The following is a 56,806-nucleotide window of genomic DNA, read 5'->3' on the forward strand; positions in this document are numbered from 1 at the left end:
ACGAGCTGTGCGCGGCCGGCGTACGCCCCGTGCCCACCCTCTTCCACTGGGACCTGCCCGCCTCGCTGGACTGGCTGCGCCGGGACACCGCCGACCGGTTCGCCGAGTACGTGTCGGTGGTGGCCGGACGGCTCGGTGACCGGGTCGGCACCTGGATCACCCTCAACGAGCCCGCGGAGCACACGCTCCTCGGGCACGCGCTCGGCACCCACGCCCCCGGCCGCAAGCTGCTCTTCGACGCCCTTCCGGCCGCCCACCACCAGCTCCTCGCCCACGGGCTCGCGGTGCGGGCGCTGCGCGCGGCCGGCGCGACGGACATCGGCATCGCCAACTCCCACGGCCCGACCTGGCCCGCCTCCGGGGCGGCGGCCGACGTGGAGGCGGCCGGCTTCTACGACCTCCTGCTCAACCGCCTCTTCGCCGAACCGGTCCTGCTGGGCCGCTACCCCGACGGCATGGGCGAACTGATGCCCGGGGACGTGGAGTCCGACCTGGGGGTCATCGGCGAACCGGTCGACTGGTACGGCGTCAACTACTACGCCCCCACCCGGGTCGGGGCCCCCGGGGGCGGCGAGTCCGAGTACGGCGGAGTAGTGCTGCCCGACGAACTCCCCTTCTCGCTGCGGGAGATCGAGGGGCGCCCGGTGACCGACTTCGGCTGGCCGGTCGTCCCGGAGGGCCTGACCGAGTTGCTGTGCGGCTTCCGCGAACGCTACGGCGACCGGCTCCCGCCGATCGTCGTCACCGAGAACGGCTGTTCCTACGAGGGCGTCGACGACCAGGACCGCATCGCCTACCTGGACGCCCATCTGCGCGCCCTGCACGCCGCGTCGGAGGCCGGGGTGGACGTGCGCGGCTACTTCGTGTGGTCCCTGATGGACAACTTCGAGTGGGCCGAGGGCTACGCCCGCCGTTTCGGGCTGGTCCACGTCGACTTCGCGACCCAGCGGCGCACCCCGAAGGCGTCCTACCACTGGTTCCGGGACGTGCTGCGGAACCAGGGATGACCACCGGCGGTGCCCCGGCCGCGCTCGCCGAGCCCACGGTCCGGGTGGGCCGGGGCTGGACGGCGGCGCTGTCGCTGGCCAACGGGGCGATCTGGGTGGGCTGGTTCGGTCCGTTGCAGATCCTGCTCGCCTCCCAGGCGGAGGACTTCGCGCCCGGCTCCGGGATGTCGAAGGAGACGGTGCTGGCCTGGGTGACCGGCGCGGGCGCGGTGGTCTCCCTGGTCGCGAACCCGCTCTTCGGCGCCCTGTCGGACCGTACGACCGCCCGGGCGGGCCGCCGTACCCCGTGGATCGTGGCCGGGACGGCGGGTGGCGCGCTCGCGCTGCTGCTGCTCGCGGGCGCGGGCGGGGTGGGGACGATGGCCGTCGGCTGGTGCCTGGTGCAGCTCACCCTGAACGCGGCCTTCGCGGCGGTGACCGCGGCCGTGCCCGACCGGGTGCCGCGGCTCCAGCGGGGCACGGTGGGCGGCTGGCTGGGCGCGGCGCAGGTCCTGGGCGTGGTCGCCGGCACGGGACTGGCCGCGGCGGCGGGCGGCGTCCGGGCCGGGTACGCGGCCTGCGCGGTGTTCACGGTGGTGGGCGTGCTGCCGTACGTGCTGTGCCACCGGGACCTGCGGCTCGCGCGCGCGGACCGCCCGGAGTGGTCCTGGCGGAGCTTCGCGGCCGGGTTCCGGATGAGTCCGCGCCGTCATCCGGATCTGGCCTGGGCCTGGCTGACCCGGTTCCTGATCAACCTCGGCAACTCGCTGGTGCTGCTGTACCTGCTGTACTACCTCCGCGACCGCCTGCACCATCCCGACCCCGACCGGGGCGTGCTGATCCTGACGGCCGTCAACAGCCTCACCCTGACGGCGACGGTCGTGACGGGCGGTGTGTGGTCCGACCGGGTGGGCCGGCGCAAGCCGTTCGTCGTCTGGTCGGGGGTGCTGATGGCGGTGGCGACGGCGCTGCTGGCCGGCCTCCAGACCTGGCCGGGCGCGATCATGGCGGCGGCCGTGCTGGGTGTCGGCTTCGGCGTGTTCACCTCGGTCGACTTCGCGCTGATGACCGACGTGCTGCCGAAGGCCCTGGACCGGGGCAAGGACCTGGGCGTGATCAACGTGGCCAACGCCCTCCCGCAGGTGGCCGCCCCGGCCCTGGCCGCCCCGATCGTGACCCACCTGGGCGGCTACCGGGCGCTGTACCTGTTCTCCGCAGTGGTCGGCCTGGCCGGCGCGGTGCTGGTGAACCGGATCAGGGGCGTGAGGTGACCCTCAGAAGCCCAGTCGGCGCAGCTGCTTGGGGTCTCGCTGCCAGTCCTTCGCGACCTTGACGTGCAGGTCGAGGAAGACCGGTGTGCCGAGCAGGGCCTCGATCTGCCGGCGGGACTTGATGCCGACGTCCTTCAGGCGCTTGCCCTTGGGGCCGATGATGATGCCCTTCTGGCTGGGGCGCTCGATGTAGACGTTGGCGTGGATGTCCAGCAGCGGCTTGTCCGCCGGACGGTCCTCGCGCGGCAGCATCTCCTCGACGACCACCGCGATGGAGTGCGGCAGCTCGTCGCGGACGCCCTCCAGGGCCGCCTCACGGATGAGTTCCGCGATCATGACCTGCTCGGGCTCGTCGGTGAGGTCGCCCTCGGGGTAGAGGGCCGGGCCCTCGGGCAGCAGCGGGATCAGCAGGTCCGCCAGCAGGTCGACCTGCTTGTTCGCGGTCGCCGACACCGGGACGATCTGCGCCCACTCGATGCCCAGCTCCTTGCCGAGCCGGTCGATCGCGATGAGCTGCTCGGCCAGGGCACGGGAGTCGACGAGGTCGGTCTTGGTGACGATGGCGACCTTCGGGGACTTGCGGATGCCGGCCAGTTCCTTGGCGATGAAGCGGTCGCCGGGACCGATCTTCTCGTTCGCCGGCAGGCAGAAGCCGATCACGTCGACCTCGGCCCACGTCGTGCGCACGACGTCGTTGAGCCGCTCGCCGAGCAGGGTGCGCGGCTTGTGCAGGCCCGGGGTGTCCACCAGGATCAGCTGCGCGTCGGGCCGGTGCACGATGCCGCGCACCGTGTGCCGCGTCGTCTGCGGCTGGTCGGCGGTGATCGCCACCTTCTGCCCGACCAGAGCGTTCGTGAGGGTGGACTTGCCCGCGTTGGGGCGGCCCACGAAGCAGGCGAAGCCGGCACGGTGGGCGGACTCGGCCGGCTGCTCGGATGACTGGGTACGAACGCTCATGGCGTTCATTGTCCCTGATCCACGGGACCGCGCCGCACCAGCCGCCGTGACCGCCCCGCGCCGGCCCCCGACGCCGTGAGCTTCCGGAAACCGGCGCGCAACGAAACGTCACGGAAACACGCCTGTACGCGACCGGAAACCGGCACCGGTGACGCTCTGACGAGCCCCCACACCGTTGGAGACGCCCGTGACCCTCGCCGCCGCGCACGTGAACACCGGTGACACCGCCTGGCTGCTCGCCGCGACCGCCCTCGTCCTGCTGATGACCCCGGGCCTGGCCCTCTTCTACGGCGGCATGGTCCGCACGAAGAGCGTCCTCAACATGCTGATGATGAGCTTCGTCTCGATCGCCCTGGTCACGGTGGTGTGGCTGGCGGCGGGATACTCGCTGGCCTTCGGCGGGGACACCTTCGCGGGGCTCGTCGGCGGCCTCGGCCACTCCGGCATGCGCGGCCTCGGTCCGGACAGTGTCCACGGCTCGGTCCCGACCCTGCTCTTCGCGACCTTCCAGCTGACCTTCGCGATCGTGACGGCCGCGCTGATCAGCGGAGCCGTCGCCGACCGGGCGAAGTTCTCGGCCTGGCTGGTGTTCGTACCGGTCTGGACCCTCGCGGTATACGTTCCGGTCGCCCACTGGGTGTGGGGTCCGGGCGGCTGGATCGTGGACCGGCTGGGCGCCCTCGACTTCGCCGGCGGCATGCCCGTCGAGATCGCCTCCGGCGCCTCCGGACTGGCCCTGTGCCTGGTCCTCGGGCCGCGGCTCGGTTTCAAGAAGGACGCCATGCGCCCGCACAACCTGCCGATGGTGATCCTCGGCGCGGGCCTGCTCTGGTTCGGCTGGTTCGGCTTCAACGCGGGCAGCGCGCTCGGCGCGAACGGTCTCGCGGCCGCCGCCTTCCTCAACACCCTGGCCGCGGGCTGCACCGGCCTGCTCGGCTGGCTCTTCGTGGAGCAGAGGCGGGACGGCCACCCCACCACCCTCGGCGCCGCCTCGGGCGCGGTCGCCGGTCTCGTCGCGATCACGCCCTCCTGCGGCACGGTCTCGCTGCTCGGCGCCCTCGCCGTCGGCCTCGCGGCGGGCGTGGTCTGCAGTTACGCGGTGAGCTGGAAGTTCCGGCTGAACTACGACGACTCCCTCGACGTCGTCGGTGTGCACCTGGTCGGCGGTGTCATCGGCACCCTGCTGATCGGCCTGTTCGCCGAGCGGGCGATGACGGGCGGCACGGAGGGGCTGTTCTACGGCGGCGGGCTCGTCCCGCTGGGCAGGCAGCTGCTCGCCGTGGCGGCCGTCGCGCTGTACGCCTTCGGCGTGACGTACGGCCTGGGCCGGCTGCTCGACAGGGTGATGGGCCTGCGTGCGAGCGAGGACCAGGAGCACACCGGTCTGGACCTTACGGTGCACGCCGAGACGGCCTACGATCACGGGGTCCTGGGGCACGGCGCCCCGGTCTCCCACTCCGTCCTCACCGGCACCAGCGCGCAGAAGGTCGACACCCAGGCATGAAGCTCATCACCGCGATCGTCAAGCCGTACCGTCTGGACTCGGTCAAGACCGCCCTCCAGGAGCTGGGGGTGCAGGGTCTGACCGTGACCGAGGCGAGCGGCTACGGCAGGCAGCGCGGCCACACCGAGGTGTACCGGGGTGCCGAGTACCGGGTCGACCTGGTGCCGAAGGTGCGCATCGAGGTGGTGGTGGAGGACGCGGCCGCGGACGACGTGATCGACGCGGTCGTCAGGGCCGCGCAGACGGGGAAGATCGGGGACGGGAAGGTGTGGTCCGTGCCCGTGGAGACGGTCGTGCGGGTGCGGACCGGCGAGCGCGGCCCCGACGCGCTCTGACCAGCAGCACCCCGGTCACCACGCCGGCCGCGAACACCAGCGTCGCGAGCAGCCAGGGCAGCGCGAGGAACGAGGCGCTCGCCGACTCCCGGGTGCCCGGCGCGCGCACGGTGAGCGTCACGTCGGCCCGGTCGAGCTGGGGCGCCCCGTGCCAGGTCTCGGTGAGCCGTACCCGCTGTCCGGGCAGCAGCTCGGAGGGCATCCGGGTGAGTTCGCGGTCGAGCAGCGTCCGGCCGAACAGTCCGCGCGCGGTCAGCCGGGCCTTGGGGTGGAGGGTGACGTTCCCGGTGTTGCGCAGGGTGTAGGAGACCGTCGCCGTGCTGTCGCCGAAGCCCGGCATCGCGGGCTGGTGGTGGCCGATCCGCAGGTGCTCGACGGCCAGGGCGCCCAGCGTGGGACCGCCGACCCGGAGGTAGACGCGGGCGCCGACGGCCCGTCGCACACCGAGCGCGAGTCTGCCGGTGCCGGGGTCGACCCGCTCGTCGAGGGCGACGATCGCGCCGGGGTGGTCGCCGGGTTCGGCGCCGTCGGGGACGCGCAGGGTGAACGGCACGGTGACGGTCCGGTGTCCGGGCACGGTGATCCGTGACTTCGTGGGCCGCGCCCAGGCGCCGACCCCGCGCATGCGTTCCCCGACCGTGCGCACGGCGAACCCGCCGTCGCGGGCGGTGTTGTAGGCGTCGGCCGCGTAGAGCCGGAAGGTGAGCGGCCGGCCGGTCTTGTTCTGGACGGCGACCTTGTCGGTGAGGGTCTGGCCGGGGTCGGCGGAGAGGTAGAAGTAGGGGCGCGCGGCGACCTTCGAGGCGACCGGGTAGACGGACCAGCTGCCGTTGTCGGCGGCCCGTGCCGGTGTGCCGAGGAGGCCGAGGAGCCCGAGAAGGAGGGGGAGCAGGCTCAGGAGGAGGACGTACGGCTTGCGCATGGGTGCGGACCCCCCGTGGGCTCGGGGTGGTGGCGGTCGGGCGGGTGCGGCCCCGTTCGCAGGGCGGGGCGCCCGGCCACCGGTGTCGGGGTGCGGGTCAGGTGAGGGTGAGGGTCAGGACGCCGGAGTACGCGCCGGGAGGCGTGAACGCCGGTACGTCGAGGGAGAGTCCGGCGTCGACGGTGAACTCACCGCCGGTGACCGTGCCGTCGGGGGTCGACGCGAGGGTCGCTCCCGTCAGACCCACGGCGCCCGCCGAACCGGCCTTGCAGGTGCTGGGGCTGCCCGCCTTGGTCGCGCAGGTGGGGGTCCAGCTCAGCTTCCCGGCGTCGATCTTGGCACCGGGGCCGGCGAAGTCGGTGACCTTGCCGGTCAGGGACCAGCCCGCGGGCCCGCCGCGGTAGTCCTTGACGGTCACCGTCCGCAGGGCTCCGGTCGAGGCCCCGCCCTTGCCGAAGTCGACCGCCGACAGCGCGACGGAGTCCCCGGCCTGGGACATGGACAGGGTGCCCGCCTTGACGGTGGTCGTCAGCTTCTGACTGCCGGGCGGGACGGGTGTGTTGTCGTTGACGACGTAGGCCGCGGGGCCCGCGCCCTTGTCCGCGCTCCAGGACGCGCCCTCGTAGGCCACGACCCCGGTCGTCGTCCTGTCGTTGACGACGAGGGAGCCGCTGAAGGAGCCCTGGGCGTTCGCGGTCACGGTCGCGGTGTCGGCCGTCTGGGTGGTCCCGGACCGTCCGGCCAGGGTGACGCTCGCGCCCGGGGTGAAGTTCGTGCCGCTGACGGTGACGGCGGCGCCGAGGTCACCGGAGGCCGAACCGAGCGAGATGGCCCGGGTGTTGGCCGGGGTGCCGTCGGTCGCCGTGACGGTCTCCGAGGTCGGGGCCGGGGGGCTGGTGACCGTGCAGGGGGTGTCCAGCTCCAGGATGTAGCTGGTGTGGATGTTGTAGTCGCCGGGCGAGAGGGTGATCTGCCCGGCCTTGGTGACGGTGAACGTGCCGGTCATGGAGAAGGACGGGAAGGGTGCCTTCCCCGGGACCGGGGTGTTCTTCTTCGGCCCGGCGACCGTGACGGACCCGGTCTGGGCGCCGCCGAGCGCGACCTTGCCGGTCGGGGTCATGATGTCGGCCGGCAGGGCCAGGTCGGTGGGGTTGCCGGCGGCGGGGGTGACCACCGTGTAGGTCACGGTGACCGTGTCGCCCACCTTGGGCTTGGTGTTGTCCACCGACACGCTCGCGGTGGTGGTGCCGTCGATCGGCGGCAGGCCGGAGACGGCGGGCGGGATGCAGTGCGTGGCGAAGTCCACGTTCGCGCCGGCGGCACCGGCCGGACAGGCCAGCGCGCCGCCCGCGGTGACCGCGAGGGCGGTCGCCCCGAACAGCGACGCCCAGCGCCACCGTCGGGTTCTTCGGGGTGTCGGACCCATGGGCCCCCTCCTGAGGGTTGCTGGCGCAGCGGCTCATCTGCGCCGACAGGGGGCATTGATGTGGAGCGGGGGTGAGAAGTCAATGGAGATGCCGCAGAAACCTGACGGATCATCAGTTTCTGCGGCATCCGGAACAGATCGCTCACCCGGTACGGACCGCTCAGTCGAAGACGAACGGGCCGGGCGCCTGCGGGGCGTTCGCCTTGCAGGTCACGGTGATCCCGAAGATCACCATCTTCAGGGAGCCGCCGTAGGCGTCCAGGGCGTCCCCGGCGGCGACGGTGCCCGGCAGCGGGCCGACGCTGACCGGGTCGCCGGTGTTCATGGCCGGGTTCTTCGTCCCGCTGAACACGACACCGCCGCCGCCCGCCCTGGCCAGGGTGAGCGTGGAGGAGATCGAGTCCGGCGCGACCGCGACCGGCGCGCTGATCGCGGTGGAGGTGAGGGTGATGGTGGCCGACGTGCCGTTCTGCGTGGCGGTGAGCGTGGCCGCGCCACCGCCGAAGAAACCGCAGCTCGCGGTGATGGTCGCCGTCTGGGGGGTGACGGCCGCCGCGGTGGGCGCGAAGGCGAGTCCGGTGACCGCGAGGGCCCCGGCCGCCAGCGCCGCACCCGTTGCCGTGCGTGTGCCTCTCATGGGGATCCGCTTCCCTTCCCTGTGGGGATGCCATGTGGGGATGGTCGGAAGGTGCGCCGACGAGCGGCAGGCCGGGCGGGCGGATGCGGGCACCCGGCACGGCGGTGCGGATCTGACGGGTCGTCGGAACTTACGGCTTCATTGATGCGCGAGGGTCGGGCGACGGCAAGGTTGAATTCCGGCCGACCTGTCGTTCGGTCCCGCCCGGCCTCAGCCGGCGGAGACGGTGGCCCGGACGGTCCCGTCGGCCGAGGCGAGCAGGACAGGCGTCCCGGCGCCGCCGAGATCGGCGACGGCGGCCAGGTCCTCGGCCGCCACGGCCTCCGCGTCGCTCACCACCGCCGCCGCCTCCAGGGACCGCGCTCCCGACGCCACGGCCATCGCGACGGCCGTGCGCAGCGCGCTCAGCCTCAGCGAGGCGAGCTCCACGGACCCCGCGACGTACGTACGCCCGGTGTCGTCCCGTACGGCCGCCCCCTCCGGCACGCCGTTGCGGGCCCGCGCGGAACGGGCCAGGGTGACGATCTTGCGGTCCTCGGGGTCAAGCGCGTTGCTCTCGGTCATGCCCTGAGCATACGAAGCGGCGGTGCGTGCGCCCGGCCACGGGGTGCCCGGCCCGGGCCCGCACCGGGTCAGTCCAGGGTCTGGACGATCTCGCTCCGCGTGGCGGTGTGCACGACACGGCCGCGCGCGCCGTTCACCAGGGGCAGGTGGGGGCTCACGTGGCCGCACTCGACGTCGGCGACGATCGGCACCCCGAGCGGGCCGAGCGCGTCGAGGACGGCCTCGTACTGGGTGAGGGTGCGGCTGTCCGGGGCGTGGGTGCGGCCCACGAGGACGGCGGCCGCGCGGTCGAAGAACCCGGCGAGGCGCATGCCGTGCAGATTGCGGCAGATGGTGAACGCGTTGTCCTCGCAGGCCTCGACGTAGACGAGCAGCGGCTCGTCCCCGGCGAACCGCGAGGTGTCCAGGTACGGCGTGCCCGCGAGGTTGGCGAGGATCTCGACGCAGCCGCCGATCAGCCGGCCCCGGGCGTCGACGTCCCCCTCCCCGTCCAGCCGGGTCCAGCCGCCCTCGGCGTCCAGGGTCAGGTCACGGACCTCCGGGTCCGCGGTCCAGTCGTCGAACCCGCCGGACCGGTACCGGCCGGGCGGCGTCTGCGCGAAGGACCCGCCCTGCGGGGCGGTGACGATGTCGAGCCAGGACACCAGGCCCTCGGGGGTCCGGTACGGGGTGTCCATGAGGTTGTTGCCGTGGACGGTCGCGACACCGGTGAGCAGCGTCAGCGGGGTGACGATCGTGGAGATGTCGGACCAGCCGGCCATCCAGGTCGGCTCGGCCCGCCCGATCGCCTCGAAGTCGAGCAGCGGCAGCAGGTCGATCGCGGTCTCGCCGCCCCACGGCGGCACCACGGCCCGGATCGACGGGTCGGTCAGCATCGCGGTGAGTTCGGCCGCGCGTTCGGCGGCGGGGGCGCTGATGTGCGTCGAGCCGTCCATGCACCGGCCCACGACCACCTCGTAGCCGCGTGCCTCGAGGTCGCGCACCGCCACGTCGAGGCGGCCGCGCAGCCCCTCGGCGACCCCGCTGGACGGGGAGGTCACACCGACACGGTCACCTGGGCGCAGCGGGCGCGGGTATCGAACAGTCATGCGCCGGATTCTGACATGGGGTCAGCCCGGCCCCGCAAGGCGATTACGGCCGGTCCAGCCGCAGCCGCTCCGCCCGCGGCAGCCCCGCGACGACGAGGTCGTACGAGTCCTCGATCAGCTCGCGCAGCAGCCGGTCCGGCAGTGCGCCGTCGGCGGTCACCGTGTTCCAGTGCCGCTTGTTCATGTGGTAGCCGGGGACGATCAGCCCCTCGTGCTCCCCGCGCAGCCGGAGCGCGTCCTCCGGGTCGCACTTGAGGTTGACCGTCAGGGGCCGCGCGTCCAGGGCCGTCAGGGCGAACATCTTGCCCAGCACCTTGAAGACCGAGGTCTCCGGGTTGAACGGGAAGTCCTCCACGACCGCGTTGAAGGACAGGCAGAAGGCGCGCAGTTCCCGGGGCGTCACTCGGGGTTCTCCTTCTCGGCGGGCGGCGCGGGGACCGGCTCCACCAGGACCGTGACGATCTTGTTCCGGCGGCCGGCCGCCGCCTCCGCCGTCAGCTTCAGCCTGCGGCCGTCGGGCAGTTCCACCTCGGCGGACGCGCTCGCGATGGGCACGCGGCCGAGGGCCTTGGCGAGCAGTCCGCCGACGGTCTCCACGTCCTCGTCGTCGTACTCCTCCAGGCCGTACAGCTCGCCGAGGTCGGTGATGTCGAGACGGGCGGTGACCCGGTAGCGGTCGTCCCCGAGGTCCTCCACGGGCGGCAGTTCCCGGTCGTACTCGTCGGTGATCTCGCCGACGATCTCCTCCAGGATGTCCTCGATGGTGACGATGCCCGCGGTGCCGCCGTACTCGTCGATGACGACGGCGACGTGGTTGCGTTCCTTCTGCATCTCGCGCAGCAGGTCGCCGGCGTTCTTGGTGTCGGGCACGAACACGGCCGGGCGCATCGCGGTGGACACCAGGTCGCTCTCCGCGTCCCGGCTGATGTGCGTCTTGCGGACCAGGTCCTTCAGGTAGACGATCCCGACGATGTCGTCCTCGCTCTCGCCGGTGACCGGGATCCGGGAGAACCCGGAGCGCAGGGCGAGGGTGAGGGCCTGCCGGATGGTCTTGTACCGCTCGATGACGACGAGGTCGGTCCGCGGGACCATGACCTCGCGCACGAGGGTGTCGCCGAGTTCGAAGACCGAGTGCACCATGCGGCGCTCCTCGTCCTCGATCAGGGACTCCTTCTCGGCGAGGTCGACCAGCGCGCGTAGCTCCGCCTCGGAGGCGAAGGGGCCGCGGCGGAAGCCCTTGCCGGGGGTCAGGGCGTTGCCGATGAGGATCAGCAGGGACGGGACGGGCCCCATGATCCGGGCGAGCGGCAGCAGCACGTACGCCGCCGCGGTCGCGGTGTTCAGCGGGTGCTGGCGGCCGATGGTGCGCGGGGAGACGCCCACGGCGACGTACGACACGAGGACCATCACGCCGATGGCGACCAGCAGCGCCTGCCAGGTGGTGTCGAACTCCTGGAGGCAGGCGTAGGTCACCAGGGCCGCGGCGGCCATCTCGCAGGCGACGCGGACCAACAGGGCCACGTTGAGGTAGCGGGTGGGGTCGGCGGCGATCTGCGCGAGCTTGGCGCCACCGCGCCGGCCCGACTTCACGGCCTCCTCGGCACGGAAGCTGGAGACCCGCGCGAGGCCCGCCTCCGCGCAGGCGGCGAGCCAGGCGACGACGACCAGCGCGATCGCGCCGATCACGATCTGTGGAGACATGCCGCCCGCTTACGAGACGGTCGGCGCCGGGGACGGCCCGGTCAGCCCGTGCTCGGACCGCCACCCGTCCACGATGGCGGCCTGGAGCCCGAACATCTCGGCCTTCTCGTCGGGCTCCTCGTGGTCGTACCCGAGCAGGTGCAGCACCCCGTGGACGGTGAGCAGCTGGAGCTCCTCGTCCATGGAGTGCTGCGTGGGCGCCTCGGCCCCCTGCTTGGTGGCGACCTCCGGGCACAGCACGATGTCGCCGAGCAGCCCCTGCGGCGGCTCGTCGTCGTCCTTCGTGGGCGGCCGCAGCTCGTCCATCGGGAACGACATGACATCGGTCGGCCCGGGCAGGTCCATCCACTGGATGTGCAGCTGCTCCATGGCGTCTTCGTCCACGACGATCACCGAGAGCTCGGACAGCGGGTGGATGCGCATCCGAGCGAGCGCGTAGCGGGCGATGTCGAGGATCGCCTGCTCGTCGACCTCGGTACCGGACTCGTTGTTGACGTCGATCGACATGGTCGTGCTGGTCTACTTCCCCTTGGGAGCCTTGGCACCGGTTCTGCCGCGGCCGCCCTTGTGGGTGCCGTTCTCGGTGCCGTGCTTGCTGTCGTACAACTCGTACGCGTCGACGATACGGCCCACCAGCTTGTGCCGTACGACATCGTGGGACGACAGCCGGGAGAAGTGGACGTCCTCCACGCCCTCCAGGATCTCCTGCACCTGCCGCAGACCGGACTTGGTGCCGTTCGGCAGGTCGACCTGCGTCACGTCACCGGTGATCACGATCTTCGAGTCGAAACCGAGGCGGGTGAGGAACATCTTCATCTGCTCGGGGCTCGTGTTCTGGGCCTCGTCCAGGATGATGAAGGCGTCGTTGAGCGTGCGTCCGCGCATGTAGGCGAGCGGCGCGACCTCGATCGTCCCGGCGGCCATGAGCCGCGGGATGGAGTCGGGGTCGAGCATGTCGTGCAGCGCGTCGTACAGCGGGCGCAGGTAGGGGTCGATCTTCTCGTAGAGCGTGCCGGGCAGGAAGCCCAGCCGCTCGCCGGCCTCGACCGCGGGACGGGTCAGGATGATGCGGTTGACCTGCTTGGACTGTAGGGCCTGGACGGCCTTGGCCATGGCCAGGTAGGTCTTTCCGGTACCGGCCGGGCCGATGCCGAAGACGATCGTGTGCTTGTCGATCGCGTCGACGTACCGCTTCTGGTTGAGGGTCTTCGGGCGGATCGTGCGGCCCCGCGAGGACAGGATGTTCTGCGTCAGTACCTCGGCCGGGGTCTCCGGCCCGTCGCTCGTCCCGTTCTCGCTCGCCTTGAGCATGGCGATCGAGCGTTCCACTGCGTCCTCCGTCATCGGCTGCCCGGTGCGGAGCACCAGCATCATCTCGTCGAACACGCGCGAAATGAGGGCGACGTCCTGGGGGTCGCCGACCGCGCTGATCTCATTGCCCCGGACATGGATGTCGGCTGCCGGGAAGGCCCTCTCGATCACACGCAGGAGGGAGTCGCCGGAACCCAGCACGGTCACCATGGGGTGCTGGGCGGGGACGGTCAGTTGCGCTCGCGCCCGCTCCTGCGCGGGGCTCTGAGCTGTGGGTGTCTGTGTCATGGGCCGGCGCTGAAGGCCTGCGCTTCCTCCTCGTCACGGCCGCATGGCTGAGGGCGGCCTCGCCGTTCCAGAGTACGACGGTGGACCGACAAGCCTGTAGGACTTTTCCGCCGGCCGCCGTCCGGCCCGCTCAGCCGGACCGGCGGAACCCGATGGTCGGCACCGCCCGGGCGAGCGGCCAGGGCCGGTCCAGTTCCTCCGGCACCAGCCCCTCCAGGAACGCGTACCGGCGCAGCGCCGCCGGGTCCTGGCCCTCCACGGACTGCACCCGCCGCCACCACGCCCCGATCTCCGACCATCCCGGCGCGGACAGGGACCCCCCGAACTCCTGCACCGACAGGGCGGCCGTGAGCCCGGCGAAGGCCAGCCGGTCGGCCAGCGGCCACCCCGCGAGGGAGCCCGTCATGAACCCGGCGACGAACACGTCGCCCGCCCCCGTCGGATCCAGCGCCTCCACGGCGATCGCCGGCACCTCGGCCGTCTCCCCGGTGCGCCGGTCCACCGCGTACGCCCCCTCGGACCCCAGGGTCACCACGGCCACCGGCACGTGCTCGGTCAGCGCGTGCGCGGCCTCCCGCGGGCAGTGGGCGCCGGTGTACCGCTTCGCCTCCTCCGCGTTCGGCAGGAAGGCCTCGCAGTGCTCCAGGTCGGCCAGTCCGCGCAGGTCCCACGCCCCGGTCTCGTCCCAGCCGACGTCGGCGAAGATCCGGGTGCCCGCGCGGGCGGCCCGCGCGATCCACGGGGCGCGGCGGCCCGGTGTCAGGGAGGCGACGGCCGCCCGGGCGGGGGGCGGGAAGTCCGGCGCGCCCTGCTGGACGAGCACGGCCTCCGGCGGCGGCTCGTGCCCGTGCGACACCATCGTGCGTTCGCCCTCGTACGCCATGGAGACGGTCACCGGCGAGTGCCAGCCCGGGACGGTCCGCGAGGCGGACAGGTCGATGCCCTCGCCCTGTGCGAGGGCGTCCCAGCAGTACTCGCCGTAGTGGTCGTCGCCGAAGGCCGCGGCGAGGAGGGTGCGCAGGCCGAGGCGGGCCAGGGCGGCGGCCATGTTGGCGACCCCGCCGGGGCTGGAGCCCATGCCCCGGGCCCAGGACTCGGTACCGCGCACCGGCGCCGAGTCCAGGCCGGTGAAGACGATGTCGAGGAAGACCGTGCCCGTGAGGCAGACGTCCCAGGGCGGGTCGCCCGGGGCGCGCAGCGCGGTCAGCGGGTCGATCTGGGCCCGGCAGCGCGTGGCGGGCGTCAGATGGTCCGGTTCCTCTCCGGCGACGGTGTGCGAGGGGGTCACGGTGCGCTCCCTGACGTGGTGCGGTTCTGGCCAGTGTGCACCAGGTCACCCACCGGAATCGCCCGTGGTGCCCGTCACCAGCGGGGCATCACCGGTGTGTGCCACCCCGGTTCGCCCGCGCGCATGGCCGCCGCGTCGTCCCGGTCCCGCAGCGAGCCGTCGTCCTCGGCCCACCGCCGGTGCAGCCGGGCCAGTTCGTCCCGGTCGAGTTCGACGCCGAGCCCCGGCCCGTCGGGCACCGCGACCCGGCCGCCGGTGAAGGCGAGCCGCTCGGTGAGGACGTCCTCCGACTGCCAGGGGTAGTGGGAGTCGCAGGCGTGGTGGAGGTTCGGCACGGTCGAGGCCACGTGGGTCATGGCGGCGAGGCTGATGCCGAGATGGGTGTTGGAGTGCATGGACACCCCGACGCCGAAGGCGGCGCAGATCGCGGCGAGGTGCCGGGTGTTGCGCAGGCCGCCCCAGTAGTGGTGGTCGGAGAGGACGACCTGGACGGCGTCCTTCGTGAACGCCTCCGCGATCTCGCCGAAGGTGGTCACGCACATGTTGGTGGCGAGGGGGACGTCGGTTCCCGCCGAGACCTCGGCCATGGCGGGCGTGCCGAGCGTGGGATCCTCCAGGTACTCCAGGACGTCCCCGAGTTCGGCGGCCACCTCCAGCGAGGTCGCGACCGACCAGGCGCCGTTGGGGTCGAGGCGCAGCGGGTGCCCGGGGAAGGCCCCGGCGAGGGCGCGGACGGCCGCGACCTCCTGGTCGGGCGGGAAGACGCCGCCCTTGAGCTTGAACGAGCCGAAGCCGTGCCGCCGCTGCAACTCCCGTGCCTGCGCGACGATTCCGGCCGGGTCCAGGGCGGCTCCCCACTCGTCCGGGCCGGCCGCGGCGTCCGCGGGGTGGTGGGCCCACTTGTAGAAGAGGTAGGCGCTGTACTCGACGGTGTCGCGGAGCCGGCCGCCGAGGAGCGCGTGCACGGGCAGCCCGAGCGCCTTGCCCTGGGCGTCCAGGCAGGCGACCTCGAACGCGGACAGCACGGACAGCCGCAGCTTGTCGGCGCTCTGCACCCCGCGCAGCCCGCCGGCGTCGACGCTCTCCCCGACCCCGGAGGCGTCGACCGCGAGGTCCAGCGCGAAGAGGCCGTTCACATCCATGACCGAACGGCCGGGGAGTCGTTCGGCCAGCGCCCGGGCCGGCACCAGGTACTTGGTGTCGCCGTACGTCTCACCGATCCCGGTGGTCCCGTCGGCCGTGACGATCTCCACGATCAGCCGGGGGGTGTACGGCTGGTGCACCCCCTGGGTGTTGAGCAGGGGCGGGTCGGCGACCAGGATCGGCGTCAGCCGCACCTCGGCGATGGTCAGGTCACGGGTCACAGGGCGGCTCCCACGAGGTCGAGTCCGGCGGCGAGGAGGGACTTCAGGGCGGCGAGGTCGCCGGGCGAGGGCTCGGTGAGCGGGGCGCGCACGGGCCCGACCCGCTGCCCGCGGAGCCGGGCCGCCGCCTTCACCAGGGACACGGCGTAGCCGGGCGCGCGGTCGCGGAGTTCGACGAAGGGGACGTAGAAGGCGCGCAGCAGCTTGTCGACACCGCCGTGGTCCCCGTCGCGGAGCGCGGTGAAGAAGGCGCCGGCGATCTCGGGCGCGAAGGCGTGCACGGCGGAGGAGTAGGCGGGGACGCCGACGGCGGCGTAGGCGCGGGCCTGGATCTCGGCGGTGGCGGCGCCGTTGAAGAAGAGGAAGCCGTCGGGGGCGGCGAGGGTGAGGCGCTGGAGCCGGTCGAGGTCGCTGTGCCCGTCCTTGAGACCGATGACGTTCGGGAGGCGCGCGATGCGCCGCAACGACGCGGCGGTGTAGGCGACCGGGCCGCGCTGATAGGTGATCAGCGGCAGCGGGGTGCGGGCGGCGAGCTGCTCCAGCTGCGCGGCGAGGCCGTCCTGCGGGGCCTCGACCAGGTAGTGCGGCAGCACGAGCAGGGCGTCGGCGCCGGCCTCCGCGGCGATCCGCGCGAACCGGGCGGCCTGCGCCCAGCCGTATCCGGTGCCGGCCACGACGGGCACCCGTCCGGCCGCCTCCTCGACGGTGATGCCGACGGCCGTCCGGTACTCGTCCTCGTCCAGCGAGAAGAACTCGCCGGTGCCGCACGCCGGGAAGACGGCGCCGCATCCGGCGGCGAGCCGCTCGGCGACGTGCGCCCGGAAGCCGTCGGGGTCGAGGGAGCCGTCCTCATGGAAGGCGGTGAGGGGGAAGGACAGCACGCCTCGCGCCATCCCCTCCCGCAGTCGCCGCGCCACGTTCTGCGGAGCCGGGTCGCCGCCCACCTGACCATCTCCCCTTATGAATGTCGTCCATGTATGAGAACAGAGGCTAGATACACGGACGTCGGCCGTCAATGGCGGACACACGAAAGGCCCCACCCGTGCTGAGCGGGTGGAGCCTCGGAAGTCGGCGCCTTCTACCCGACCCGGAAACCCTCAAACGCAGGAGTGACCCGGATCACACCCTCCGATCTTCTTCCGGAACCGCGTGCTTGATACAACTTGCTCGCGCGTTCCTGTCCGTCGACGGTCGTCGCCCTTCCCCCTCCTTCTTGAGCCTCGCTCCTCTCGCCTGCCCTGGGAACGCCCGTGTCGCCCGCCCGCACCCTGCCCTGGCCCCTCGTCGCCCTTTTCACGGCCGGGTATCTCGCCCCGTATCTGCTGCCGACCACCGTCGGCAGACTCGACAGCGGACTCCCGCTCACCGCCACCCAGGCCGGGGCCATCGGCAGTGCCCTGCTGCTGAGTTCGGCGGCGGCGGGCTTCCTGCTGGCGTCCCGGGTGGACCGGTTCGGACCCCGGGCACTCGCCCGTGCCGGTCTCGCGTCCGCCTTCCTCGGCTACGGCGGTGCCGCCGTCACGGGCGCCGTGCCCGCCGTCGTCGCGGGCGCGCTCCTCGGCGGATTCGGGTCCGGCACGGTCACGGCGGTCGCCGCGAGCGGCATCGCCGCCCACCGGGACCCGCACCGCGTCACCACCCTCGGCCTGCTCGGTGTCTCCGCCCTCGCCGGCGCCCTCTACCTGACGATCCCGCACCTCGGTCCGGGACACGGGCTCCCCCTGGCCGCCGTCGCGCTGACCGCGCTCGCCGCCTGGCCGTTCACCAAGCTCCTGCCCGCCCGTACGGCACCGGCCCGCACCTCCGCCGGGTACGGCCGTCTCCCCCACCCCCGGGCCGGGCTGCTGCTCGCCGCCGCCATGCCCTGCTGGTCCCTCGCCCAGAACTCCCTGTGGGGCGTCAGCGGCCGGATCGGCCTCGCCCAGGCCCACCTCACGGAGGTCACCGTCGGCGCGGTGTTCGCGATCGCGCTGGGCGCCGGACTGCTCGGCGTGCTGGGCGCGGGCGCGCTCGGCCCGCGCCTCGGCCGCGCGCTGCCCATCGGCGGCGGCACGGCGCTCATCGCCGCCTGCATCGCGCTCAGCGCCTCGGCGACGGACCTGCCGGCCTTCGCGGCCGGCGAGATCTCCTGGAACCTTCTCTACCCGGTCGTGCTGTCGTACGTCATCGGACTCGCCGCCTCGCTGGACCCCCGCGGCCGCTGGGCGGTCCTGGTCGGCTCGGCGTCCTCCCTGGGCACCGCGGCGGGGCCGCTGGCCGGCAGCCTGCTCGCCGGCCGGGCGGGATTCCCCGGCATGGGACTGCTGCTCGGCGCCGGACTGCTGCTGATCGCCGTGCCGATGACGGCGGTGGCGCTGCGCACGGGCAGGCGTCCCGTGCCGGTCGCGGAACTCCCGGTCGTGCAGGTCCCGGTGGAGACGCCCGCCGTGGCCGCCCGGCAGGCCTACGAGACCGCGTCCCCGAACTCGTACGCCTCGACCTCGGCGATGTAGCGGGCGCGCCGCTCCTCGTCGTCCTCCAGGAAGGAGGCCAGGAAGGAGTTGCGGGCCAGTTCGCGCAGCCGGTCCTCGGTCAGTCCTAGGGTCCGCCGCACGGCGGCGAAGTTGTCGCCGGCGTACCCGCCGAAGTACGCCGGGTCGTCGGAGTTCACCGTGCACAGCAGGCCGGCGTCGAGCATGGCCGGCAGCGGATGGTCGGCCAGGGTGTCGACGGTGCGCAGGCGGACGTTGGACAGCGGGCACAGGGTGAGCGGGACGCGGTCCCGGACCAGCCGCTCGACCAGCGCCGGGTCCTCCATGCACCGCAGGCCATGGTCGACGCGCTCCACACCGAGCACGTCCAGCGCCTCGGTGATGTACTCCGGCGGCCCCTCCTCACCGGCGTGCGCGACACGGCGCAGCCCGAGCGCGGCGGCGGCCTCGTACACCTCGCGGAACTTCACCGGCGGATGCCCGACCTCGGCGGAGTCCAGGCCGACCCCGGTGATCCGGTCCAGATACGGGCGGGCGGCTTCGAGGGTGGCGAGCGCGGACTCGGCGGACTCGTCCCGCAGGAAGCACAGGATCAGCTTCGTGGAGACGCCGTGGTTCTCCTCGGCGGCGCCCAGCGAACGCCACAGCCCCTCCACGACCGTGCCCATCGGCACGCCCCGCGCGAGGTGGGCCTGCGGGTCGAAGAAGATCTCCGCGTGCCGCACGCCCTGCGCGGCGGCGCGGGCCAGGTAGGCGTCCGCCAGGTCGGCGAAGTCCTGCTCGGTGCGCAGGACGGCCATGAGTTCGTAGTACAGGTTCAGGAAGGACTGGAGGTCCTCGAAGTCGTACGCCTTGCGGAGCTCGTCCGTGTCCGCGTACGGCAGGGTCACCCCGTTGCGGGCAGCCAGCTCGAACGCCAGCTCCGGCTCCAGGGTGCCTTCGATGTGGAGGTGCAGTTCTGCTTTCGGGAGGGGCATCGAAGCATCGTACGGGTGGCTCACCGACGTTTCGGAACCGCGACCCGTTGCAGGTCGTGCGCCACGGTCAGCTCGCCCTCGAAGCCGGCCGCCCGCGCCTGCCGCTCGAACTCCTCCGGTTCGGTGTAGCGCTGGCTGAAATGGGTGAGCACGAGGTGCCGGACGCCCGCGTCCCGGGCGACGGCGGCGGCCTGCCCGGCCGTCAGGTGCCCGTGCTCGACGGCCAGCGGGGTGTCCTCGTCCAGGAAGGTCGACTCGATGACGAGCAGGTCGCAGCCCTCCGCGAGCGCGTGCACCCCGTCGCACAGCCGGGTGTCCATGACGAACGCGAACCGCTGCCCCCGCCGCACCTCGCTGACGTCCTCCAGCGTCACGTCGCCGATCCGGCCCTCGCGCTGCAGACGGCCCACGTCCGGGCCCTTGATCCCGTGCGCGGCGAGACGGTCGGGGAGCATGCGGCGGCCGTCGGGTTCGATCAGGCGGTAGCCGTAGGACTCGACCGGGTGGGACAGCCTGCGGGCCTCCAGGGTGTACGACGGCGTCACCGCGAGGATGCCGTCGGCGGCGACCGGTGCCTCGGTGATGCCGACCGTCTCCCGGTAGGCCGTGGAGTAGCGCAGGCGGTCGAAGAAGCGCTGCCCGGAGCGCGGGTAGTGCGCGGTGACCTCGTGCGGCACCTGGTCGAGGTTGATCCGCTGGATGACCCCGGCGAGACCCAGGGAGTGGTCCCCGTGGAAGTGCGTGACGCAGATCCGGTTCAGGTCGTGGGCGGCGACCCCGGCGCGCAGCATCTGCCGCTGCGTACCCTCGCCGGGGTCGAAGAGGAGGCCCTCGCCGTCCCACCGCAGCAGATAGCCGTTGTGGTTGCGGTGCCGGGTCGGGACCTGGCTCGCGGTGCCGAGGACCACCAGTTCACGGACGGACATGACGGCTTATCCGGGGGGCCATTCCAGACCACGGCCGCCGAGGACGTGGGCGTGGGCGTGCCAGACGGTCTGGCCGGCGCCGCTGCCGGTGTTGAAGACGACGCGGTAGCTGTCGAGCTTCTCGTCGTCGGCGACGGCCTGCGTCTCGCGCAGCACGTCGGCCGCGAGTCCGGGCGCACCGGCGGCGAGCGCGGCGGCGTTCTCGTAGTGCGCCTTGGGGATCACCAGGATGTGCGTGGGAGCCTGCGGGTTTATGTCCCGGAAGGCGACGGTCGTCTCGGTCTCGCGGACGATCGTCGCCGGGATCCGACCCGCGACGATCTTGCAGAACAGGCAGTCGTCCTGCGGTTCCCCAGCCATACGCTGCGCTCGCTTTCGGCGGTGATCGGTTACGGGGGCATGGTAGTCGTTCGGCCGCGGGTCTTCGGTGGCTTGTCGCGCCCACGCGGCAAAGCCGCACATCGGCACCGCCCCGCGCCCTCAGGGCATGCCCGGGGGTGTCTTCGCGGGACTGTTCTCCAGAGCCTCCAGGGCCAGGGTGATGGCCGTGTCCAGTTGGGTGTCCCGCTGCGCCGCCCAGTCCTGGGGGCGTTGGACGGCCTCGACGTCCGGGTCGACGCCGTGGTTCTCCACGTCCCAGCCCTGGCCCTCCAGCCAGATCGCGTACTTGGGCTGGGTGACGAGGGTGCCGTCGACCAGGTGGTAGCGGCTGTCGATACCGATGACGCCGCCCCAGGTGCGGGTGCCGACGACCGGTCCGATGCCGAGGGCCTTGATGGCCGCGTTGACGATGTCGCCGTCGGAGCCGGAGAACTCGTTGGCGACGGCGACGACCGGGCCGCGGGGCGCGTCGAGCGGGTAGCTGGTGGGGCGCATGCCCCGCGCCAGGTCCCAGCCGATGATCCGGCGGGCGAGCTTCTCCACCACGAGCTGGGAGGTGTGCCCGCCCCGGTTCTCGCGGACGTCGACGACGAGCCCCTCCCGGGTCACCTCCACGCGCAGGTCGCGGTGGATCTGCGCCCAGCCGGGGGCCTGCATGTCGGGGACGTGGAGGTAGCCGAGCCGGCCCCCGGAGGCGGTGTGGACGTGGGCGCGGCGGTCGGCGACCCAGGCGTGGTAGCGCAGGGCCTCCTCGTCGGCGACGGGGACGACGACCGTGTGGCGCGGTTCGCCGCCGCCCGCCGGGGAGACGGTCAGCTCGACGGGGTGGCCGGCCGTGCCGACGAGCAGGGGGCCGGGGCCGGTCACCGGGTCGACGGCGTGACCGGCGACGGCGATGATCGCGTCGCCGGGGCGCACGGCGACACCGGGCGCGGCCAGCGGGGAGCGGGCGTCCGGGTCGGAGGTCTCCGCGGGCAGGATGCGGTCGATGCGCCAACTGCCGTCCTCGTGGCGGGAGATGTCCGCGCCGAGCAGGCCGTGCCGGGCGCCGCCGCGGCCGCCGCGCGGAGTCACGTAGGCGTGCGAGGTGCCGAGTTCGCCGTGCACCTCCCACAGCAGGTCGATGAGGTCGCTGTGGGTGGCGAGCCGGGCCAGCAGCGGGCGGTAGCGGGTGAGGACACCGTCCCAGTCGACACCCCCGAGGTCGGGGCGCCAGAAGTGGTCGCGCATCAGGCGGCCGGTCTCCTCGTACATCTGCCGCCACTCCGCGGCCGGGTCGAGGGTCTGCCGGACGCGGGCGAGGTCCACGGTGACGCTGGTGTCGCCGTCGTCCTCGCCGCCGGTGCGGCGGTCGCCGGGGACGACCCGGAGCCGGCCGTCGCTCCACAGCAGGACGCGTTTGCCGTCGCCGCTGACCTCGAAGTGGTCGGCGTCGGAGGCCAGGTGCTCCAGGCGCCGCTGGGCGAGGTCGTAGCGCTCCAGCTCGGTGTGCGGGTCGGGGTCCTCGGGGTGGGCCCGGGAGGCGCCGAGGACACCGTGCACCGGGTGGCGCAGCCAGAGGACGCCGTCCTTGGCGGCACGCAGACCGGAGTAGCGGCCGGCCTCCACCGGGAAGGGCACGATCCGGTCGGCGAGGCCTTCGGGGTCGATGCGGGTGGCGGGGGTGCCCTCGCCCTCGGCGGTCTCCTCCTTGTCGGAGGTCTCGAAGGGCCGGCCGTGGCGCTGCGGCCCGAACGGGGACGGGGTGGTGGCGGCCAGGGTGATCAGATGCGGCCGGGCGCCCACCACGAACGCGAGGTCGAAGACGTGCTCGTCGTAGACCGGGTCGAAGGCGCGGTTGGAGAGGAAGGCGAGGTGCTTGCCGTCGAGGGTGAAGGCGGGCGCGTAGTCCTGGAAGCGCAGCGGGGTCGCCTCGGTGACCGACAGGTCGGTGGTGTGGGCGAGCCGCAGCTGGGAGAGCGGGCGCGGACCGGGGTGGGCCCAGGCGAGCCAGGCGGAGTCGGGCGAGAAGGCGAGTCCGGAGACCTCGCCGTCGTCACTGCTGTCGACCTCGCGGACCTCACCGGTCTCCCGCTCGACGAGCAGCAGCCGCCCGTCGTGCGCGGCGACCGCGGCCCGGCTGCCGTCGGGCGACACGGCCAGCTCCAGGACCCGGCCGAGCTGCCCGGCGGCGAGCCGGCGGGGCGGGGCACCGGGCACGGTCCCGGTCGCCGGCGCGAACTCCAGGGCGTCGTCGCCCTCGGCGTCCGTCACCCACACCGCCCACTCCTCGCCGTCGGCGCGGAAGGCGCGGGGCAGGCGGGCGCGGACGCCGGGGGTGGCGGCGAGGGCGCGGGCCGGGCCCGAGCGGTGGGTGACCCAGTGGACACCGCCGCGCACGCACACGGCGCTGCCGCGCGCGGTGTGGTCCGGGGACGCCTCGCCGAACCACTGGGAGGCGTTCACCGGGCGGGGCCGCAGGTCCACCCGGGGGCCGCCGAGCCGTACGTCCAGCCGGCGCGGCTCGGCGCCCTCCAGGTCGTCCAGCAGCCACAGTTCACCGGCGCTGCTGTAGACGACCCGGTCGCCGTCGCCGGCCGCGTGGCGGGCGTAGAAGCCGCCGAGGGGGGTGTGCCGACGCAGGTCGGAGCCGTCGGCGAGGGAGGAGTACAGGGCGCCCGTGCCCTCGTGGTCGGAGAGGAACGCGATCCGGTCCCCCACCCACACCGGGCACTCGATGTTCCCGTCGACGTCCTCGTGCAGCCGGACGAAGTCGCCGGTGCCCTCGCCGTCGGCGGCCCGGTCGATCCACAGCTTGCCGGCCGTGCCGCCCCGGTAGCGCTTCCAGTAGGCGGCCTCGCGCCCCATCGGCACGGACAGCAGCACCGTGGCCGGCCCGAACGCCAGGTCGCCGACGGGCCCGTACGGCAGGGTCTCGGCGGGGCCGCCGTCCAGCGGTACGGCGTGCGCCCAGGTCTGGCGGAAGCTGGGCCGGCCCTGCGCGCCGAGCGCGAGGACGCGTCCGTCGGCGGTCCAGCCGCGCACCCCGGTACGGCCGTTGCCCCAGTACGTCAGCCGCCGGGCGGGGCCCCCGTCGACGGGGGCGACGTGCACCTCGGGGGCGCCGTCCCGGGTGGAGGTCCAGGCGAGGAGGCGCCCGTCCGGTGAGATCCGGGGTCTGGCCACCGGCCTGTTGTCGGCGCTGACCCGCCAGGCGCGGCCACCGTCCAGGGGCGCCAGCCAGACGTCGTCCTCGGCGACGAATGCCACCAAGTCGCCCCGGACATGGGGGAATCGGAGATAGGCGGAGGTTTCCGTGGTTCCCGTCGAAGCACCCTGAGTCACCCCGTCACTGTACGCAGCGGCCGGTGCGCGCCGCTCCCCTTTCGATCACTTGCCCTCGACGGGCCAGCAGGTGGGGTCGCCCTTGCACCACAGGGTCCGGGTGACGGTGACCGTCACGGTCGGCCGCCCCCCTCCGGTGGGCGGGCGGAACGTCGGCCCGGGCGTGGCGTCGCAGTCGCCGAGCCCGTCGACGTGGAAGACCTGTCTGCCGCCGACCCTGGCCGTCAGGTCGCCGCGCACGCAGGCGCCGTCGACGGCCTTGGTGACCTTGCCGGTGACGGTGATCTTCCGCCGGTCCTCGGTCTCGCCCCGGCAGTCGACGGAGACGACGGTGGTCTCGGACGGCGAGGGCGTCCCGGCCGCCGTACCGCCGCCGTCGCCGTAGCTGCCGGTGCAGGTCAGCCAGCTGACGTCCACGTGCTCGTGTTTCAGCCGGGCCGTCGCCGTGGTGTCGGTGGTGTAGGCGACGGTCGCGGTGCTGAGATCGCCCTGGCACGCCACCATGGCGCCGCCGGCCAGCACGGCCAGTCCCGCGACGGCCCACGTCCGCGTCCCGCGCGTCCCGGCCCGGATCCGTCTCGAAGCCCCCATGAAGGGCAGGGTGCCACCGGTGCGGCCGGGACGGAAGGGCGCATACGGCCACTCACCCGTTCGGGGAAGCGGCCCACGCGCCCCCCGGGGCAGGGGACTTCGCCCACCCGACGCCCGGTCAGCCGAGCAGCAGCAGCCACTCCTGGAGTTCGACCAGATTGCCCTCGGGATCCTTGAGGTGAGCCACACGCATCCGGTCGGTCATGGGGGCCGGGCCGTGGATCAGGACGGCGCCCCGGGAGGTGATCTCCGCGCAGTAGGCGTCGAGGTCGTCCACCCGCAGCACGACCAGCGAGCGGTGGCCGGTGACGGTCCCGTTCAGCTCGTCGAGGACCTCGGCCATCATCACCCGGTCCTGCAGGGCGAGCCCGGCGGAGCCGGCGTGCGCGCTGAACTTCTCGTACGGGCCCTCGGTCGCGCCGGACTGCGGCTTCAGGCCGAGGACGTCGGCGTAGAAGCGGTAGCAGGCGGCGAAGTCGGTCACCAGGAGCCGGACTTGGGCGAGTTCCACGATTGTCCCCCAGATGGTGTCAGGACCAGCGGCCGGTGCGGCCCAGCAGGAGGGCCGCGGCGGCGGTGCCGGCGGTGGATGTGCGCAGCACGGTGGGGCCGAGCACGTAGGGCCTGGCGCCCGCCTCCGCGAACAACGCCAACTCCTCGGGGGAGACGCCACCTTCGGGCCCGACGACCAGCATGATCTCACCGGCGGCCGGCAGTTCGGCGGTGGCCAGGCGTTCGTCGCCGCTCTCGTGCAGGACGGCCGCGAAGTCCGCGCCGGCCAGCAGCGCGCCGACCTGCCGGGTCGTCGCCGCGTCCGCGACCTCGGGGAAGCGGACCCGGCGGGACTGCTTGCCGGCCTCCCGGGCCGTGGCCCGCCACTTGCCGAGGGCCTTCAGGCCCCGGTCGCCCTTCCACTGGGTGATGCAGCGGGACGCCTGCCAGGGCACGATCGCGTCGACGCCGACCTCGGTCATGGTCTCCACGGCGAGTTCGCCCCGGTCACCCTTGGGCAGGGCCTGGACGACGGTGATCCGCGGGGCGGCCGGGGGTTCCTCGTGGACGGGCGCCAGGTCGGCGACGACCAGCCGGTCCTTGCCCTCGGCCGCCTTGACGACGCCCTCGGCCCAGTGGCCGCACCCGTCGGTGAGGACCACGTCCTCGCCCGGCCGCAGCCGCTTCACCGACACCGCGTGCCGGCCCTCGGGGCCGTCGAGCACGAACTCCGGGCCGACCCCCTCGAGTCGGTCCACCACGAAGACGGGTGCGGTCATCGCCGCTCACCTCCGGTTCCGGGCAGGTTCGACAACGCTGTCCTGGCCTCGGCGAGTTCGGCGGCCAGCACCTCCACCAGCCGCCCGGCGGGCAGCTCCCGGGCCAGCCGGTGGCCCTGGCCCGCCCACAGCGCCATGCCCTGCGCGTCCGCGGCCTTGGCGGCGGCCTTGCGCAGCGGGGCGGTGAGGTGGTGGATCTCGGGGTAGGCGGCGGGGGCGTAGGGGCCGTGCTCGCGTACGAAGCGGTTGACCAGTCCGCGCGCGGGCCGGCCGGAGAAGGCGCGGGTCAGTTCGGTGCGCGCGAACAGCGGGTCGGTGAGTGCCTGCTTGTGCGGCGCGGGGGCGCCCGACTCGGGGGTGGCGAGGAAGGCGGTGCCGAGCTGGGCCGCGTCGGCGCCCGCCGCGAGGACGGCGGCTATCTGGCCGCCGCGCATGATGCCGCCCGCGGCGACGACCGGGATGCGCACGGCCTCACGGATCTGCGCGATCAGCGACAGCAGCCCGATGCCGGACCCGTCGTTCTCCGGGATGTCCCGGTGGGTGCCCTGGTGGCCGCCCGCCTCGACGCCCTGTGCGATCACCGCGTCCGCCCCGGCTCGTTCGACCGCGCGGGCCTCCTCGGCGGTGGTGGCGGTGACCAGGGTGAGGGTGCCGGCCCGGCGCAGCGCGTCGAGCGCCTCACGGCTCGGCACGCCGAAGTGGAAGGACACCACCGGCACCGGGTTGTCCAGGAGCACGGCGAGCTTGACCTCGTAGCCGTCGTCCCGTCCGCTGTCCGGGTCGCCCAGCTCGGTCTCGTACCAGGCGGCCTCCCCGGCCAGCTGGTGGGCGTAGACCTCCACGGCGCCGGACTCGGCGTACTCGGACTGGGGCATGAACACGTTCACGCCGAAGGGGCGGCTCGTGAGCCCCCGCAGCTGCTTGATCTCCTGGTACATGCCGTCGGCCGTCTTGTACCCGGCGGCGAGGAACCCGAGGCCGCCGGCCTCGGATACGGCAGCGGCGAGCTGCGGGACGGAACCGCCGCCCGCCATGGGGGCCTGCACGATCGGGTGGGGGAAGAGATCGGTCAGCGCGGAGGACATGAGCGCATGTTGTCACGTCCCCCGAACAAGTCCGAATCCGGGCTTCCCGCGGCATAGGCCACCGGCATAGGGGCGCCGGAGCACCCCGTACGGCCCGCCTCGGCGCCCGTCGAAGGCGTCCTTCGACCGCGAGAACAGCCCCTGCCGGCCCGGGCCGGCCGCGCCTGCCCGGGGGTCACCCCCCGGGCTTCCGGCCACTCCCGCGGCGCACGGCGTCAGCGCCCGTTGAAGGCGTCCTTCAACCGGGAGAACAACCCCTGCTGACCCGGCTGGAACTGGCCCGTGGGGCGTTCCTCGCCGCGGAGCTTGGCCAGCTCCCGCAGGAGCCGTTCCTGCTCGGGGTCGAGCTTGGTCGGGGTCGTGACCTCGACGTGCACGATCAGGTCGCCCCGGCCGCCGCCGCGCAGATGCGTGACGCCCCGGTTGTGCAGCGGGATCGACTGGCCGGACTGGGTGCCGGGCCGGATGTCGACCTCCTCCATGCCGTCCAGGGTCTCCAGCGGCACCTTGGTGCCGAGGGCCGCCGCGGTCATCGGGATCGTGACCGTGCAGTGCAGGTCGTCGCCGCGCCGCTGGAACGTCGAGTGCGGCAGCTCGTGGATCTCGACGTACAGGTCACCGGCCGGACCGCCGCCCGGGCCGACCTCGCCCTCGCCCGCGAGCTGGATGCGGGTGCCGTTGTCGACACCGGCCGGGATCTTGACGGTCAGCGTGCGGCGCGAGCGGACCCTGCCGTCACCGGCGCACTCCGGGCACGGGGTCGGCACGACCGTGCCGAAGCCCTGGCACTGGGGGCAGGGACGGGAGGTCATGACCTGGCCCAGGAAGGACCGGGTGACCTGGGAGACCTCGCCCCGGCCGCGGCACATGTCACACGTCTGGGCGGACGTGCCGGGGGCCGCGCCCTCGCCGTTGCAGGTGTTGCAGACGACCGCGGTGTCGACCTGGATGTCCTTGGTCGTGCCGAAGGCCGCCTCGTCCAGCTCGACGTCGATCCGGATCATCGCGTCCTGGCCGCGCCGGGTGCGCGAGCGCGGCCCGCGCTGCGACGCCGTACCGAAGAACGCGTCCATGATGTCCGAGAAGTTGCCGAAGCCGCCGGCCCCGAAGCCGCCCGCACCCGCGCCGCCCGACTGGGAGAGCGGGTCGCCGCCGAGGTCGTAGACCTGCTTCTTCTGCGGGTCCGACAGCACCTCGTAGGCGGCGTTGATCTCCTTGAACCGCTCCTGGGTCTTCGGATCCGGGTTGACGTCCGGGTGCAGCTCGCGCGCGAGCCGACGGAACGCCTTCTTGATCTCATCCTGCGACGCGTCGCGGCGCACGCCGAGAACGGCGTAGTAGTCCGTGGCCACTTACGACTCCGCCAGGATCTGTCCGACGTACCGTGCCACTGCGCGTACCGCTCCCATCGTTCCCGGGTAGTCCATGCGGGTCGGTCCGACCACGCCGAGCTTGGCAACCGCCTCGCCGCCCGAACCGTAGCCGACCGACACGACGGACGTGGAGTTGAGTCCTTCATGGGCGTTCTCGTGGCCGATGCGCACGGTCACGCCGGGGTCCTTCGCCTCGCCCAGGAGCTTGAGGAGCACGACCTGCTCCTCCAGTGCCTCCAGGACGGGCCGGATCACGAGGGGGAAGTCGTGCCCGAAGCGGGTGAGATTGGCGGTACCGCCGATCATCAACCGCTCCTCGTTCTCCTCGACCAGTGTCTCCAGAAGGGTGGAGAGCACCGTGGAGACCGTACCGCGATCGTCGACGTCGAAGCCCTCCGGGAGGTCCTCGACCAGTCGCGGCACGTCCGTGAACCGGCGGCCGGCGACCCGGCTGTTCAGCCGCGCCCGCAGATCCGCCAGTGAGGCCTCGCCGAACGGCGCCGGGCAGTCGACCATCCGCTGCTCGACCCGGCCGGTGTCCGTGATCAGCACGAGCATCACGCGCGCGGGGGCGAGCGAGAGCAGCTCCACGTGCCGGACGGTGGACCGGGTCAGCGAGGGGTACTGCACGACCGCGACCTGCCGGGTCAGCTGCGCCAGCAGCCGCACCGTCCGCGCGACGACGTCGTCGAGGTCGACGGCGCCCTCCAGGAAGTTCTGGATCGCCCGCCGCTCGGGCCCGGTCATCGGCTTCACGCCCGCGAGCTTGTCCACGAACAGCCGGTAGCCCTTGTCGGTGGGGATGCGCCCGGCACTGGTGTGCGGCTGCGCGATGTACCCCTCGTCCTCCAGGGCCGCCATGTCGTTGCGGACGGTGGCCGGGGAGACGCCGAGGCTGTGCCGCTCGGTGAGCGCCTTGGAACCCACCGGCTCCTCGGTGCCCACGTAGTCCTGGACGATGGCGCGCAGCACCTGAAGCCTGCGTTCACTCAGCATTCGCGCGCACCTCCTGCACGTCGTCCCCTCGGCCCTTCGGGTCGTCCGCCTGGCACTCTTCCCGTGCGAGTGCCAGCATTCCCCGGCCCAGTGTACGGCCGTGGGGTACTGACCGGGCAAGGTCGGTCCGGTCCGTACCGGCTCGTGACGTTAGCGTCGCGGTATGACGGTGACTTGGGAAGACCTGGGATGGGAACGACTGGCCGCCGGTGTCGGACGGTGCCGGCTGCCCGGCTGGGACTGCACGGTGGGCCTGGTGCTGAGCGGGAGCACGGCGCTGATGGTGGACGCCGGTTCCAGCCTCGCCGAGGGGGCGCGGCTGCGCTCCGCGGCCCAGGAGCTGTCCGGCGGACGTGTGACCCATCTCGCGCTCACCCATCCCCACTTCGACCACGTCTTCGGGGCGGCCGCGTTCGCCGGGGCCGGGGTGTACGCGGCGGTCGGCGTCGACGCGGTGTTCACCCACGAGCGCGAGGAGCTGCGCCTGGACGCGGTCCGCAACGGTCTGGCGGTGGCGGACGCGGACGAGGCGGTCGACGCGCTGGCCCCGCCCCGGCACCTGGTCTCCGGCGAGTGGACCCTGGACCTCGGCGAGGGCCGGCAGGCGCTGCTGGCCAACGTGGGCCCCGGGCACACCGCGCACGACCTGGCGGTCCTGGTCCCGGCGAGCGTGTCCGGCGGGCCGGAGGTGGTGTTCTGCGGCGATCTGGTCGAGGAGTCCGGCGAGCCCCAGGCGGGCCCGGACGCCGTCACCTCGCGCTGGCCGGCCGCGCTCGACCGGCTGCTGGCGCTCGGCGGCGAGGACGCGCTGTACGTGCCCGGTCACGGAGCGGTGGTCGACGCGGGCTTCGTACGACGTCAACGCGACGCCCTGGCCACGCGATTCGGCGTGTCGTGAGCACCCGCCCACGGCTTCTCCTATCGTCATCCGAATGCGCCAGTACTCGACCGACCTGACCCCGCCGTGGAAGAAGCCGAAGCCGGCTCCGGAGGTCGCGGCCGACCCCGGCCTGGTGGTCGAGGAGGCCGGTACCGGGTTCTGCGGGGCGGTGATCCGCTGCGAGGCCGGCACGGTGACCCTGGAGGACCGCTTCGGCAAGCACCGGGTGTTCCCGCTGGAGCCGCGCGGCTTCCTGCTGGACGGCGGGGTGGTCACCCTGGTGCGGCCCGCCGCGGGCCCGGTACGGCCCACCCGCACCGCCTCCGGCTCGGTCGCCGTGCCCGGCGCACGCGCGCGCGTGGCCCGCGCCGGCCGTATCTACGTCGAGGGCCGGCACGACGCCGAGCTGGTCGAGCGGGTCTGGGGCGACGACCTGCGCATCGAGGGCGTGGTCGTGGAGTACCTGGAGGGCGTCGACGACCTGCCGTCGATCGTGGCCGAGTTCGCGCCGGGCCCGGACGCGCGGCTGGGCGTGCTCGTGGACCACCTGGTGCCGGGCACGAAGGAGTGGCGCATCGCCGAGTCGGTGACGAGCGGACACGCGCTGGTGGTCGGCCACCCGTACATCGACATCTGGCAGGCGGTGAAGCCGTCGTCCCTGGGGATCGCGGCCTGGCCGACGGTACCGCGCGGCCAGGACTGGAAGACGGGCGTGTGCCGGGCCCTGGGCTGGCCGGAGAACACGGGCGCGGCCTGGCAGTCGATCCTGTCCCGGGTGCGGTCCTACAAGGACCTGGAGCCTGAGCTGCTGGGCCGCGTGGAGGAACTGATCGACTTCGTCACGGCGCCGGAGTGACGGCCGGCGGGCTCAGTCGACCAGGTCCCGCACCACCGCGTCGGCCAGCAGCCGCCCGCGCAGCGTGAGCACCGCGCGCCCCTCGTCGTACGGCCCCGCCTCGAGCAGGCCGTCCGACAGGGCGCGGCGGGAGGCCGCGAGGCCCGCCTCCTTCAGCAGGTCCAGCGGCGCGCCCTCGCTGAGCCTCAGCTCCAGCAGGATCCGCTCGACCCGGCGGTCCTCGTCCGACAGCACCTCACGCCCGGCGCCCGGCGACCGCCCCGACGCGAGCGCCGCCGCGTACGCGCCCGGGTGCTTCACGTTCCACCAGCGCACTCCGCCGACGTGGCTGTGGGCGCCCGGGCCCGCGCCCCACCAGTCGGCGCCCCGCCAGTACAGCTCGTTGTGCAGGCACCGGCCCGCCCGCGAGGTCGCCCAGTTGGAGACCTCGTACCACCCGAAGCCCGCCGCCGACAGGGTCTCGTCCGCGATCAGGTAGCGGTCGGCGTGGGCGTCGTCGTCCGTCATCGGGATCTCGCCCCGGCGGATGCGCCGGGCGAGCTGGGTGCCCTCCTCGACGATGAGCGCGTACGCGCTGACGTGGTCCGGTCCGGCACCGATCGCGGCGTCCAGCGAGGCCCGCCAGTCGTCGTCGCTCTCCCCCGGGGTGCCGTAGATCAGGTCGAGGTTGACGTGCTCGAAGCCCGCCGCCCGTGCCTCGGCGACGCAGCGCTCGGGGCGGCCCGGGGTGTGGGTCCGGTCGAGGATCCGCAGTACGTGCTGCCGCGCGCTCTGCATGCCGAAGGAGACGCGGTTGAAGCCGCCCTCGCGGAGGGTGGCCAGGTACGCGGGGTCCACCGACTCCGGGTTGGCCTCCGTGGTGATCTCCGCGTCCGGCGCCAGGCCGAACTCGGTGCGGACGGCGGCCAGCATGCGGACCAGGTCGCCGGCGGCCAGCAGCGTGGGCGTGCCGCCGCCGACGAAGACCGTGCGGACCTCGCGCGGGTCGTCGCCGAGGACCTTCCGGGCGAGGCGGATCTCGTCGATCAGGGTGTCCGCGTAGTTGTCGCGGGAGGCGAGCACACCGCCGGTGCCCCGCAGCTCGGTCGCGGTGTAGGTGTTGAAGTCGCAGTAGCCGCAGCGGGTCGCGCAGTACGGGACGTGCAGATAGAACCCGAGGGGCCGCTCGGCGGCGCCGGCGAGCGCGGGTGCGGGCAGCGCGCCGTCGTCGGGGACGGGCTCGCCGTCGGGGAGTGCGGAAGGCATGCCTTCCATTGAACAGCACCGCGGGCGTCACTCCGCCTGGAGCACCAGCAGGGCCAGATCGTCCTCGGGGAGGCCGCCGCCGAAGTCGTGGACCAGGTGGCGGATCCTTTCCGCGATCAGGTCGGCGCCGAGCCCGGCGCAGCCGGACAGGGCACGGGCGAGGCCGTCGTCGTCGTCGAACTGGCGGGAGCCGGAGCGGCGCTCGGTCACCCCGTCGGTGACGCACAGCAGACTGTCGCCGGGCCGCAGGTCGACGGTGTCGCTGGTGTACGTCTCGTCCTCGACCACGCCGAGCAGGGTCTGCGGCCGGGCGACGGAGCGCACGCCGCCGTCCGGGCCGAGGACGAGCGGCAGCGGGTGCCCGGCGGAGGCGAGGGTGCAGCGGACCCCGCCCTCGTGCGGTGTCAGTTCGCCGTAGAGCAGGGACAGGAAGCGGGTCTGCGGGCCGTCGCCGGGCACCACGGGCCGGCCGCCGGCGGCGACCAGGGCGCGGGCCGCGGCGTCGGCGGCCTCGGTGGCGTCGTCGAGGAGGAGCTGGTTGAGGCGGTCGAGGACGTCGGCGACGCGGTAGCCCTCGCGGGCCAGGAGCCGGAGCCAGGGGCGGGCGAGACCGATCACCACGGCGGCCTCGGGGCCCTTGCCCTGGACGTCGCCGACGGCGAAGCACCAGCGGCCGTCGCCGGCCGGGAAGAGGTCGTAGAAGTCCCCGCTCGGGCCGCCCTTGTCGCACGGCTCGTACACGAGCGCGCTGCGCACACCGGGGATCTCGGCGACCGCGCCGGGCAGCAGGCCGCGCTGGAGGACGGCGCTGATCGTGGCCTGGCGGGCGTACTGGCGGGCCGCGCCGACGGCGAGGGCGACCCGCCTGCTCAGGTCCTCCACGAGCCCGGTGACCTCGTCGGGGAACCGGGCCGGTCCGCAGCGGCCGATGACCAGCGTGCCGAGCGGCCGGCCGCCCGCGATCAGCCGGTACGCGAGCGCCGTGCCGTCGGCGCCCCGCGGGCCGAGCGCGACACCGGGCCAGGGGTAGGGCTCCGGGCCGGAGCGCAGCCCGTCCCGGGGGCACGGCGGATCCTTCTCCAGGACGCACCGCAGCTCTTCGATGCGGGCCTCGCTGGCGTGCCAGACCCGTGCCGGGCCGCCGCCGGTGCCGCCGCGCACGGAGGCCTCGTCCTCCAGCCAGATCGCGCACCAGTCGGCGAGCCGGGGCACGATCAGCTGGCCGGTGAGGGCGGCGACCAGGTTCTCGTCCAGCTGTCCGGCGAGCAGATCGGAGGCCTCGGCGAGGAAGGACAGCGCGCCCCGGCCGAGCCAGTCCCGGTCGCCGCCGGTGCGGGGCGGCCCCGGGGCGAGGTCCTCGGCGACGTCCAGGGCCGGGCCGGACGCGGGGCCGTCCGTCGCCTCGCTGCCGCCGGGGGGAAGCCGCGCCCAGACCGTCTTGGCGCCCTTGCGGTAGGTGACGCCCCAGGACTCGGCGAGGGTGGCGACCAGCCGCAGCCCGCGGCCGTGCTCGGCGGCGTCGTGGGGCACCTCCCGGCCGAGGGGGTCGCGCGGGGCGCGGGAGGGGTGCCGGTCGCGCACCTCCACGACGAACGCGCCGGTCTCCTCCAGCCGCCAGTCGACCTCCACGTCGGTGCCGGCGTGCACGACGGCGTTGGTGACGAGCTCGCTGACGACGGCCATGGCGTCGTCGGCGAGCCGGGCGGACACCCCGGGCACCTCGGCCAGCGCGGCCCGCACCAGTCCGCGGGCCGACCCCGGCGCGAGGGGGCTCCCGGGCAGCGTGGTCCGGCCCCGGACCTCACGGTGCGGGGCCTCGCTCTCCCGCTGCGCGGGTATGGCCGCCATGTCCATGCGGCTCAGGGTGACACAACGGCGGCACGCATAAGCGGTCAGTGACCGAAGTGGACCGTCACGGGTGAGAACTGTGCTACGTGAGTGTGCGAAGACGGTCGGAAATCCGACCGGGTTCGAGCAACCCCCGGGCAGGGCTTCCGCCCGGCGCCGCCAACGGGTAATGCGGATGTTCCGGGCGCGCCCCGGCCCCGGGAGGACGGGGTCCTCCCGGGGCCGGGGCGGCCGCTCAGCCCTCGCGGGTGCCCGCGTACATGCCGTCGATGAGGTGCTTGTACTCGCGCTCCACCACCGGCCGCTTGAGCTTCAGGCTCGGCGTGATCTCGCCGTGCTCCACGTCGAGGTCGCGGGGCAGCAGACGGAACTTCTTGATGGTCTGCCAGCGCTGGAGACCCGCGTTGAGCTCCTGGACGTAGCCGTCGACCATGTCGACGGTCTGCGGCGCCGCGACGATCTCCGCGTACGACCTGCCGGCCAGTCCGTTCTCCTTCGCCCAGTCCTGGATCGCGAGCTCGTCCAGGGCGATCAGGGCGGTGCAGTAGTTCCGGTCGGCGCCGTGCACGAGGATGTTGGAGACGTACGGGCACACGCCCTTGAACTGGCCCTCGACCTCGGCCGGCGCCACGTACTTGCCGCCGGAGGTCTTGATGAGGTCCTTCTTGCGGTCGGTGATCCGCAGGTAGCCGTCGGGCGACAGCTCGCCGATGTCACCGGTGTGGAACCAGCCGTCGGACTCCAGCACCTCGGCGGTCTTCTCGGGCAGCCCGTGGTAGCCCTCCATGATGCCGGGGCCGCGCAGCAGGATCTCGCCGTCGTCGGCGATGCGGACCTCGGTGCCGGGCAGCGGCTTGCCGACGGTGCCGGTGCGGTAGGCCTCGCCGGGGTTGACGAAGGAGGCCGCGGAGGACTCGGTGAGGCCGTAGCCCTCCAGGATGTGGATGCCGGCGCCGGCGAAGAAGTAGCCGATCTCCGGGGCGAGCGCGGAGGCGCCGGAGACGCAGGCGCGCAGCCGGCCGCCGAAGGCCTCGCGGAGCTTGGCGTAGACGAGGGTGTCGGCGACCTTGTGCTTGGCGGCGAGCCCGAAGGGTGCCGAGGCGGTGCCGGTGCGGCGGAAGTTGTCCTGGGTGACCTTGGCGTACTCGCGCGAGACCTCGGCGGCCCACTGGAAGATCTTGTACTTGGCCGCTCCGCCCTCCCGGGCCTTGGCGGCGACGCCGTTGTAGACCTTCTCGAAGATGCGGGGCACGGCCGCCATGTACGTCGGCTGCACCACCGGCAGGTTCTCGATGATCTTGTCGACGCGGCCGTCCACGGCGGTCACGTGCCCGACCTCGATCTGCCCGGAGGTGAGCACCTTGCCGAAGACGTGGGCGAGCGGCAGCCACAGGTACTGCACGTCGTCCAGGGTGACCAGGCCGGTCGACGCGATCGCCTTCGCCATGTAGGCCCAGTTGTCGTGCGGCAGGCGCACGCCCTTGGGGCGGCCGGTGGTACCGGAGGTGTAGATGAGGGTGGCGAGCTGCTCCCTGGTGATCGCGCCGACCCGCTCCTTGATCAGCTGCGGCTGCTTCTCCAGGTACGCGGCGCCGCGCCGCTCCAGCTCGTCGAGGGTGATCACAAAGTCGTCCGTCTCGACACCGGCCGGGTCGACGACGACGACCTTCGCCAGCTCGGGCAGCTCGGCGCGCTTCTCGACCGCCTTGGCGACCTGGGCGGCGTCCTCGGCGATCAGCACCCGGCTCTCGGAGTCGGAGAGGATGAACGCCGACTCGTCGGCGTTGGTCTGCGGGTAGATCGTGGTCGTGGCGCCGCCGGCGCACATGATGCCGAGGTCGGCGAGGATCCACTCCACCCGGGTGGAGGAGGCGAGCGCCACCCGCTGCTCGGGCTGCACGCCCAGTTCGATGAGCCCGGCCGCGATCGCGTACACGCGCTCGGACGCCTGGGCCCAGCTGAGCGACCTCCACTCGTCGGGTCCCTGTCCGGAGGCCGGCGGCACCGGGTACCGGTAGGCCTCGGCGTCCGGTGTGGCCGCGACGCGCTCCAGGAAGAGGGCCGCCACGGACGGCGGACGGTTCTCGATCAGGGTCTGTGTGTCGCTCACGACATCCTCCGGGGGCCCGCGACGGTGCGGCTGACTCGGTGCGGCTGGGTTAACTCACGGTGGGGTTTCGAGCTGTTGTTTAACTCGCGAGTAACTATCGAGCAGGGATCAGAGTAAGCCGCGACCGGCCGCTGCGTAAGAGGCTTCGGCCTGTCACTTTCCACGCAGAGCGACGCTACGCGCGCGTAGGGGCCCGCCGCACTTTCGTACGACGAGCCCCCTCGTGCCCGGTTTGCGGGCGTAACCCGGAGTTACCCGTGACTACTTCTTGCCCTTGCCCGACCCCGCGCTGTCATCACTGGACAGGACGGCGATGAAGGCTTCCTGCGGAACCTCCACGGAACCCACCATCTTCATCCGCTTCTTGCCTTCCTTCTGCTTCTCCAGCAGCTTGCGCTTACGCGAGATGTCGCCGCCGTAGCACTTGGCGAGGACGTCCTTGCGGATGGCGCGGATGGTCTCGCGGGCGATGACCCGCGAGCCGATGGCCGCCTGGATGGGCACCTCGAACGCCTGCCGCGGGATGAGTTCGCGCAGCTTGGCGACGAGTCGCACGCCGTACGCGTACGCCGCGTCCTTGTGCGTGATCGCCGAGAAGGCGTCCACCTTGTCGCCGTGCAGCAGGATGTCGACCTTGACCAGGCTCGACGTCTGCTCGCCGGTGGGCTCGTAGTCGAGGGAGGCGTAGCCGCGGGTCTTGGACTTCAGCTGGTCGAAGAAGTCGAAGACGATCTCCGCGAGCGGGAGGGTGTAGCGGATCTCGACCCGGTCCTCGGACAGGTAGTCCATGCCGAGCAGGGTGCCGCGCCTGGTCTGGCACAGCTCCATGATCGAGCCGATGAACTCGGTCGGCGCCAGGATGGTGGCGCGCACGACCGGCTCGTACACGTCGTTGATCTTGCCCTCGGGGAACTCGCTGGGGTTGGTGACCGTGTACTCGGTCCCGTCCTCCATGAGCACGCGGTAGACCACGTTCGGCGCGGTCGCGATCAGGTCGAGGCCGAACTCGCGCTCCAGCCGCTCCCGGATCACGTCCAGGTGCAGCAGGCCGAGGAAGCCGACGCGGAAGCCGAAGCCGAGGGCGGCGGAGGTCTCCGGCTCGTAGACCAGCGCGGCGTCGTTCAGCTGGAGCTTGTCGAGGGCCTCGCGCAGCTCCGGGTAGTCCGAGCCGTCGAGCGGGTACAGACCCGAGAAGACCATCGGCTTCGGGTCCTTGTAGCCGCCGAGTGCCTCGGTGGCGCCCTTGCTCTGGCTGGTGACGGTGTCACCGACCTTGGACTGGCGGACGTCCTTCACACCGGTGATGAGGTAGCCCACCTCGCCGACGCCGAGGCCGTCGGCCGGCAGCATCTCGGGCGAGCTGACACCGATCTCCAGCAGCTCGTGCGTGGCGCCCGTCGACATCATCTTGATGCGCTCGCGCTTGTTGAGCTGGCCGTCGATGACACGGACGTACGTCACGACACCGCGGTACGAGTCGTAGACCGAGTCGAAGATCATCGCACGGGCGGGCGCGTCGGTGACCCCGACCGGCGCCGGGATCTCCTTGACGACCTTGTTCAGCAGCGTGTCGACGCCCAGACCGGTCTTCGCGGAGACCTTGAGCACGTCCTCCGGGTCGCAGCCGACCAGGTTGGCCAGCTCCTCGGCGAACTTCTCCGGCTGCGCGGCCGGCAGGTCGATCTTGTTCAGCACCGGGATGATCGTGAGGTCGTTCTCCATCGCCAGGTAGAGGTTGGCGAGGGTCTGCGCCTCGATGCCCTGGGCGGCGTCCACGAGGAGGATGGTCCCCTCGCAGGCGGCCAGCGACCGCGAGACCTCGTAGGTGAAGTCGACGTGCCCCGGGGTGTCGATCATGTTGAGGATGTGGGTCGTGCCCTGGTCGGGGCCCTCGGTCGGGGCCCAGGGCAGACGCACCGCCTGGGACTTGATCGTGATGCCGCGCTCGCGCTCGATGTCCATCCGGTCGAGGTACTGAGCACGCATCTGCCGCTGCTCGACGACACCGGTCAGCTGGAGCATCCGGTCGGCGAGCGTGGACTTGCCGTGGTCGATGTGCGCGATGATGCAGAAGTTGCGGATCAGGGCCGGGGCGGTACGGCTCGGCGCGGGCACATTGTTAGGGGTCGCGGGCACGCAGGGTCCTGTCTCTTGAGGCGCCTTATGCCTCGGGTCGGATCGTTACGTAGTCTCCATGGTCCCACGCGGAGGGACCGGGGGCCGTTTTGGGCCGTCCGGAGGGCCACTGGTACTGTAGATGGCTGTGCCTCATGCCCTCTCAGCGCGAGGCACGTCAGAGAAAATTTGGATCACCGGTACGGGATCTCTCCCGGCCCGGTACCTGAACCTGAAAAGGCTCCTTCGTGGCGAACATCAAGTCCCAGATCAAGCGGATCAAGACCAACGAGAAGGCTCGGCTGCGCAACAAGGCCGTCAAGTCCTCCCTGAAGACCGCGATCCGCAAGGCCCGTGAGGCCGCTGCCGCGGGTGACGTGGAGAAGGCCACCGAGCTGCAGCGCGCTGCCGCGCGTGCGCTCGACAAGGCCGTCTCCAAGGGCGTCATCCACAAGAACCAGGCCGCCAACAAGAAGTCGGCGCTTGCTTCCAAGGTCGTCGCGCTCAAGGGCTGAAACCCTTTCTGATCTGACCGCCGGAGGGACCCAGAGCGGGCCCTCTCTCATCCGCTCCCGTCCGGCACCCAAGAGCCTGTTCGCGGCCTGCGTTCGCCACGCGGGAACGGGCTCGCAAGCTTCAACCGGAACCCCGGCCACCTCCCTTCCCCAGGGCGGCAGCCGGGGTTTCGGCATTCCGGGCCGGCTAGCCGCGGCCGCGGTAGCGGCTCCGCTGCGCTACGCGCTCGTGCTGGAGTGACCGGCACCGTCGGGGGTGGGCTGCCCGGGTCAGCGCGGCCGGCTCCGTGGAGCCGCCGCACCGGGCGGAGTGGCTAGCCGCGGCCGCGGGAGCGGGCCGCTCGGGCGATCACCACGACCGCCTTCTCCAGGGCGTATTCGGGGTCGTCGCCGCCGCCCTTGACACCCGCGTCGGCCTCGGCGACCGCGCGCATCGCCGTCGCCACCCCGTCCGGCGTCCAGCCCCGCATCTGCTGCCGGACCCGGTCGATCTTCCACGGCGGCATGCCCAGCTCACGCGCGAGATCGGCGGGCCGGCCGCCGCGCGCGGAGGAGAGCTTCCCGATGGCCCGCACGCCCTGCGCCAGCGCACTGGTGATCAGCACCGGCGCCACGCCCGTCGCCAGCGACCACCTGAGCGCCTCCAGCGCCTCGGCCGTGCGCCCCTCCACGGCCCGGTCGGCGACCGTGAAGCTGGAGGCCTCCGCCCGGCCGGTGTAGTACCGCCCGACGACCGCCTCGTCGATCGTCCCTTCCACGTCGGCGACGAGCTGGGACACCGCGGAGGCCAGCTCCCGCAGGTCGCTGCCGATCGCGTCGCACAGCGCCTGGCACGCCTCGGGCGTGGCCGACCGCCCGAAGGAGCGGAACTCGCCCCGCACGAAGGCCAGCCGGTCCGCCGGCTTGGTCATCTTCGGACAGGCCACCTCCCGCGCACCCGCCTTGCGCGCGGCGTCCAGCAGCCCCTTGCCCTTGGCCCCGCCGGCGTGCAGCAGCACGAGGGTGATCTCCTCGGCGGGCGCCCCGAGGTACGCCTTCACGTCCTTGACCGTGTCGGCGGACAGGTCCTGCGCGTTGCGTACGACCACGACCTTCCGCTCGGCGAAGAGCGACGGACTGGTCAGCTCGGCAAGCGTGCCGGGCTGCAACTGGTCCGGGGTGAGGTCGCGTACGTCCGTGTCGGCGTCGGCGGCCCTGGCGGTGGCCACCACCTCCTGCACGGCACGGTCGAGCAGGAGGTCCTCCTGGCCCACGGCTAGGGTCACCGGGGCGAGAGGGTCGTCATTCGCAGTCTTCCTGGCCATCCCCCACAGCATCCCACGCGGCACCGACAACGAGACGGGCCGCGCGCCCGGAGCGGACCCGGCCTCCCGGCTCCGCCTCGGGATCACGGCTCCTCGCGCCAGCCGTCCCACTCCCCCGCGAACGCGTCCAGCTCCGCCGGGTCCAGCAGCTCGTCGTCGTCCCGCAGGACGAGCAGCCACTGGGCGTCCTCGGCGTCGTCCTCACCGGCCAGCGCGTCCCGGACGAGCCGGGGCTCCTCGGCGGCCCCGAACCGCTCCCCGAACGCCTCGGCGGCCTCCTCGGCGGCATCGCGGTCGGGCAGCACCAGCACGTGTCTCACATCGCTCACGGGTTCATTCTCCGGCACGGGCAGAGAGGCGAGGCACGGCCGGGTGCGGCCCTGGTCAGGTGCGGCCCTGGTCAGGTGCGGTCGCGGGTCGGGTGCGGTCGCGGGCTGGGTACGGTCGCGGGCCGGGTGCGGTCCCGGGCCGGGTGCGGTCGCCGGCCAAGTACGGCCGCGGGCCAGGTCCGGTGGCCGGCCGGGGCGGTCGCCGGCTAGGTGCGGTCGGCGTTCCGCACGGCCGGTACACGGTCCAGCTCGATCCCGAATCGCTCCCGGTACACCCCCAGCACCTCCTCGTCGCTCTCCAGCTCCCGCTTCTCGCGGGACCCACCCGCGGCCGTCGTCGTCAGCGTGCGCCCGCCGAGTGTGATCCGCCCGCCGTCCTCGGTGACCCGGGAGCAGACCAGCGACCTCGTGAAGTGCGACAACGGTGACGTGCTGTGCCACCAGGCGCCGGCCACGAAGTCCCCGAGCACCCGGGTCCGTGTTTCCAGCCGGTACTGCGGCCTGCCGTCCCGTACGACGTCCAGGTCCCCGGCGCCCGCCGCGTCGCCCCCACCGAGCGCGCCCGCCGCGTCGGGCCCCGCAGCCACCAGCCGGAAGCGCCCACCGGGATCGTCCTGCTCGCCGCGTTCGGCCCAGTCCAACGGGTAGTGGCTGTGCGCCCCGAACCCGACGTCCGCGAGCCAGGTCCCGCCGTCCGCCGTCCCCACCCGCAGCGCGAGATGGTCGTAGGGGATGCCGAGCCGCCCCTCGTCGCCGTACACGCGGGCCGCGAGCAGCTCGACCTCGTAGCCGAGTGCGGTGAGCAAGGCCGCGAAGGCGCCGTTGAGTTCGTAGCAGAAGCCGCCGCGCGGCGTGCCGGTCACCTTGTCCAGCAGCCGCTTCTCCTCCAGCACGATCTCCTCGCCGAGGTGGATCGACAGGTTCTCGAAGGGAACGGTCCGCAGATGCCGCAGATGCAGCTCGCGCAGGGCCTCACCGGTGGGCCGCCGCGGGCGCACCACTCCGAGCCGGAGGAGGTAGGCGTCGACCTGTGCTGAATTCATGGGATCAGTCTGGACGACCACCCGTCCGCGGGCGCGGGCCGGGTGCGTGCGGGCCCCGGCGCATGGGGGGGCGGGCTCCTCACTCCCTCGTCACCCGCACCTTCCCGCCCGCTCCCCGGGCCCTCGTGACCGCGAGCGCTCCGTCCCGGTCGGTGCGCAGCACCACCGCGCCACCGGACCGCAGCGCTGCCAGCGTCGACGGCGCCGGGTGACCGTACGGGTTGTCGGCACCGGCGGACACGAGGGCCACCCGGGGCGCCGCCAGTCGCATCAACTCCGGGTCCTGGTAGGCCGAGCCGTGGTGGGCCACCTTCAGCACGTCCACACCGGCGAGGTCCGCCCCTGCCGGGGACCTCAGCAGCGCCTGCTGGGCCGGGGGTTCGAGGTCTCCGAGCAGCAGCAGCCGCAGTCCACCGGTGCGGACGAGCAGCGCGACACTGGCGTCGTTCGGTCCGTCCGGTTCCGGCGGGGCGCCCGGCCACGGCGGCGGTGCCGGTGCGCCCGGAGGCGGCCGGACGCTCGGCGGGGGCCACAGCACGCGCCAGGCGAGCGGTCCGCTGCGTCGCTCCTCCCCCGCGACGGCGCGGGTGACGGGAATGTGCCGCGCCGCGGCCTCTCTTCTGACGAACGCGGCCTGCCCGGCGGGTTCCTCGAAGCCCGTGGTCTCGATCTCGGCCACCGAACGCCCCCGCAGGACACCCGGCAGTCCGGCCACGTGGTCGGCGTGGAAGTGGGTCAGGACGAGGAGGGGGATGCGGGTGATGCCCAGGTGCCGCAGGCAGTGGTCGACCGGTGCCGGATCGGGCCCCGCGTCCACGACGATCCCGGTTCCCTCCCCCGCCGCGAGCACGGTCGCGTCGCCCTGTCCCACGTCGCACATCGCGAACCGCCAGTCCGGCGGCGGCCAGCCCGTGATCACCCGCGTCAGAGGTGCCGGCCGTACCACCGCCAGCAGGAGCAGCAGCCCGAGCAGTCCGCACCACCACGGGCGCCGCAGCAGCCTCCGTCCCGTGAGGACGACGGCCACCGTGACCGCCGCGAGCAGCAGCGCTCCCGCCCAGCTTCCGGGCCAGTCCACCCCGGAGCCGGGCAGCGCCGCCCCCGTCCGGGCGACCCCGGCGATCCATCCCGCGGGCCAACTCGCGCACCAGGCGAACGCCTTGGCCGCCGGCATCGCTACCTGGGCCGAGGCGAGCGCCGCGAACCCCAGCACCGTGGCCGGCGCCACCGCCGCCTCGGCCAGCAGGTTGCACGGCACCGCCACCAGGCTGACCCGGGCCGACAGCACCGCCACGACCGGCGCGCACACGGCCTGCGCGGCCGCGGTGGCCCCCAGCGCCTCGGCCAGCCTCGGCGGCACCCGGTGCCGTCGCAGCGCCTCGGTCCAGCCCGGGGCCAGGACCAGCAGCGCGCCGGTGGCCAGCACGGAGAGCAGGAAGCCGTAACTGCGGGACAGCCACGGGTCGTACAGCACCAGCAGCAGCACGGCCGCCGCCAGCGCCGGGACCAGGGATCTGCGGCGCCCGGTGGCCAGGGCGAGCAGTGCCACCGCACCGCAGGCGGCGGCCCGCAGCACGCTGGGGTCGGGGCGGCACACGACGACGAACGCCAGCGTCAGTGCTCCCGCGGACAGGGCGGTCGCCCGCAGCGAGAGCCCCAGGCGCGGGGCGAGGCCACGGCGCTCCGCCAGCTGGGCCAGGCCCGGTGGGCCGATGAGCAGGGCGAGCAGCACCGTGAGGTTGCTGCCGGACACCGCGAGCGTGTGCGCCAGGTCCGTCTCCTTGAAGGCGCCGTCCAGCTCGGGCGTGATCCGTGCGGTGTCCCCGACGACCAGTCCGGGAAGCAGCGCCCGCGCGTCCCCCGGCAGGCCGTCGGTCGCCTGCCGCAGCCCGGCCCTGAGCCGCCCCGCGAGCCGTTGCGGCCCGCTGGGCCCGGCCACGGTTCGCGGCCCCGGCCGCCCCCGCACCCGGAGCACGGCGGCGGTCCGGTCACCATCGGTCAGGGCGGGCGCCAGCCGCCCGCCGACCCGCAGCCGGGTGGACGGCAGCAGTCCCAGCCAGGCGGCACGCCCGTCCGGCACGCTGCCACGCGATCGGGTCGACGGCACCCCTGTGGATCCGCCCGCGCCCGCGACCGCCGGCCGCTCTCGCGAACCGTCGCCGTGCTCATGCTCGTGCCCGTGCTCGGCATCCGCACCGGGTGTCTCCCCGGCGGCGGTGCTCGACGACCCCGGTGCACCCGGACCGAGCAGGGCTCCCCCGGCCGGCGCCGGCACGTCCGCGTCGATCACCAGGAGCACCGGGGTCCGGGTCCGCACGTCCGTCCCGTCGCTGTCCTCAACGCGGCGCACCTCCGCCCGGATCAGCACCGCCTCGGACGCCGTGCGGTCGCCGCGCACCCGCGGCCTGCTCAGCCAGGGGTCGCCGCTCAGCTCCACCTCTGCGGTCACCGTCGCGAACCGCCGGGCCAGCTCGGGCACCGGCCCTCGCCGCAGGTCCGCGCCGTGCAGTCCGGCGGAGGCGGCGGCCGCGGCGACGCAGAGCAGAACGGCGGCGGCCGAAGGGCGGGCCCGCCCGAACCGGCCGCCCGCCCGCTCGCCCGGATCGGCCAGGTCCGTCCGCGGGCTCGCGCCAGGCACCGGCGCACTCCGCCCGGTCCGCTCCTGCCCGGTCCGCGCCGTACGTCGTCGTCCGATGCCCCGCGCGCACAGCAGGACGAGCCCGCCGACCAGGCACACGGCCGCGAGCCCGGCGGTCCGGCCCGCGGGTGCGTCCAGCGTCGAGGACGCCGTGGCCCAGGCCGCGAGCGCGGGTGGGACGAGACGCAGGTCCAGGGGGCCCGCCCGGTCCGGACCGGCCTCCTCACGCTCCTCGGGCCCTGCGCCGGGGGCGGCTTCGTCGAGCACCCGGCTCATGGCCGGACCAGGTTCCGCAGATCGGAGAAGCGGCGGTCGCCGATCCCGTTGACCTCACGGAGTTCGTCCACCGACCGGAAGCCGCCGTGCTGGGTGCGGTACGCCAGGATGTGCTGGGCCAGAACCGGGCCGACCCCGGGCAGGGCGTCGAGCTGATCGGCGGTGGCCGTGTTCAGGGAGACCGGAGCCGCGGGGCCCGTGCCCGCACCTCCGGGGGTGGTTCCGGCGGGGAGACCCGGTGGCGCCGGCGCCCCGGCGGGCGTGCCGACGACGATCTGCTCGCCGTCCACCAGGAAGCGGGCCCGGTTGAGCCCGTCGGTGCGCGCGCCCGGCCGCACACCGCCCGCGGCTCGCAGGGCGTCGGCCACCCGCGAGCCGGCCGGCAGCCGGTGGATGCCGGGTTCGCGGACCTTGCCGCTGACGTCCACGACGATCCGGCTGCCGGGCGCCGCCGAGGCGACCACGGCCTCCGAGCCCTTGGCGTCCGGGCGTTCCCGGGCGAAGGGCGCCTCGGCACGCACCACTTGAGGGGCGCTCACGGACTGGGTGCGGCCGGTCCAGAAGTGCTGCACGGCGAACACGGCGGCGGCCACGAGCACCACGGTGAGCGCCACGACTCCCCGTCGCTCCACGCCGCACCGCGCCTGGAGCCACAGCGGCAGCCGCTCCCGCAGCGCCGTCCCGGCTCGCTCCCGCCGGCTCAGCGGGGTGGGCGCCGCCTCCGGCTCCAACAGGGCCTCGGTGTCGACCGCTTCGGGTTCCGGAGCCGTCGGCGGCACCGGTGCGCTCGCCGTACGGAGCGGACTCGGTCCGGGCGCCGGACCCTCCCCCCTCGTCGTCGCCGTCCCCGCCGCTGTCGGCGCCGTCGGCGTCGTCGCGCTCGCCGGAAGCCCCGCCCCGTCCGGCGGCCCGTTGTCCGACTCCCGTGGCCGCACCGCTCGTTCGCCGAAGAGCAGTTCCGCGCGGCGGCGCAGCTCCTCCGCCGGTGCCGGAGGCCGGGGGCGGACGCGGCGGTGCTCGCTGCCCCGCCGGTGGCCGGTGCCACGGCGGAACCCGGAGTCACGATGGCTCCGGACGCGGCCGTCGGAGGCCGGGCCGCGGCCGGGACCGCTGGTCGGAGTGGCTGTGCGGGAACGTGATCGAAGTGCCATGCGACGAGGATGGAACATCCCACCGCTTCGCGATGATCTTGGTCAATTCCCGGGGACAACCGCCGCCTTGTGGACAACTCCGTCACCCGCACCAGCCGGTCCGAACCACCTGGCCCGAACCAACGGGCCGCCCCCGTCAGCGGGGTGAGACCACCGCTCCGAGCAACCCGGGGCCCGTGTGCGCCCCGATCACCGCCCCGACCTCGCTGACATGCAGGTCGGCCAGGCCCGGCACCCGTGCCCGCAGCCGGTCGGCGAGCGCGGCGGCCCGTTCCGGGGCGGCGAGGTGGTGGACGGCGATGTCGACCTCCGCGCCGCCCGCACGCTCCGCGGCGATCTCCTCGAGCCGGGCGATCGCCTTCGACGCCGTACGCACCTTCTCGAGCAGCTCGATGCGGCCGCCGTCCAGCTGGAGCAGGGGTTTGACGGCGAGTGCGGAGCCGAGGAGTGCCTGCGCGGCTCCGATGCGGCCACCGCGGCGCAGATAGTCGAGGGTGTCGACGTAGAAGTAGGCGGACGTGCCCGCGGCCCGCTTCTCGGCGGCCGTGACCGCCTCGTCCATCGTGCCGCCGGCCTCGGCCACCTCGGCGGCTGCGAGCGCGCAGAAGCCGAGGGCCATCGCGACCATCCCGGTGTCCACCACCCGCACCGGCACCGGCGCCTCGCGCGCCGCGAGGACGGCCGCGTCGTAGGTGCCGGACAGCTCGGCGGACAGGTGCAGGGAGACGATGCCGGACGCACCGGACTCGGCGACCCTGCGGTACGTCTCCGCGAAGACCTGCGGGCTGGGCCGGGAGGTGGTGACGGAACGCCGCTTCTGCAGCGCCTGCGCGAGGGAGCGGGTCGAGATCTCGGTGCCCTCTTCGAGCGCCCGGTCGCCGAGGACCACGGTCAGGGGTACCGCGGTGATGCCGTGGCGCTCCATCATCCGCGTCGGCAGGTAGGCCGTTGAATCGGTGACGATCGCGACATGGCGGGACATGAGCTGGAGGTTACCTGTCGTACCGGGCGCGCGGCAGCCCGGCCCCTGGTGCGGGGTCCGGAGCGGCGCCTCAGGCGGTGCTCTCGGGGCGGGGCTTCTTCTGCCACGGGTAGGCGGGACGCGGCGACGGCGGGGTGATCGCCTGGGGCGCGGGCTCCTCCGTGGGGGCGGAGCCGGGCGCGCGCTGCCGGGAGGCGGCCGGTCCGTCGGCGGCGGGGTCCTCCGGCCACGGCGCGGAATCCCGGCCGATGTCCGTCCGCGTCCAGTGGCGCAGGGCGTCCGCCTCGATGTCGATCTGGGCGCTCAGCGAGCCCAGGTCGTCCTCGGCGAAGCGGCGCGCGCGGTCGCGGACGGCCCAGCGCAGCGAGTCGGCGGACTTGGTGATGCGCTCGGTGCGTTCGCGCAGTTCGGGCAGGCGCGCCGTGAGCGTGGCCCGGTCCGGCTCGGTCTCCAGGCGCTTGAGGTCCGCGTCCAGTTCCTGGCCGTGCGCGCTGAGCCGCTCGAAGAGGCCGACGGACTCCTTCAGCGACTCGTCCTCGGCCGCGCCCGCCTGCAAGGCGTCCTGTGTGGCGCGCATGGAGGTGCGCAGCGCGAGGCGCAGTTGGGCGATCTCGCCGGCCGGGCCGAGCTGGGCGAAGGACTTGGCGCGCAGGGTGTGGTCCTCGACCGTGCGGCGGGCCTGCGCGAGGGTCCGGTCCACCCCGCGCTTGGCGGCGCCGACCGCCTTGACCGTGGCGTAGGCGCCCAGGCCGATGAACAGCAGGAAGAGAAGGGCGAACACGGCGATCACTGCTTCCACGACGCCTCCTCCAGTGGGCACAGCGCGTACCGCTGTGCTCTCCACGGTAAACGCAGCAGGCAGGTCCGGAGTTCCGGATGAACCCCGAACCTGCCCGTAGGGGACTACCCCGACGCCGGTCGCGCCCGGCCCCGGGCCGTCACCCCCTCACACGATCACACGATCATGCCGGTCACGCGGTCACGCGGTCACGCGGTCACGCGGTCACGATGTTGACCAGCTTCGGCGCCCGCACGATCACCTTGCGGATGCCGGCGCCGCCCAGTGCCGCCACGACCTTCTCGTCGGACAGTGCCGCCTTCTCCAGCTCCGCCTCGGAGATGGCCGGCGACACCTCCAGGCGGGCCTTGACCTTGCCCTTGATCTGCACGACGCAGGTCACGGTCTCGTCGACGACGTAGGCGGGGTCGGCGACCGGGAAGTCCCGGTGGACGACCGAGTCGGTGTGGCCCAGCGCGCGCCACAGCTCCTCGGCGATGTGCGGGGCCAGCGGCGCGACCATCAGCACCAGCGGCTCGGCCACCGACCGCGGCACGGCGCCGCCGGCCTTGGTCAGGTGGTTGTTCAGCTCGGTGACCTTGGCGATGGCGGTGTTGAAGCGCAGGCCCTCCAGGTCCTGACGGACGCCGTCGATCGCCTTGTGCAGGGCGCGCAGGGTCTCCTCGTCGGGCTCGGCGCCGGTGACGGTGACCTCGCCGGTGTTCTCGTCGACGATGTTGCGCCACAGCCGCTGCAGCAGCCGGAACTGGCCGACCACCGCGCGGGTGTCCCACGGACGGGAGACGTCCAGCGGGCCCATGGCCATCTCGTACAGGCGCAGGGTGTCGGCGCCGTACTCGGCGGCGATCTCGTCCGGGGTCACCGCGTTCTTCAGGGACTTGCCCATCTTGCCCAGCAGCCGGCTGACCTGCTCGCCCTGGTGGTAGTAGGCGCCGTCGCGCTCCTCCACCTCGGCGGCCGGCACCGCGATGCCACGGCTGTCGCGGTAGACGTAGGCCTGGATCATGCCCTGGTTGAACAGCTTGTGGAAGGGCTCCGCGGAGGAGACGTGACCCAGGTCGAACAGCACCTTGGACCAGAAGCGCGCGTACAGCAGGTGCAGCACGGCGTGCTCGGCGCCGCCGACGTACAGGTCGACGCCACCGTGCGGCAGGCCCTCGCGCGGGCCCATCCAGTACCGCTCGATCTCCGGGTCGACCAGCTTCCGGTCGTTGTGCGGGTCCAGGTAGCGGAACTCGTACCAGCAGGAGCCGGCCCAGTTGGGCATGGTGTTGGTCTCGCGGCGGTACTTCTTCGGGCCGTCGCCCAGGTCCAGGGTGACGTTGACCCAGTCCTCGTTGCGCGACAGCGGGGTCTCGGGCTGGGTGTCCGCGTCGTCCGGGTCGAAGGTGCGCGGGCTGTAGTCCTCGACCTCCGGCAGCTCCAGCGGCAGCATCGACTCGGGCAGCGCGTGGGCGACGCCGTCCTCGTCGTAGACGATCGGGAAGGGCTCGCCCCAGTAGCGCTGACGGCTGAACAGCCAGTCGCGCAGGCGGAAGTTGACGGTGCCCTCGCCGATGCCCCGCTCCGTCAGCCAGTCCGTGATGCGGGCCTTGGCCTCGGCGACGCCCAGGCCGTCCAGGGAGATCTCGTCGTTGGCGGAGTTGATGATCTTCGCGTCGTAGGACGCGAAGGCGTTCTCCCACGTCGAGGTATCGGTGCCGCGGCCGTCGGTCGGCTCGACGATGCAGTGGATCGGCAGCTCGAAGGCGCGCGCGAACTCGAAGTCGCGCTGGTCGCCCGCCGGGACGGCCATGATCGCGCCGGTGCCGTAGCCCATCAGGACGTAGTCGGCGATGAAGACCGGGACCTGCTCGCCGTTGACCGGGTTGGTCGCGAACGCGCCGATGAAGACGCCCGTCTTGTCCTTGGCCTCGGCCTGGCGCTCGACGTCGGACTTGGCGGCGGCCTGCGCGCGGTAGGCGGCGACGGCCTCGGCCGGGGTGGCGTGGCCGCCGGTCCACACGTCGTGCGTGCCCTCGGGCCACGCGCCGGGGGTGAACTTCTCGACCAGCGGGTGCTCGGGCGCCAGCACCATGTAGGTGGCGCCGAACAGGGTGTCCGGGCGGGTCGTGAAGACCGTGATGTTCTCGCCGTCGATCGGGAAGTCGACGCGGGCGCCCTCGCTGCGGCCGATCCAGTTGCGCTGCTGCAGCTTGATGGCCTCGGGCCAGTCCAGCTCCTCCAGGTCCTCCAGCAGCCGGTCGGCGTAGGCGGTGATGCGCATGTTCCACTGGCGCAGCTTGGCCTTGAAGACCGGGAAGTTGCCGCGCTCGGAACGGCCGTCGGCGGTGACCTCCTCGTTGGCCAGCACGGTGCCCAGGCCGGGGCACCAGTTGACCGGCGAGTCGGAGGCGTAGGCCAGGCGGTACTCGCCCAGGACCTCGGCGCGCTCGGTGCCGCTCAGCTCGCTCCACGCACGCGTGGTGCCCGGGACGGCCCGCTCACCGGACTCGAACCGCGCGATCAGCTCGGCGATGGGGCGGGCCTTCTTCGCGTCCTCGTCGTACCAGGAGTTGAAGATCTGCAGGAAGATCCACTGGGTCCACTTGTAGTAGTCCGGGTCGATCGTGGCGAAGGACCGGCGCTTGTCGTGGCCCAGGCCCAGCCCGCGCAGCTGGGCCTTCATGTTCTCGATGTTGGCCTCGGTGGACACGCGCGGGTGCGTGCCGGTCTGCACGGCGTACTGCTCGGCGGGCAGGCCGAAGGCGTCGAAGCCCAGGGTGTGCAGGACGTTGTGGCCGGTCATGCGCTGGAACCGGGCGTAGACGTCGGTGGCGATGTAGCCCAGCGGGTGGCCCACGTGCAGGCCCGCACCGGAGGGGTACGGGAACATGTCCATGATGAACTTCTTGGGCTTGGCGGCCAGCTCGGAGTCGCCCGCCAGGTCGCCGGTGGGGTTCGGCGCCGCGTAGGTGCCCTCGGCGTCCCAGAAGTCCTGCCAGCGTGCCTCGATGTCGGCCGCCATGGCGGCCGTGTAGCGGTGCGGCGCGGCCTCCGCGGACGCGGCAGCGGGGTTCGTCTCGCTCATGATCCTCAAAGCTCCATCGATCGTCTCTGCCTGCGGCTGCGTCATCCGAGAAACGAAAAAGCCCCTCACACAGGAGGGGACGCCGCGCCGATGCCGACCTCACGGTTCGACCGGGGGTCGGTACTGATCAGCGCGGCCCGCTAAGCAGAAGGCGTACGGCACGCATGGCGTTAGGGTACCGCAGGCCTTGAGCAAGCCGCGACGCTCTTCCGTATCCCTTGTGGACATGCCAGGAACCCCGACGGAACTGAACCAAGGTCAAGGATTACTTCGCGAACCGCCCCCTAAGGGGCACCCCGGCAATCAGATTGTGCGTTGATAACAACGCAATAACGCAAAGCCTCGTACTGATCGGTATGACGCCACTTAGAGTTCGGCAGCGGGACCGCTTTCCCGGAACTGCTCGGAGTGCCCCCATGAACCCTCGTCGTAGTACCAGCTCGCTCCCCCGGCCCGGCCGCTCGGCCTACGGGGTGGCGTCCGCTGTCGTCCTGCTGCTCATACCCGTGCTCGTGCTGGTCGGAGGCGACCAGTTCCAGTCCTTCCTGAACTTCGGCGCGGGCGTGCTGTCGCTGGTGTCGCTGAGCTGCTCGGTGATCTGGGGCCTGTTCGCCCAGGACCGGATCTTCCTGAACACGCGCCAGCGCATCGTCGGCCAGGCGGTGCACCGGACGACCGCGGTCGCCTCGATCGCGTTCCTGCTGCTGCACATCACCACCAAGGTGGCGCTCGGCCACGCGTCGCTGATCGCGGCGATCATCCCGTTCTCGCTCGGCCTGACCGGGATCGCGGGTCTGATCGGCCTCGGTTCCCTGGCAGGCCTGCTGATGATCTTCGTGGGCATCACCGGCGCCCTGCGCAGCAACTTCGCCACCCCCGCCCCGGTCGCCGCGCGCTGGCGCGCCATGCACATGCTGGCCTATCCGGCCTGGTGCGCCGCGCTGATCCACGGGCTCTACGCGGGTCGCACGGCCAAGCCGGTCTTCGTGATCCTCTACAGCCTGTCCCTGCTCGGCGTGATGGGCGCCCTGGCCCTGCGCGCCGCCCCGCGCCCGGTCAAGCGCAGGGTCGCCGACCGGCTGGTGGCGCTGTTCGGCAGCTCGGAGCGGCCCGGTCTTGAGGAGCTGGACGCGAGCCGTTCCCGGGCCGGCGGCCAGGGCATGCCGGGCTACGAGGGCCGCGGGGAACGCGAGGGCCGGCGCGACGCTGGTCCGCGGGCGTCCGCTCCGGCCGGCGCCGCGCCCCTCTACCAGTCACCCGTGGAGTCCGGCGCCGGTTTCGCGGCGGCCTACCGCGCGGTGTCCACACCGGGCCGCGGCCAGGATCCCTACGCGACCGGGCAGACCGCTCGCATGGACCTGCCGCTGGACCTCCAGCCCACGCAGGCCGTCCCGCGCGTGGACGGCCCCTCCAGCACGTCGGGCAGCTGGCCGGTCCCGTCCCCGCCGCCGGTCGGCGAGGCCCCGCCGTCCGCGTACGACCCGCTGCAGGACACCGGATACACCATCCCGGCCTACGGCAATCCGGGCACGCCCGGATACGGCGGAAGTGATGTGTACGACACCGGTGAGACGAACGGGTACTACGGCACGTACAACCCGGGTGACACGTTCAACAGCGGTCCCGCCACTGAACCAACCCCCGGCACCTCCTACGAGGCGCCGGGTTCGGGCGAACCTTGGAACATGCCTTCCGGAGGCTATAGGTGAACGAGGCCCTGCCCGACGTACCCGAAGTCCGCGTGGTCGGGCTTCCCCAGCTCACGTCGGGCTTCGACCTTGTGGAGCGGCTCGACCTGCCCATGCATCTGAAGGTGCACGGGCCGCTCGACCCGCTGGGCGGCGAACAGCTCGCCCAGCTCGCCGAACGCATCAACCTCAAGGGGCGGGGCGGCGCGGGCTTCCCCTTCCACAAGAAGCTGCGTTCGGTCGCCGAGTCGGCGATCAAGCGCGGGGTACGGCCGGTCGTCGTCGTCAACGGCAGTGAGGACGAACCGGCCTGCCGCAAGGACACGGTCCTCATCAACCGCGCCCCGCACCTCATCCTGGACGGCGCGCTGCTGTGCGCCGAGGCGCTCGGTGCCCGCACGCTCGTGATCGGTGTCACGCGCGAGTCCACACAGCGCTCCATGGAGGCCGCGCTCGCCGAACGCGGCCTGAGCAACAGCCGGCGATCGGCGCTGCGCGCATGGGTGCAGCGCAACCCGGTACGCATGGTCACCGGTGCCGCGGCCTCGCTGGTCCGCTCGATCGACGGCGGCCCCGCCATCCCGCCGGGCCGCAAGATCAGCGCGTCGCAGACCGGCGTGGGCGGCGCGCCGACCCTGCTGTCGAACGCGGAGACGTTCGCCCAGCTGGCCATCGCCGCCCGCATCGGCCCCGAGCGGTACGGCAACACCGGCCTGTACGACGAGCCCGGCACCGTCATGCTCACGGTGTCCGGCGCGGTCGCCCGCCCGATGGTGCTCGAGGTCCCCACCGGCGTGCCGCTGCGCTACGTGCTGCAGCTCGCCGGGGCCCCGCCGGTGCCGCAGGGTGTGTTGACCGGCGGCTACCACGGCAAGTGGATCGACGCGGCCACGGTCGACGAGGCGGTCGTCTCCCGCAACTCCCTGGACGCGGTGGGCGGTGCGCTGGGCGCGGGCGCGATCCTGCCGATCACTCAGGAGACCTGCCCGCTGGGCGAGTCGCTGCGGGTGGCCCAGTGGCTGGCCGAGGAGAGCGCCGGCCAGTGCGGCCCGTGCTACCTCGGACTGCCCGCCGCCGCGCGCGGGCTGGAGGACATCCTCAACGGCGGCGGACCGGCCGCCCTGGAGGCGCTGAAGCAGGTCGCGAAGAACGTCAAGCGGCGCGGGGCGTGTTCGCACCCGGACGGCTCGGCGATGTTCCTGGAGTCGACCATCAAGGCGTTCACCGACGACCTGGCCGCCCATGTGCTCGGGAACGGCTGCGGACGGCCCGTGGAGGGTGTTCTGCCGCTCTTCGAGGGGGGCAGGGCGCCCGCGGGCATCACGGGCGGCCCGGAAGCCGAGGAGACCGGCGCGAGCCGCCAGAAGATCCACGTCGACTGGACGCTGTGCCGGGGCCACGGCCTGTGCGCCGACATCCTCCCGGAGGTGTTCGAACTCGGTGCCGACGGATTCCCCACCGTCGCCCAGGCCCAGGTGCCGCGGTACGCGGAGGCGAAGGCGCTGCGCGCGGTGCGCCGCTGCCCCGCGCTGGCCCTGCGCCTGGAGGAGGACACGCGCGGGCAGGCGCCGTCGCGCAACCTGCCGGTGCTGTCCCAGGGACGCGGCCGGCGCGCTCTCGGCCGCTGAGCGAGACGAGGGGCGGGTCACCCGGGCCGGGTGACCCGCCCGCCCGTTCGGGGGCACTTGTGCCCGTGGACACGACGAAGGCGGACCATCCGCGAGGATGATCCGCCTTCGATTTCTGTGGAGCTAAGGAGAATTGAACTCCTGACCTCCTGCATGCCATGCAGGCGCTCTACCAACTGAGCTATAGCCCCGTATTCTGCTGTTTCGCCCGGTTCCCCCGGCGACGTCGTAAACATTACAGGGCCGCGGACGCAGCACCAAATCGGTTTCGGGTTCGCTCCGGTACAGCCGCTAATGTCGGCTTTCGTGACCTTGATCGTGCCGTCAGCGGCCCGGCGCCGGGTGCCGGTTGCGCCGGCCGTGTGCCTCGTGTCCTTCGCGGTGTTCTGGGCCGCGCAGCACGCCGCGCACGTGTCGATGATCGACCTGATGGTCTACCGGGCCGAGGGCGCCACCGTGCGCGCGGGCGGCGACCTCTACGCGCTGCGCGCCACGGCCGCGCATCTGCCCACCACCTACCCGCCCTTCGCGGCCCTGCTGTTCACCCCGCTGACGCTGCTGGACACCGCGCCGCTGCGCGCGCTGGCGACGGCGGCGAACCTCGTCCTGCTCGTGGTGTTCGTACGGCTGTCGCTGAGACTCGTCGGGCACGCGCGCGTGGAGACCGTCTGGTGGGTGGCGGCGTCGGCCGTGTGGTGCGAGCCGGTGTGGACGACCCTGCGCTACGGCCAGGTCAATCTGCTGCTGGCCGTCCTGGTGCTGTGGGACCTGTCACGCCGCCCGGTCGGAGGCTCCGACCGCTGGGCCGGGGCGGGCCTGGGACTGGCCGCCGCGGTGAAGCTGACGCCCGCGCTGTTCCCGGTGTTCCTGCTCGCCGCGGGCGTCGTGGCCCGGTTGGGCGGCCGGGACGGTGGGCCCTGGCTGCGGCACGCGCGCGGGGCGGCCGTCGCGTTCGCCGGGGCGACGGCGCTGACGGCGGCCGTCCTGCCGTACGACTCCTGGCGGTTCTGGACGGACGCCGTCTTCCGCGCGAGCCGGGTCGGCCACCCGGAGGAGACCGCCAACCAGGCCCTGCGCGGCGTTCTGGCCCGCCTGCTGCACACACCCGACCCGGGGGGCCTGTGGACCGCGTCGGCGGCCGTGGCGGCCGCCCTGGGCCTCGCGGTGGCGGTCGCGGCGGAGTTGCGCGGCCGGCGGGCCTGGGCGGTGTGCGCCTGCGCGGTCACGGCGCTGCTGGTGAGTCCGGTGTCCTGGACCCACCACTGGGTGTGGTGCGTGCCACTGGTCCTGCTGCTGTGGACACGCGGCCGCAGGGCGCCGGCCGTGGGCGTGCTGCTGGTCTTCTGCTCGTACGTGCCCTGGTGGGTGCCCCATGGCACGGGCCGACCCGAACTGCACCAGGGAGGCTTGGAGTTGGCTCTCTCGGCGCTGTACGCGGCGGCCGGTGCGCTCTTTCTCGCCCTGGCGTGGACGGCGTCGCCGCGGCCCCGCTCCCGCGCGGTGCCGCGTCAGGCCGTGACGAACGAATAGAACCGCTTGAGGGTGCAGTGCTCCTCGAGGAGACGGCCGTAGATCGGCTCGCCCTCCAATTCCCGATACGTCTCGATCGGGTCGCCTTTTATGATCAGCGCCCGGGCGCATTCCTCGCACCAGTACTGGTAGTCGGGATTGATCGGCTCCATGTCACGGACGATCGGCGTACCGCTGCCGCACCAGTCGCACTTTCGCCTGTGTGCACCCATCGATCAGCTCCAGCTGTGGCCGCAGGCCGTGCACACGTAGGAGATGCCGCCGTTGTCGCCGAGGACCTGGGCCACATGCGCGGAACCGCAGGAAGGGCAGCTGAGCCGCGTCGCCGTGTTCCGTATCAACGCCGCGCCGAGGAGGTGGCCGACCTCCTCAAGGATGCTCGCAGGCATCGCTACTCCCTCCCGTCGGGCCGCGCCCCCTTCCGGCCGTTTGATTCTGCCACGGCCGGACCAATACGGTCAGCGACGCCTCAGTACCAGTCCGGACACGGCGCCCGCCGCCCGAGCACCCACCGAGAACGCCTCCGCAGAGGTATACGCCCGCGGGGCTCCGGTGACTCAAGCGCGTGGGAACCAGTGTGCCGCAGTCCGTCGCGGAAGACAGAAGATCCCGCCCCCCGAGGGGGACGGGATCTTCGTCACCGATCTTCGCTCACTCCGTGGAGTGTCGATCTGTGGAGCTAAGGAGAATTGAACTCCTGACCTCCTGCATGCCATGCAGGCGCTCTACCAACTGAGCTATAGCCCCTTGCGTTCTTCCCGCCCGGCGGGGCGAACAAGAAGAACTTTAGCCTGTGACCAGCCGGAAAGTGAAATCCGGGGTGCCGGGGCCGGGGGACGCTCAGTCGTCGTCGCCGAGGACGGGCTCCGGGAGGGTGCCCGCGTTGTGCTCCAGCAGGCGCCAGCCGCGGGCGCCCTCCCCGAGCACGGACCAGCAGCAGTTGGAGAGGCCGCCCAGGCTCTCCCAGTGCCGGGGCTCCAGACCGAGGAGCCGACCGATGGTGGTGCGGATGGTGCCGCCGTGACTGACGACCACGAGGGTGCCGTCCTCGGGCAGCTTCTCGGCGTGCCGGAGCACGACGGGGGCGGCGCGGTCGGCGACCTCGGTCTCCAGCTCGCCGCCGCCGCGGCGGACCGGCTCGCCGCGCTTCCAGGCGGCGTACTCCTCGCCGTACCGGGCGATGATCTCGTCGTGCGTCAGCCCCTGCCAGACGCCCGCGTAGGTCTCCCGCAGGCCCTCCTCGCGGGTGATGTCGAGATCGGTGAGGGCGGCCAGCTCGGCGGCCGTGTCCGCGGCCCGCCTGAGGTCCGAGGCGACGATCGCGTCGGGCCCCAGGGAGGCGAGCAGCCGGGCCGCGCGGCGGGCCTGGCCGATGCCCGTCTCGGTCAGCTCGACGTCCGTGCTGCCCTGGAAGCGGCGCTCGACGTTCCACGAGGTCTGGCCGTGCCGCCACAGGATGACGCGGCGGCCGCGGCCCTTGCGGTCGGTCACCTCACCGGTGGCGCTCATCACCACTCCCCGCCCGGCTCCTGCTCGCCCTCGGTGGCCTGGAGCTTGGCGTGCTCCTCGGCCTTGCCGCGGGTGGCCGCGGCGTCGGCGGGCAGGTCCAGCTCGGGGCAGTCCTTCCACAGCCGCTCCAGGGCGTAGAAGACGCGCTCCTCGCTGTGCTGGACGTGGACGACGATGTCGACGTAGTCGAGCAGGATCCAGCGGGACTCGCGGTCGCCCTCGCGGCGGACCGGCTTGGCGCCGAGCTCCTTCT

50 protein-coding genes and 2 tRNA genes (2 of these 52 running past the window's edge) are annotated in these 56,806 nt (G+C 73.0%); 11 read left to right on the top strand and 41 right to left on the bottom strand.

All coding sequences use genetic code 11. The features are described 5' to 3' along the window. Both ACF08B_RS10035 and ACF08B_RS10040 read left to right on the top strand, forming a co-directional pair. On the top strand, positions 1-1,007 hold the 3' portion of the coding sequence (locus ACF08B_RS10035) for a GH1 family beta-glucosidase (protein WP_392316913.1). Its footprint begins 307 nt before the window's first position; the window shows 1,007 of its 1,314 coding nt (coding positions 308-1,314); the start codon falls outside the window, past its left edge; it ends in the stop codon at positions 1,005-1,007. After that, complete coding sequence (locus tag ACF08B_RS10040; RefSeq protein WP_392316914.1) at positions 1,004-2,257, top strand: MFS transporter; 1,254 nt, start codon at positions 1,004-1,006, stop codon at positions 2,255-2,257. Before ACF08B_RS10035 ends, ACF08B_RS10040 begins: the two co-directional genes overlap by 4 nt. A gap of 3 nt (positions 2,258-2,260) precedes the next feature. Here ACF08B_RS10040 and era read toward each other — a convergent pair whose 3' ends face one another. Further along, complete coding sequence (gene era / locus ACF08B_RS10045) at positions 2,261-3,214, bottom strand: GTPase Era (RefSeq protein ID WP_392316915.1); 954 nt, start codon at positions 3,212-3,214, stop codon at positions 2,261-2,263. A gap of 187 nt (positions 3,215-3,401) precedes the next feature. Here era and ACF08B_RS10050 point away from each other — a divergent pair, with 187 nt between their 5' ends. Then, positions 3,402-4,718 carry an ammonium transporter gene (locus tag ACF08B_RS10050; RefSeq protein ID WP_392316916.1) on the top strand — a complete coding sequence of 439 codons (1,317 nt, stop codon included), beginning with the start codon at positions 3,402-3,404 and terminating at the stop codon, positions 4,716-4,718. After that, positions 4,715-5,053: a P-II family nitrogen regulator gene (locus ACF08B_RS10055; protein WP_093477781.1), complete on the top strand. Its 339-nt coding sequence runs from the start codon at positions 4,715-4,717 to the stop codon at positions 5,051-5,053. Before ACF08B_RS10050 ends, ACF08B_RS10055 begins: the two co-directional genes overlap by 4 nt. Here the strand turns inward: ACF08B_RS10055 and ACF08B_RS10060 are convergent. From ACF08B_RS10060 to ACF08B_RS10115, 12 genes are all read right to left on the bottom strand, one after another. Further along, entirely contained in the window at positions 4,947-5,975 is a 1,029-nt protein-coding gene (locus ACF08B_RS10060; RefSeq protein WP_392316917.1) for a WxL protein peptidoglycan domain-containing protein, read from the bottom strand. The two genes, ACF08B_RS10055 and ACF08B_RS10060, sit on opposite strands and share 107 nt — an antisense overlap. Positions 5,976-6,072: 97 nt before the next feature. After that, on the bottom strand, positions 6,073-7,401 hold the full coding sequence (locus ACF08B_RS10065; protein ID WP_392316918.1) for a beta-xylosidase: 1,329 nt from the start codon (positions 7,399-7,401) through the stop codon (positions 6,073-6,075). Positions 7,402-7,561: 160 nt separating this feature from the next. Continuing rightward, on the bottom strand, positions 7,562-8,038 hold the full coding sequence (locus tag ACF08B_RS10070) for a hypothetical protein (RefSeq protein ID WP_093477776.1): 477 nt from the start codon (positions 8,036-8,038) through the stop codon (positions 7,562-7,564). Between the two features lie 210 nt (positions 8,039-8,248). Next, a complete protein-coding gene (locus tag ACF08B_RS10075) occupies positions 8,249-8,602 on the bottom strand; it encodes a cytidine deaminase (RefSeq protein ID WP_093477775.1) in 354 nt (117 codons plus the stop codon). Positions 8,603-8,670: 68 nt separating this feature from the next. Beyond that, positions 8,671-9,690, bottom strand: a complete 1,020-nt coding sequence (locus ACF08B_RS10080; RefSeq protein ID WP_392316919.1) for a S66 peptidase family protein — start codon at positions 9,688-9,690, stop codon at positions 8,671-8,673. Positions 9,691-9,733: 43 nt separating this feature from the next. Beyond that, positions 9,734-10,093 carry an MmcQ/YjbR family DNA-binding protein gene (locus ACF08B_RS10085; protein WP_392316920.1) on the bottom strand — a complete coding sequence of 120 codons (360 nt, stop codon included), beginning with the start codon at positions 10,091-10,093 and terminating at the stop codon, positions 9,734-9,736. Beyond that, positions 10,090-11,391, bottom strand: coding sequence for a hemolysin family protein (locus ACF08B_RS10090; protein ID WP_392316921.1), 1,302 nt, complete (start codon positions 11,389-11,391; stop codon positions 10,090-10,092). The genes ACF08B_RS10085 and ACF08B_RS10090 overlap by 4 nt, the downstream gene beginning before the upstream one ends. A gap of 9 nt (positions 11,392-11,400) precedes the next feature. Continuing rightward, positions 11,401-11,898 (bottom strand): rRNA maturation RNase YbeY, encoded by a 498-nt coding sequence (ybeY, locus tag ACF08B_RS10095; RefSeq protein WP_073893832.1) that lies wholly within the window; start codon positions 11,896-11,898, stop codon positions 11,401-11,403. 12 nt (positions 11,899-11,910) lie between these two features. Beyond that, complete coding sequence (locus tag ACF08B_RS10100; RefSeq protein WP_392316922.1) at positions 11,911-12,990, bottom strand: PhoH family protein; 1,080 nt, start codon at positions 12,988-12,990, stop codon at positions 11,911-11,913. A 130-nt stretch (positions 12,991-13,120) separates the two neighbouring features. Then, positions 13,121-14,278, bottom strand: a complete 1,158-nt coding sequence (locus tag ACF08B_RS10105; RefSeq protein ID WP_392316923.1) for a carbohydrate kinase family protein — start codon at positions 14,276-14,278, stop codon at positions 13,121-13,123. Positions 14,279-14,352: 74 nt separating this feature from the next. Then, positions 14,353-15,642: a glucarate dehydratase family protein gene (locus ACF08B_RS10110; RefSeq protein WP_392316924.1), complete on the bottom strand. Its 1,290-nt coding sequence runs from the start codon at positions 15,640-15,642 to the stop codon at positions 14,353-14,355. Beyond that, a complete protein-coding gene (locus ACF08B_RS10115) occupies positions 15,639-16,535 on the bottom strand; it encodes a 5-dehydro-4-deoxyglucarate dehydratase (RefSeq protein WP_392317279.1) in 897 nt (298 codons plus the stop codon). Before ACF08B_RS10115 ends, ACF08B_RS10110 begins: the two co-directional genes overlap by 4 nt. Before the next feature lie 357 nt (positions 16,536-16,892). Between ACF08B_RS10115 and ACF08B_RS10120 the strand changes: the two genes are divergently transcribed. Beyond that, the gene (locus tag ACF08B_RS10120) at positions 16,893-18,134 is read left to right on the top strand and encodes an MFS transporter (protein ID WP_392316925.1); all 1,242 of its coding nucleotides are present in this window, start codon (positions 16,893-16,895) and stop codon (positions 18,132-18,134) included. On the opposite strand, the gene ACF08B_RS10125 is transcribed toward ACF08B_RS10120, so the two are convergent. The 10 genes from ACF08B_RS10125 to hrcA form a co-directional block, all read right to left on the bottom strand. Continuing rightward, positions 18,086-19,090, bottom strand: a complete 1,005-nt coding sequence (locus tag ACF08B_RS10125) for an adenosine deaminase (protein WP_392316926.1) — start codon at positions 19,088-19,090, stop codon at positions 18,086-18,088. The two genes, ACF08B_RS10120 and ACF08B_RS10125, sit on opposite strands and share 49 nt — an antisense overlap. A 20-nt stretch (positions 19,091-19,110) precedes the next feature. After that, complete coding sequence (locus tag ACF08B_RS10130) at positions 19,111-20,016, bottom strand: ribonuclease Z (RefSeq protein WP_392316927.1); 906 nt, start codon at positions 20,014-20,016, stop codon at positions 19,111-19,113. 6 nt (positions 20,017-20,022) lie between these two features. After that, complete coding sequence (locus tag ACF08B_RS10135; RefSeq protein ID WP_392316928.1) at positions 20,023-20,376, bottom strand: histidine triad nucleotide-binding protein; 354 nt, start codon at positions 20,374-20,376, stop codon at positions 20,023-20,025. A gap of 120 nt (positions 20,377-20,496) precedes the next feature. Continuing rightward, positions 20,497-23,721 carry a S41 family peptidase gene (locus ACF08B_RS10140; protein ID WP_392316929.1) on the bottom strand — a complete coding sequence of 1,075 codons (3,225 nt, stop codon included), beginning with the start codon at positions 23,719-23,721 and terminating at the stop codon, positions 20,497-20,499. A 45-nt stretch (positions 23,722-23,766) separates the two neighbouring features. Then, positions 23,767-24,312, bottom strand: a complete 546-nt coding sequence (locus ACF08B_RS10145) for a hypothetical protein (RefSeq protein ID WP_392316930.1) — start codon at positions 24,310-24,312, stop codon at positions 23,767-23,769. 118 nt (positions 24,313-24,430) lie between these two features. Continuing rightward, positions 24,431-24,823 carry a VOC family protein gene (locus ACF08B_RS10150; RefSeq protein ID WP_392316931.1) on the bottom strand — a complete coding sequence of 131 codons (393 nt, stop codon included), beginning with the start codon at positions 24,821-24,823 and terminating at the stop codon, positions 24,431-24,433. A 19-nt stretch (positions 24,824-24,842) separates the two neighbouring features. Next, positions 24,843-25,583, bottom strand: a complete 741-nt coding sequence (locus ACF08B_RS10155; RefSeq protein WP_093696289.1) for a 16S rRNA (uracil(1498)-N(3))-methyltransferase — start codon at positions 25,581-25,583, stop codon at positions 24,843-24,845. Then, positions 25,580-26,668, bottom strand: a complete 1,089-nt coding sequence (locus ACF08B_RS10160; RefSeq protein ID WP_392316932.1) for a nitronate monooxygenase — start codon at positions 26,666-26,668, stop codon at positions 25,580-25,582. The genes ACF08B_RS10155 and ACF08B_RS10160 overlap by 4 nt, the downstream gene beginning before the upstream one ends. Before the next feature lie 215 nt (positions 26,669-26,883). Beyond that, entirely contained in the window at positions 26,884-28,020 is a 1,137-nt protein-coding gene (gene dnaJ, locus ACF08B_RS10165) for a molecular chaperone DnaJ (RefSeq protein WP_392316933.1), read from the bottom strand. Then, a complete protein-coding gene (hrcA, locus tag ACF08B_RS10170) occupies positions 28,021-29,037 on the bottom strand; it encodes a heat-inducible transcriptional repressor HrcA (protein ID WP_093477751.1) in 1,017 nt (338 codons plus the stop codon). Positions 29,038-29,200: 163 nt separating this feature from the next. Between hrcA and ACF08B_RS10175 the strand changes: the two genes are divergently transcribed. Together ACF08B_RS10175 and ACF08B_RS10180 are read left to right on the top strand one after the other, a co-directional pair. Continuing rightward, positions 29,201-29,935 (top strand): MBL fold metallo-hydrolase, encoded by a 735-nt coding sequence (locus tag ACF08B_RS10175; protein WP_392316934.1) that lies wholly within the window; start codon positions 29,201-29,203, stop codon positions 29,933-29,935. Between the two features lie 34 nt (positions 29,936-29,969). After that, positions 29,970-30,773: a DUF3097 domain-containing protein gene (locus tag ACF08B_RS10180; RefSeq protein WP_392316935.1), complete on the top strand. Its 804-nt coding sequence runs from the start codon at positions 29,970-29,972 to the stop codon at positions 30,771-30,773. Positions 30,774-30,785: 12 nt separating this feature from the next. On the opposite strand, the gene hemW is transcribed toward ACF08B_RS10180, so the two are convergent. From hemW to lepA, 4 genes are all read right to left on the bottom strand, one after another. Continuing rightward, the gene (hemW, locus tag ACF08B_RS10185; RefSeq protein WP_392316936.1) at positions 30,786-32,018 is read right to left on the bottom strand and encodes a radical SAM family heme chaperone HemW; all 1,233 of its coding nucleotides are present in this window, start codon (positions 32,016-32,018) and stop codon (positions 30,786-30,788) included. Between the two features lie 27 nt (positions 32,019-32,045). Continuing rightward, positions 32,046-33,866 carry a SpoIIE family protein phosphatase gene (locus ACF08B_RS10190; protein ID WP_392317280.1) on the bottom strand — a complete coding sequence of 607 codons (1,821 nt, stop codon included), beginning with the start codon at positions 33,864-33,866 and terminating at the stop codon, positions 32,046-32,048. Between the two features lie 235 nt (positions 33,867-34,101). Then, positions 34,102-35,976, bottom strand: a complete 1,875-nt coding sequence (locus ACF08B_RS10195; RefSeq protein ID WP_392316937.1) for an AMP-dependent synthetase/ligase — start codon at positions 35,974-35,976, stop codon at positions 34,102-34,104. Between the two features lie 261 nt (positions 35,977-36,237). After that, a complete protein-coding gene (lepA, locus tag ACF08B_RS10200) occupies positions 36,238-38,112 on the bottom strand; it encodes a translation elongation factor 4 (RefSeq protein WP_392316938.1) in 1,875 nt (624 codons plus the stop codon). 227 nt (positions 38,113-38,339) lie between these two features. Here lepA and rpsT point away from each other — a divergent pair, with 227 nt between their 5' ends. After that, positions 38,340-38,606: a 30S ribosomal protein S20 gene (gene rpsT / locus ACF08B_RS10205; protein ID WP_073893866.1), complete on the top strand. Its 267-nt coding sequence runs from the start codon at positions 38,340-38,342 to the stop codon at positions 38,604-38,606. 314 nt (positions 38,607-38,920) lie between these two features. On the opposite strand, the gene holA is transcribed toward rpsT, so the two are convergent. From holA to leuS, 8 genes are all read right to left on the bottom strand, one after another. Further along, positions 38,921-39,910: a DNA polymerase III subunit delta gene (holA, locus tag ACF08B_RS10210; RefSeq protein WP_392316939.1), complete on the bottom strand. Its 990-nt coding sequence runs from the start codon at positions 39,908-39,910 to the stop codon at positions 38,921-38,923. Positions 39,911-39,993: 83 nt separating this feature from the next. After that, positions 39,994-40,239 carry a hypothetical protein gene (locus tag ACF08B_RS10215; RefSeq protein WP_392316940.1) on the bottom strand — a complete coding sequence of 82 codons (246 nt, stop codon included), beginning with the start codon at positions 40,237-40,239 and terminating at the stop codon, positions 39,994-39,996. Between the two features lie 206 nt (positions 40,240-40,445). Continuing rightward, a complete protein-coding gene (locus ACF08B_RS10220; protein WP_392316941.1) occupies positions 40,446-41,282 on the bottom strand; it encodes an arylamine N-acetyltransferase in 837 nt (278 codons plus the stop codon). Positions 41,283-41,361: 79 nt separating this feature from the next. Beyond that, positions 41,362-44,196, bottom strand: coding sequence for a ComEC/Rec2 family competence protein (locus tag ACF08B_RS10225; protein WP_392316942.1), 2,835 nt, complete (start codon positions 44,194-44,196; stop codon positions 41,362-41,364). Then, positions 44,193-45,347, bottom strand: coding sequence for a helix-hairpin-helix domain-containing protein (locus tag ACF08B_RS10230; protein ID WP_392316943.1), 1,155 nt, complete (start codon positions 45,345-45,347; stop codon positions 44,193-44,195). The genes ACF08B_RS10225 and ACF08B_RS10230 overlap by 4 nt, the downstream gene beginning before the upstream one ends. Positions 45,348-45,483: 136 nt before the next feature. Continuing rightward, positions 45,484-46,329, bottom strand: coding sequence for a DegV family protein (locus tag ACF08B_RS10235; protein WP_073893872.1), 846 nt, complete (start codon positions 46,327-46,329; stop codon positions 45,484-45,486). Between the two features lie 70 nt (positions 46,330-46,399). Further along, a complete protein-coding gene (locus tag ACF08B_RS10240) occupies positions 46,400-47,128 on the bottom strand; it encodes a hypothetical protein (protein ID WP_392316944.1) in 729 nt (242 codons plus the stop codon). Between the two features lie 196 nt (positions 47,129-47,324). Continuing rightward, positions 47,325-50,198 carry a leucine--tRNA ligase gene (leuS, locus tag ACF08B_RS10245; protein WP_392316945.1) on the bottom strand — a complete coding sequence of 958 codons (2,874 nt, stop codon included), beginning with the start codon at positions 50,196-50,198 and terminating at the stop codon, positions 47,325-47,327. A gap of 416 nt (positions 50,199-50,614) precedes the next feature. Here leuS and ACF08B_RS10250 point away from each other — a divergent pair, with 416 nt between their 5' ends. Beyond that, positions 50,615-51,907: a cytochrome b/b6 domain-containing protein gene (locus ACF08B_RS10250; protein WP_392316946.1), complete on the top strand. Its 1,293-nt coding sequence runs from the start codon at positions 50,615-50,617 to the stop codon at positions 51,905-51,907. Next, positions 51,904-53,514: an NADH-ubiquinone oxidoreductase-F iron-sulfur binding region domain-containing protein gene (locus ACF08B_RS10255; protein WP_392316947.1), complete on the top strand. Its 1,611-nt coding sequence runs from the start codon at positions 51,904-51,906 to the stop codon at positions 53,512-53,514. The genes ACF08B_RS10250 and ACF08B_RS10255 overlap by 4 nt, the downstream gene beginning before the upstream one ends. Before the next feature lie 118 nt (positions 53,515-53,632). On the opposite strand, the gene ACF08B_RS10260 is transcribed toward ACF08B_RS10255, so the two are convergent. Further along, positions 53,633-53,705, bottom strand: a tRNA-Ala gene (locus ACF08B_RS10260). 115 nt (positions 53,706-53,820) lie between these two features. Here ACF08B_RS10260 and ACF08B_RS10265 point away from each other — a divergent pair. After that, a complete protein-coding gene (locus ACF08B_RS10265; RefSeq protein ID WP_392316948.1) occupies positions 53,821-55,044 on the top strand; it encodes a glycosyltransferase 87 family protein in 1,224 nt (407 codons plus the stop codon). Here ACF08B_RS10265 and ACF08B_RS10270 read toward each other — a convergent pair. From ACF08B_RS10270 to rsfS, 5 genes are all read right to left on the bottom strand, one after another. Further along, complete coding sequence (locus tag ACF08B_RS10270; protein ID WP_006136074.1) at positions 55,023-55,256, bottom strand: hypothetical protein; 234 nt, start codon at positions 55,254-55,256, stop codon at positions 55,023-55,025. The genes ACF08B_RS10265 and ACF08B_RS10270 overlap by 22 nt on opposite strands. A gap of 3 nt (positions 55,257-55,259) precedes the next feature. Further along, complete coding sequence (locus ACF08B_RS10275; protein ID WP_101376964.1) at positions 55,260-55,433, bottom strand: hypothetical protein; 174 nt, start codon at positions 55,431-55,433, stop codon at positions 55,260-55,262. Positions 55,434-55,718: 285 nt separating this feature from the next. Further along, positions 55,719-55,791 (bottom strand) — tRNA-Ala (locus ACF08B_RS10280). A gap of 93 nt (positions 55,792-55,884) precedes the next feature. Next, positions 55,885-56,553 carry a histidine phosphatase family protein gene (locus ACF08B_RS10285; protein ID WP_392316949.1) on the bottom strand — a complete coding sequence of 223 codons (669 nt, stop codon included), beginning with the start codon at positions 56,551-56,553 and terminating at the stop codon, positions 55,885-55,887. After that, positions 56,553-56,806, bottom strand: the 3' portion of a protein-coding gene (gene rsfS, locus ACF08B_RS10290; protein WP_392316950.1) for a ribosome silencing factor. It continues 190 nt past the right edge of the window; 254 of the gene's 444 nt are visible here — the last part of the coding sequence; its start codon lies beyond the right edge, outside the window; the stop codon is at positions 56,553-56,555. The genes ACF08B_RS10285 and rsfS overlap by 1 nt, the downstream gene beginning before the upstream one ends.

This window comes from Streptomyces sp. NPDC015139 (assembly GCF_043079785.1).
In the GTDB taxonomy this organism is placed as follows: Bacteria; Actinomycetota; Actinomycetes; order Streptomycetales; family Streptomycetaceae; genus Streptomyces; species Streptomyces albidocamelliae.

Coding starts and splice junctions, on each gene's coding strand:
- ACF08B_RS10040 (WP_392316914.1), top strand. CDS start 1,004: ATGACCACCGGCGGTGCCCCGGCCGCGCTCGCCGAGCCCACGGTCCGG.
- era (WP_392316915.1), bottom strand. CDS start 3,214: ATGAGCGTTCGTACCCAGTCATCCGAGCAGCCGGCCGAGTCCGCCCAC.
- ACF08B_RS10055 (WP_093477781.1), top strand. CDS start 4,715: ATGAAGCTCATCACCGCGATCGTCAAGCCGTACCGTCTGGACTCGGTC.
- ACF08B_RS10060 (WP_392316917.1), bottom strand. CDS start 5,975: ATGCGCAAGCCGTACGTCCTCCTCCTGAGCCTGCTCCCCCTCCTTCTC.
- ACF08B_RS10065 (WP_392316918.1), bottom strand. CDS start 7,401: ATGGGTCCGACACCCCGAAGAACCCGACGGTGGCGCTGGGCGTCGCTG.
- ACF08B_RS10070 (WP_093477776.1), bottom strand. CDS start 8,038: ATGAGAGGCACACGCACGGCAACGGGTGCGGCGCTGGCGGCCGGGGCC.
- ACF08B_RS10075 (WP_093477775.1), bottom strand. CDS start 8,602: ATGACCGAGAGCAACGCGCTTGACCCCGAGGACCGCAAGATCGTCACC.
- ACF08B_RS10080 (WP_392316919.1), bottom strand. CDS start 9,690: ATGACTGTTCGATACCCGCGCCCGCTGCGCCCAGGTGACCGTGTCGGT.
- ACF08B_RS10090 (WP_392316921.1), bottom strand. CDS start 11,391: ATGTCTCCACAGATCGTGATCGGCGCGATCGCGCTGGTCGTCGTCGCC.
- ybeY (WP_073893832.1), bottom strand. CDS start 11,898: ATGTCGATCGACGTCAACAACGAGTCCGGTACCGAGGTCGACGAGCAG.
- ACF08B_RS10100 (WP_392316922.1), bottom strand. CDS start 12,990: ATGACACAGACACCCACAGCTCAGAGCCCCGCGCAGGAGCGGGCGCGA.
- ACF08B_RS10115 (WP_392317279.1), bottom strand. CDS start 16,535: ATGGCGCGAGGCGTGCTGTCCTTCCCCCTCACCGCCTTCCATGAGGAC.
- ACF08B_RS10125 (WP_392316926.1), bottom strand. CDS start 19,090: ATGCCCCTCCCGAAAGCAGAACTGCACCTCCACATCGAAGGCACCCTG.
- ACF08B_RS10130 (WP_392316927.1), bottom strand. CDS start 20,016: ATGTCCGTCCGTGAACTGGTGGTCCTCGGCACCGCGAGCCAGGTCCCG.
- ACF08B_RS10135 (WP_392316928.1), bottom strand. CDS start 20,376: ATGGCTGGGGAACCGCAGGACGACTGCCTGTTCTGCAAGATCGTCGCG.
- ACF08B_RS10145 (WP_392316930.1), bottom strand. CDS start 24,312: ATGGGGGCTTCGAGACGGATCCGGGCCGGGACGCGCGGGACGCGGACG.
- ACF08B_RS10155 (WP_093696289.1), bottom strand. CDS start 25,583: ATGACCGCACCCGTCTTCGTGGTGGACCGACTCGAGGGGGTCGGCCCG.
- ACF08B_RS10160 (WP_392316932.1), bottom strand. CDS start 26,668: ATGTCCTCCGCGCTGACCGATCTCTTCCCCCACCCGATCGTGCAGGCC.
- hrcA (WP_093477751.1), bottom strand. CDS start 29,037: ATGCTGAGTGAACGCAGGCTTCAGGTGCTGCGCGCCATCGTCCAGGAC.
- ACF08B_RS10175 (WP_392316934.1), top strand. CDS start 29,201: ATGACGGTGACTTGGGAAGACCTGGGATGGGAACGACTGGCCGCCGGT.
- ACF08B_RS10180 (WP_392316935.1), top strand. CDS start 29,970: ATGCGCCAGTACTCGACCGACCTGACCCCGCCGTGGAAGAAGCCGAAG.
- hemW (WP_392316936.1), bottom strand. CDS start 32,018: ATGCCTTCCGCACTCCCCGACGGCGAGCCCGTCCCCGACGACGGCGCG.
- ACF08B_RS10190 (WP_392317280.1), bottom strand. CDS start 33,866: ATGGCGGCCATACCCGCGCAGCGGGAGAGCGAGGCCCCGCACCGTGAG.
- holA (WP_392316939.1), bottom strand. CDS start 39,910: ATGGCCAGGAAGACTGCGAATGACGACCCTCTCGCCCCGGTGACCCTA.
- ACF08B_RS10220 (WP_392316941.1), bottom strand. CDS start 41,282: ATGAATTCAGCACAGGTCGACGCCTACCTCCTCCGGCTCGGAGTGGTG.
- ACF08B_RS10225 (WP_392316942.1), bottom strand. CDS start 44,196: ATGAGCCGGGTGCTCGACGAAGCCGCCCCCGGCGCAGGGCCCGAGGAG.
- ACF08B_RS10230 (WP_392316943.1), bottom strand. CDS start 45,347: ATGGCACTTCGATCACGTTCCCGCACAGCCACTCCGACCAGCGGTCCC.
- ACF08B_RS10235 (WP_073893872.1), bottom strand. CDS start 46,329: ATGTCCCGCCATGTCGCGATCGTCACCGATTCAACGGCCTACCTGCCG.
- leuS (WP_392316945.1), bottom strand. CDS start 50,198: ATGAGCGAGACGAACCCCGCTGCCGCGTCCGCGGAGGCCGCGCCGCAC.
- ACF08B_RS10250 (WP_392316946.1), top strand. CDS start 50,615: ATGAACCCTCGTCGTAGTACCAGCTCGCTCCCCCGGCCCGGCCGCTCG.
- ACF08B_RS10270 (WP_006136074.1), bottom strand. CDS start 55,256: ATGGGTGCACACAGGCGAAAGTGCGACTGGTGCGGCAGCGGTACGCCG.
- ACF08B_RS10275 (WP_101376964.1), bottom strand. CDS start 55,433: ATGCCTGCGAGCATCCTTGAGGAGGTCGGCCACCTCCTCGGCGCGGCG.
- ACF08B_RS10285 (WP_392316949.1), bottom strand. CDS start 56,553: ATGAGCGCCACCGGTGAGGTGACCGACCGCAAGGGCCGCGGCCGCCGC.